The organism is Enhygromyxa salina, from assembly GCF_000737335.2.
In the GTDB taxonomy this organism is placed as follows: Bacteria; Myxococcota_A; Polyangia; order Nannocystales; family Nannocystaceae; genus Plesiocystis; species Plesiocystis salina_C.
Genome location: NZ_JMCC02000104.1, coordinates 1 through 57,671, shown reverse-complemented (window position 1 = coordinate 57,671; position 57,671 = coordinate 1). Strand labels below are relative to the sequence as shown.

Sequence of the window (57,671 nt, the reverse complement as noted above, 5' to 3'; positions counted from 1 at the left end):
AGGAAGTCCTGCTCGATCCGCTGTTGAACACCAACCCGATCGCCGTTCAGGTGCTCGGCGTGTGTTCGGCGCTGGCGGTGACCAGCAAGCTCGAGACGGCGATCGTGATGTCGATCGCGCTGACCGTCGTGGTCGCGCTCTCCAACTTCTCGATCAGCCTGATCCGCGACCGCATCCCGTCCAGCATCCGCATCATCGTGCAGCTGACGATCATCGCCTCGCTGGTGATCATCACCGACCAGGTGCTCAAGGCCTTCGTCTACGACGTCGCCGCGCAGATGTCGGTCTACGTCGGGCTGATCATCACGAACTGCATCGTGATGGGCCGCGCCGAGGCCTACGCGATGCAGAACGAGCCGTGGCCAAGCTTCATCGACGGGGTCGGCAACGGGCTGGGCTACAGCCTGATCCTGATCTCGGTCGGCTTCGTCCGCGAGCTGTTCGGCGCCGGCAAGGTGCTTGGCATCACGGTCATGCCGCTGGTCACCGACGGTGGCTGGTACACCCCCAACGGCCTCATGGTCCTGGCCCCCGCCGCGTTCTTCTTGATCGCCGTGGCGATCTGGATCATGCGCACCATCAACCCCACGCTCGTCGAGGAGAAGTAAGCCATGGAGCACTATCTAAGTCTCCTGACCAAGTCCGTGTTCATCGAGAACATGGCCCTGGCCTACTTTTTGGGCATGTGCTCGTTCCTGGCGGTCTCGCAGAAGGTGAAGACCTCCGCCGGGCTTGGGCTCGCCGTGGTGTTCGTGCTGGCGGTGACCTGTCCGCTCAACTCCGCGATCTATCACGGCCTGCTGAAGGAAGACTCGTACTTCCTCAATGGCGTGGATCTGTCGTTCCTCAACTTTCTGACCTTCATTGGAACGATCGCTGCGGTCGTGCAGATCGTCGAGATGACGCTCGAGAAGCACGCGCCTGGCCTGTACGCGGCGCTTGGCGTGTTCTTGCCCTTGATCGCGGTCAACTGCGCGATCTTGGGGGCCAGCTTGTTCATGGTCGACCGCGACTATCACGTCGTCGACTCGGCCGTGTTTGGGTTTGGCTCGGGGGTTGGGTTCGCGCTGGCGATCATCGCGCTGGCCGCGATCCGCGAGAAGATGCACTACTCCGACGTCCCCGCGGGCCTGCGTGGCCTCGGCATCACCTTCATCGTCACCGGGCTCATGGCCATCGGGTTCATGATGTTCGGCGGCATCTCGCTGTAGGGGAGGACGCTCAAGATGCTCACAGCTCTATCAGCAGTTCAACTCGTGCTCGAGGCGCCCGCAGCCGCTGCGGCCGCGCCCATGTCCGACGCCATGATGGTCGCGCTCTCGACCGGCATGTTCGTTGGCGTGGTCCTCGCGCTGGTCGTCGTGATCGTGTTTGCCCGCAGCAAGCTGGTCAACACGGCCGACGTCACGATCATGGTCAACGACGACGCGAGCAAGGCCCTCAAGGTCCCGGCTGGCTCGACCTTGCTCAACACCCTGGCCGCCAACAAGATCTTCATCCCGTCCGCCTGCGGCGGCATGGGCTCGTGCGGGGTCTGCAAGGTCCACGTCCACTCGGGCGGCGGCGCCGTGCTCCCGACCGAGGTCGGCTGGCTCAGCCGCGGCGAGATGCGCGACGGCTGTCGGCTCTCGTGTCAGGTCAAGGTCAAGGAGGACATGAAGATCGAGGTCGAGCCCGAGATCTTCAGCGTCCGCAAGTGGGAGTGCAAGGTCCGCAGCAACCACAACGTAGCGACCTTCATCAAGGAGCTGATCCTCGAGTTGCCCGAGGGCGAAGAGGTCCCGTTCCGCGCGGGTGGCTACATCCAGATCGAGTGCCCGCCGCACACCGTCCACTACAAGGACTTCATCATCGAAGAGAAATTCCGCGGCGACTGGGACAAGTACGACCAGTGGCGCTTCACTTCGAAGGTCGAAGAGGACGTCGTTCGCGCCTACTCGATGGCCAACTACCCGGAGGAGAAGGGCATCATCATGCTCAACGTGCGCATCGCGTCGCCTCCGCCGCGCCAGCCCGATGTGCCGCCGGGCCAGATGTCGTCGTACATCTTTAGCCTCAAGCCGGGCGACAAGGTCACGATCTCGGGCCCCTACGGCGAGTTCTTCGCCCGCGACACCGACGCAGAGATGGTGTTCATCGGCGGCGGCGCCGGCATGGCACCCATGCGCTCGCACATCTTCGATCTGTTCAAGCGGATCGAGACCAAGCGCAAGGTCAGCTTCTGGTACGGCGCGCGCTCGATGACAGAGGCCTTCTACATCGATCACTTCGATGGGATCGCCGCCGAGTACCCCAACTTCACGTGGACGCTGGCGCTCTCGGATCCGCTCCCCGAGGACAACTGGACGGGCCCCAAGGGCTTCATCCACCAGGTCTGTTACAACATGTACCTCAAGGACCACCCGGCCCCCGAGGACTGCGAATTCTACATCTGTGGGCCACCCATGATGAACGCGGCCGTGATCAAGATGGCGTTGGAGCTCGGCGTCGAGCCCGAGAACGTCATGTTCGACGACTTCGGCTAGCCGCGTGCGCCGGCCTTTGGTCGGTCAAGCCAGCGAAGACCCTGACCCAATCATCCGTGATTGCGTCGGGGTCTCGCTTTTACGGGTCGACGTGATTGGCCCGTCGTCCGTCTGAGTGATAGTCCGTGGACGTGGGAGAGCAGCAGACCAAGTCGGGGCGGAGCCTGACCTCCGTCGTGCTGATCGGGCTGCTGGGGCTGGGCGGCATGGTCTACCTGCTGTGGCCCAGGCAGCCGGCTGTCGAGCGCAGCGCGATCAGTGAGGCCGGGTCGGCGTGGGAGCTACGCGCCGACAAGGCGGTGCTGAGCGGCCCCACGATGGGGACCCGCTTCAACGTCGTGATCGCGGGTGACTCGCTGCGGCTCGACGCGCTCGAGCCTCTGCAGGCGCAGATCGACGCGGAGCTCGTGGCGGTCAACGCCGAGATGTCGACCTACCTCGCCGACTCGGAGCTCAGCCGCTTCAACGCCACGGACGCCAGCGAGCCGATCCACGCGAGCGCGCACCTGCTCGAGGTCGTGGGCCTCGCCAAGCAGGTCAACCACCAAAGCGGCGGGGCGTTCGACGTGACGGTCGGGCCGCTGGTCGACGCCTGGGGGTTTGGGCCCGATCCGGGCACGCGGACCGAGCTGAACGACGCCCAGATCGCCACGCTGCGCGAGCGGGTGGGGGACGCCAAGCTCGAGCTCGACGCCAACGCGAAGACCCTGCGCAAGACCGTTGACGGGCTCCACGTCGACCTGTCCGCGATCGCCAAGGGCCACGGCTGCGATCGGGTCGCGGCGCGGGTCGACGCCGCCGGCTACGCAAACTACATGATCGAGGTTGGCGGCGAGGTCCGCGTGCGCGGCTCCAACCCCGAGGGCGATCCGTGGCGGGTGGGGATCGAGCGGCCAACGGCGGACGCGGCCGGCTCGCGGGCGGTCCAGGCGATCCTCAGGATCCGCGACGCAGCGGTTGCGACCAGCGGCGACTACCGCAACTACTGGGAGCGCGACGGCGTCCGCTACTCCCACACGATCGACCCCCGCACGGGCCGGCCGATCGCCCACCGTCTGGCCAGCGTCACCGTCGTGCACCCGGAGTCGGCCGCGCTCGCGGACGCCTGGGCGACCGCGCTCAACGTACTTGGCCCCGAGCAGGGCCTGGCGCTGGCCGAGCAGCTGGGGCTGGCGGCCTACTTCTTGGTCCGCACCGACGCAGGCTTCGAGGTCCGCACCAGCTCCGCGTACGCGGCGTACCTGCCGTGAGCTGGCCCGAACGGGCGGGTTTGTGGCGAGGAATTTTCGCCGTACACTCGCCGAAGCGCCATGCAGATCATCCTCTTGACCGTTGGCATTGTGGCCGCGCTCATGGCCGGCATGGCCGTCGGCGTGATCTTCTCGAACAAGCCGCTGCGTGGTTCGTGCGGCGGTGTCGGGGGCGCTGGCAGCTGCGCGTGTGAAGAGGCCGGGACCCCGAACGCTTGCAAGATCGAGCCGGGGGTCTCCGCCGCGACCCCGATCGAGTTCAAGGCCCCGGGCGAGCTGATGAGCCTGCGCAAGGGCTAGCAGCCCTTCGCGGCGGAGGGCCCGAGCGAAGCTGGGGTCATCCGGCCCGCACGGAGGAGCGAAGCTCCGAGTACGGGCGCACCGGGAAGGGCGTGAAGAGCAGCAGCCCTTCGCGGCGGAGGGCCCGAGCGAAGCTGGGGTCATCCGGCCCGCACGGAGGAGCGAAGCTCCGAGTACGGGCGCACCGGGAAGGGCGTGAAGAGCAGCAGCCCTTCGCGGCGGAGGGCCCGAGCGAAGCTGGGGTCATCCGGCCCGCACGGAGGAGCGAAGCTCCGAGTACGGGCGCACCGGGAAGGGCGTGAAGACTAGCAGCCCTTCGCGGCGGTCATGGTGTCGACCGCAGGATCTCGGCGCCCGAGCAGCCAGGTGTTCGAGTACGAGGCTCATTCGTCTGACACCGCCACGACCACGCCATAGATCGCCGCGCGGGCAACCCACCCGTTGAGCCCGCCGCGATTGTTGCCGATCAAGAACCGCTGTTTCGGGCCGTGCCCGCGGATCGCCTTCACCAGGTGGATGTAGACGTTGCCCTTGCAGCGGCACAGCACCGCGTCGTCGATCTGCGGCTCAGGGGTTGGATCGAGGGTCACGAGCTGCCCGCTCTCGATGCGGCCACGCATCGAGCCACCGTGGGGGCGGCATTGGGCGAGCTCGCCCGCCTCGAGCGCCTGGATCGCCCGATTGGCCCAACCCATCGTCAGGCCCCCCTCGCCAGCGACGGCGCGAGCTCGCGCTGAGAGTCGGCCGCGGGTCGTTCTGCGGCCTGACCGATCTGTAGTCGCTTGATATCAATGTTGTTCGTCATGTCGCTTTTATACCTGGTTCGTTTGGTAGTGCCGCGAGCCGCTAAATCGCGCGCGCCAGGCCGTCAACAAACGCCTCAAACAAATACAGGACGCGCTCTCGATCGACGTGCGCTGTGTCGATCGAGAGCGCGTCGAGCCTCGCTCAGGGAGGGCTCGGAGCATGCGTGGCCGCCAACTCGGGGACGGCCTCACAGGCGAGGGCGGCGACCGCCAAGCCGGACGTGTCATGTCGTCCAGGCATGGCCAGGGGCGTTTTGCTTGCTCGGTTGAACCACTCGGCCGGGTCGGGAGACCATGGTTGGGTGACGCGGGGCGGAGTTTCATGGTGCGACCGTGGTCCACAGACGAGGATGGATTTGTATCGAAACGCTGCGTATCTGGTGTGTGGCTGCCTGACCCTCGCCTGGGCCACGCCGGCCCGTGCGGGCGCTCCTGTGCGACCGCCGATTCAACGGCCAGTCGTTCAGCCCGCCCCCGAACCCGCGCCCGAGCCGGCTCCTGCGTCACCGCCCAACACACCCGCGAGCGCGACCCCCGAGGCTGCTTCGAGCGAGCCCGCCCCGCCGCCCGAGCGCGTCCAACCCGAGGCCGCGCTGCCGCGCTTCGACGACCCAACCATCCCCGTGGCGATCGACCCGATCGACCCGATCGACCCGATCGGGCTAGAACCCGAGCCGCCGCCGCTGCGCGCCATACCGTTCGATGGTCGCGGTCGACTGGCGATCGGGGGTCTACTCGTGGGGGCAGGCGCGGCGACCGTGGCGAGCAGCATCGCGCTCGAGGTCGATGGGGCCCCACCCAAGTACTGGGCACCCATGATGGCTGCTGGCATTGGCGGGACCATCGTTGGCAGCGTGCTGATTGTGGTTGGTCGTCGGAAGCTGCGTTCTTATCGCGAGTGGGAGAGTTCGCTGCCCAGGGTGAACCAGTCTAGGAAGGTGTCCGCAAACGGGCGAGAAGCCCTCGCCCGAGCTGAAAACAGTGGCCAGACCGAGTCGATCCCGCGGCAGGGCCTTGGCTTGGTGGCGCCCGCGTGCGTGTTGATGATCGGCGGGACCATCCTCGCCGTCGGCGGGGCCACGCTCTGGCAAAGCCAGGAATTCGGCGTTCAATTCCCCTGGGACTACTCACTGCCCGCACCCGAGGCGGCGCTTGGAATTGGCATAGGCTCGTTTGTCGTCGGGGCCACGCTGATGGGGATTGGAGCGACCCGAAGCAAGCGCTTCACGACGTGGCGCCAAGACACGAGCAACCCGACGGCCCGCCTGCACCTCACGCCGATCTTTGGGCCGATCCGCGGCGGGGCGCAGCTCGGCCTCTTCAGCAGGTTTTAGACCCCGGCTGCCCGCGGCCTACGGGGACCCAGAGTCGACGACCAGCGGGACCTCGAGCACCGGAAACTCGTCGCCAAGATCGATCCGAAGCTGATAATTGCCCGGCTCGAGCGGCTCGGCCGGCAGATTCGTGCAGTCTTCGTCTTGGATGTTTCGGACCGCGGAGACCTCGACCCGAACGCGTGCGTCGCTGCCTGGTTCCAGCGGGATCACGGTTCCACCGTTGCCACAGCCGCCCCCACCTCCGCAGCGCACGATATCGACTGGGTCGCCGCCCGTGCTCAGGATCGTCGTCGTCGTGCCGCGCACCGTGCAAAACAGCCCGAACTCGACGGCGACCGGATCGTCCGAAGCGTTCGTGAGCACGTAGTCGACGAAGGCCGTCTGCCCAGACGTGATCCGGGGCGCGGCCGGCTCGATGCGAAAGGCCAGGGCCCGCTCGGGCAGCTCCGAGACCCACGTGCCGGCTTCGCCTGGGCACGCCTCGAGGTTGTCGGAGATCCAGCGCAGGTCGATCGCGGTGCCGCTGCAAGCCTGAACGAGGTCGGGCAGGGCAGGCGGCGTCGGATCGGGGTCGTTGGCTGGCGGGGTCGCGCCGGAGCATCCAACCAACGCTGCGACCAGCAACACGGTGGGGTAGTGACGGGCCCGCATCTACAACCCCAGTGACTCGGCGGCGGCGCCGACGGCTGCGGAGATGACCTTGGCCGAGAAGTCGTGATCGAGCAGCTCGACCGCGTCCTCGCCCGTGGCGCAGTGGTAGTTCGCGTAGCGGAATTCCGAGGTGTCGGTCAGCATCACCGCGGGCACGTCGATCTCCCAGAACGCGGCGTGGTCCGAGCGGCGCAGATCCGCGAGCAGCGGCGAGTTCTTGAGATCAGCCGGGACCGGCAACAACACCGCGGACAGCGCGAAGGCCTCGGCGTAGCTCATGAACGGCTGGACCATCGCCGCGCCGTCCTCGTCAACGATCACGGCGATGAAGTCGCCGCGGTACTGATTGGCCTCGAGCTCTTCGACCTGATCGGGGAACAAGAGCTCGAACCCGTCGGGCACGGTCTGGCTGTCGGGCGCGTCGTCGGTGAAGCCGATCATCTCGAAGTTCCAGTTGAACAGGAGCTCACCGTCGGCGCCGATCACCTGTTCAGCCGCGTAGGCCTCGGCGCCGAGCAGCCCGAGCTCCTCTTCGTCCCAGCAGGCGACGACGAGGGTCCGCGGGTAGTCGCGGGCGGACAGGACCCGCGCAGCCTCGAGCGTGGCCGCGGTGCCGCTGGCGTTGTCGTCGGCGCCGTTGCAGCCGGGGATGTGATCATAGTGGCCGGCGACGAGGATCCGCTGCTCGGGGGTCTCGGTCCCGAGCTTGGTGCCGATCACGTTGACCCCGGTCGCGTAGCTGTGCAGCTCGACGTCGAAGCCGTACTCGGTGAAGCGATCGAAGCAGAGGTCCTGAACTTCCTGCCAGTGCGCGGATCCAGGGTCGCGTGGCTGGGCGATGAACTCGAGGTCGGCGATGTAGCGATCGCGCTCGACACACTCGGCGAGCTCGAGCGCCGTCTCGGCTTGGCACGCGGTCCCCTCGGTGTCGGTCCCGGTGTCCGTGCTGTCGCTGTCGCTGTCGCTGGTTGGCGCGGTGTCCGAAGCCGCCTCGTCGGCGGGCTTGTCGGCGCAAGCCGTGGGCAGCGAGGTCAGCGCGATACAGATCGTCAGGAGCGTGAGCGGGCGGCGAGACTCGCGGTGCATTGTGCATTGTCGACAGTTGGCGGCGGTTGTCCACCGGCCCGCTCAGGTTCAGGCAAAGCTGTGGTCATTGCAGGGTAAGTGCCTGAGATCTCATATGTTTTGCGGTTCTCGCCAGCCCGTCCGGTCTCGGCGCGCGGGCGCGCTTGGGTCTTCGTTGTCCCGTTTAGACCAGGGCGCCGTGCAGGGTTCGCTGCAGCCCAAGGGTCCACTACGCTGAGCGCCCGCGCGGACCACAAACTGAGCCCGCGCCCGCACGTGTGTCCGCGTCTTCATGCTCCGGCTGCTCCACACCAGCGACTGGCACCTCGGCCACACGCTCCACGGTCGAGATCGTCGGTTTGAACACCAGCGCTTCTTGGCCTGGTTGCTCGACGCGCTCGTTGACGCTCGGGCCGACGCGCTGCTGATCGCCGGTGACGTGTTCGAGACCGCCAACCCTTCGGCGACGGCGCTGAGTGATTTTGGCGAGTTTCTGGCCGCGGCGCGGCGTCGCCTGCCCAAGCTGGATATCGTGGTGATCGCCGGCAACCATGACTCGGCGCTGCGGCTCGACGCGATGCGCCCGCTGCTGGGCTTCGCCGACATCCACGTGGTTGGCGCGCTCCCTCGCCACGAGCACGACGGCAGCTTGGATCACGATCGCCTGCTGTTCCCGCTGCGCGACGCGTCCGGCGAGGTCGCGGCATGGCTGGCCGCGGTGCCGTTCTTGCGCGTGTCGGATCTTCCGGCCCGAGCGCCCGATCCGGATCCAGATGACCCTGACCAGATTGCCAGTGACGCACGAGATCCATCGCGTGATCCATTGATAGACGGCGTCGCGGCGATCTACGCAGAGCTGCTCGAGGCCACGCGCGCGCGCGCCTCGAGCGATCACGCGTTGATCGCTGCGGGTCACCTGTACATGCGTGGCACCGCGGTCTCGGAGCTCAGCGAGCGCAAGATCTTGGGCGGGAATCAACACGCGATCCCTCGCTCGATCTTCGCCGATTGGAGCTACGTCGGGCTTGGCCACCTGCATCTGGCGCAAGCCGTCGAGCAGTCGGAGCTGGTCCGCTACTGCGGCTCGCCGATCCCGCTGTCGCTGACCGAGGCCGACTACCCGCACCAAGTGCTGCTCGCCAGCTTCGACGGAGCCGAGCTCGCCGTCTGCCAGACCGTGCCGATCCCCCGATCGGTCGAGGTCTTGCGGGTCCCCGCCGAGCAGCCCAGGCCCCTCGATGACGTGCTGTTCGAGCTGAAGAACATGAGCTTGGACGCCGGCCTCGAGCGCGAGCGCTGGCCGTGGTTGGAGGTCCGCGTGGCGCTCGACGAGCCGCAGCCGGATCTGCGGACCCGCGTGGATCGGGCGCTGCGCTCGCGGCCGGTGCGGCTGCTCAAGATCACGGTGGAGCACGTGGGCGTGGGGGGCAGCCTCGCGGACTTTCCGAACCGGCGCGAGCTCGAGCGAATCGATCCGCAGCAAGTGTTCGTCGACTGCTACGAGCGCGGCTACGGATCGCCGCCGGACGCCGAGCTGCTCGCCGCGTTTCACGAGCTGCGCGAAGCGGTCGAGCGGGGCGACGCGAGCGAGGCCCAGCTCGGGCCGCTCGTGATGGCGCCGCCCCAGCCGGGGCCAGACCCGCAGCCAGACCCGCAGCCAGACCCTCAGCCAAACCCGCAACCAGACGAGCGGGCACCATGAGGATCCTCGCCGTTCGCGGCAAGAACCTAGCGAGCCTGGCCGGCCACTTCGAGGTCGACTTCGCCGCGCCGCCGCTGCAGCACGCAGGGCTGATCGCGATCACGGGTCCGACTGGCGCGGGCAAGACCACGCTGCTCGACGCGATGTGCCTGGCGCTGTTCGATCGGACCCCGCGCTTCGCCAATCGCGGCGGGGTCGTCATCGCCAGCCCGGGCGACGATCCCAGCGCGGGCGTGCGGGCCACCGATGTCCGCGGGATCCTCCGCCACGGCGCGACCGAGGGCTGGGCCGAGGTCGACTTCCTGGGCATCGATGATCGGCGCTGGCGGGCCCGCTGGGAGCTTCGGCGGGCCCGCGGCCGCGCGGATGGGCGGCTGCAGCACCAGCAGATGCAGCTGATCGATCCCGTGGATGGTCGCGTGATCGCGGCGGACCGCAAGGGCGACACGCTCGCGGCGATCGAGGCCCGGCTTGGCCTCGACTTCGATCAGTTTCGTCGCTCGGTGCTGCTGGCCCAGGGCGAGTTCGCGGCGTTCCTCGAGGCCAGCGGCGGCGAGCGGGCCGAGCTGCTCGAGCGGATGACGGGGACGTGGCTGTACCGCGAGCTTGGGCGGGGCGCGTTCGAGCGGGCCAAGCAAGCCGAGCGCGAGCTCGATCTTGTCGCCCGCGAGCGCGAGCAACTGCGGATCTTGCCCGAACCGCGCCGCCGCGAGCTCGAGGCCGAAGCCGCGCGGACGGGCACCCAGCGCGCGGGGCTCGAGCAGGAGCGGATCGCTGCCGACGCCGCGCTGCGCTGGTACCAGCGCGCGGACGAGCTCGCCCAGGCGCTCACGGCTGCGCGCACGAGCTTGGCCGAGCTCGATCGGGGCCAGGCCGAGCTCGCCCAGACCGAGGCGCTGCTCGCTCGGGTCGAGCGGGTCGCCGCGGTTCGCGAGCGGCTGCTGACCCGCGAGCGACGGGCAGGGGAGCTCGAGGCGTGCGAGCGCGACCTCGCGTTCGTGACCGGCGAGCTTCCCCTGATCGTCTCGCAGCTGGCCGAGCTCGCGGCCACGCTCGAGCGTCACGAGCAGCAGCTGGCCCGCGCCCGTGAACGCAGGCGGCGGTTGATGGGGGAGGGCGGCGAGGTCGATCGCGCCCGCCAGCTCGACACCAAGATCGCCACGGCTGGCAGCGATCGGCCGCGCGTGGCCAGCAAGCTCGAGCTCGCTCGCTCGGGGGTCGCGGCCAGCGACGCGCAGCTCGAGCAGATCCAAGCTGGGATCGCCCAGGCCGAGGCCAGGCTCGCGGGCGCCCGCAGCTGGCTCGAGCGGCACCAGGCCCTCGCGCCGCTGGCCGAGCACTGGCCCCACTATCGATCACTGTTGCAGCAGCAGCTGCGCTGGCTCGAGGCCCGGGCCGCCGTGGCCCAGCGCGTCGCCGAGCTGGGCCCACGCCGCGAGCGCTGCGAGCGAGAACAGGCGGAGGCCAAGCGCGAGCACGCCAGTGCCCGCAAGCAGCGCAATCAGGCGCGGACGCGGCTGCAAAAGGTCGAGCGTGACCTCGACGCCCACCCAGCGCTCGCCCAGCTGCGCCATCGGCAGGCCGCGCTGGATCTGTGCCGCGATCGTCATTCGGTGCTGCGGGCCGTTCACGAGCGCTACGAGCGACTGGCGATCACGCAGGCCGCGCTTGGCGTCGAGCGGGCCGAGCAAGTGCTCGAGCGCGATCATCGAGCCGCGCAGCGGCGGCGCGTCGAGGCGGCCCTCGCCCAGACCGAGCAGGGCTTCGCGGAGGCCCAACGCGGCCTGCGGCAGCTCGAGGCGGTCCGCGATCTGGTCCAGCATCGCGCGGACCTGCGGCCTGGCGAGGCGTGCCCGCTGTGTGGCTCACACGAACATCCGGCCGCAGACGAGCAAGGGCCGGTCGACGCGGTCGTGGCTGACCAGCGCGCGCGCGTACAGGCGCTGATGGACTCGCGCGATGAGCTGCAGCGCGAGCAGGGCGAGCAGCTTGGCCGCGAGCAGATCGCCGCGACCCGCGTGGCCGCGATCGCCCGACGCACGAGCGAGCTCGCCCGTGACCACGCCGCGCTGCAAGAAGCCTGGCGTGACGGGCTGGCTGCGGGTCCGCTGCTGCCGGCCGCCGAACACGGGCTAGACGGCCCGGCGCACGATCCCGTCGCGGACGAGCCAGCGCCGGCCCCCGATCCGCAATTGTCGCTGCTCGCGGTGCCACGCAGCGAAGCGGGCGGGGAGCTGGTCCTGCCCGAGCGGCTCGACAGCCCCGATCTTGGGACCGCGCTGTGGTCGATCCACGAGGAACTCGAGCTGCGATCGCGCGCGCTCGCCAGTCAGCGCGCCGAGGTCGAGAACTTGCTCGATCGCCAGCGTGATCGCCAAGCCCGCCGCGAAGAGGCCGAGCGGGTCTACGAAGATCGACGCGCGCGCGTGGAGGCCAGCGAGCGCGAGCTCGACGTCGTGGTTCGGGAGCTCGACGAGGCCCACGCGCGAGGCCGCCAACTCGACGCCGACCTCGACGCGAGCTGGCCCGAGCTCGAAGACGTCGGCCCAGCCGCGCTCGCAGCCTTGCACGACGACGCAAGCCCGGCCGAGCTCGAGCACGCACGGGCCGGCGCGCCCGCAGACCCCGTGCCGGACGTGGAATTGGCCAAGCTCGAGCATGGAGGGCGCCACGAGCTCGCGGTAAATTTTCGCGCCCGCCTGGCCCAGGCAGGGCAGGGCCTGCTCGCGCAGCTCGACGCGGGCGCCAAGGCCTTCTCCGCCCAGCGCCAGGCTTGTGAACAAGCCGCGGAGGGCCAGCGCGCGCTCGAGACCCGGCGCGCCGAGCTGAGCTCGCAACGGCAGGCCCGCGCCGAGACCTGCGAGGCGCTCGAGCTCGAGCTACGCGAGCTCGACGAGCTGCTGACCCGGCTCCGTTCCGAGCGCGCCACGCTGCTCGAGGGCCGGCCGGCGGCCGAGGTCGTGCGCGAGCTCGAGGCCAGCGTCGAGCTCGCCAGCCAAGATCGAGAGACCAGCAAGGACGCCCGCGCCAAGGTCGAGCGCGAGCTGCAAGCCCAACGGACCCGGGCCCACACCCTGACCGAGCAGGTCGCTGCCCTGCGTGGCCGCAGCGACGAGGCCCAGGTCAACGTCGACGCGGCGCTCGCCGAGGCTGGCGTGGATCCAACCACCCTCGAGCAGCTGCTCGCGCGCGAGGAGCTGTGGGCCGATGGCTGGACCGCCCGCACCCGCAGCGGCGTCGAGCAGGCCCGCGCCGAGCTCGAGCGCCGCCGGGCGATCGTCGGTGAGCGTGAGCGGGTCGTGGCCGCCCACGCCGACGAGGGCCCACCGCCGCTCGACCGCGAGCGGGCCCAGCTGCAACGAAACCAGCTCGACACCCGCGACGAGCAGCTGCGTCGCCAGCTGTTCGAGCTCGAGCACCAGCTGCGCCGCGATCGTGAAGATCGCTCGCTCGCCGAGCAGCTCGCCCCGCGGCTGCGCGAGCTCGAGCACACCGCCCGGGTCTGGGGCCGCCTACGCGACGCGATCGGCAGCGCCAGCGGGGACAAATTCCAGAAGTTCGCCCAGAGCCTCACGCTCGAGCTGCTGCTGACCCAGGCCAACGCCCAGCTGCGGGACCTCAAGCCTCGCTACGCGCTCGGCCGTGTGCCCAACCACGATCTCGAATTGCAGCTCGTCGATCACGATCTAGGCGACGAGGTCCGCAGCATCCGGGGCCTCTCGGGCGGCGAAAAATTCCTGGTCTCGCTGGCCCTGGCCCTGGCCCTGGCCAGCCTGTCCGCCGACGACTGCCGGATCGACTCGCTGTTCATCGACGAGGGCTTCGGCAGCCTCGACGCCCACAGCCTCGACGTCGCGGTCAGCACCCTCGACGCCCTCCAGGCCGAAGGCCGCCAGATCGGCGTCATCTCCCACGTCCCCGGCCTCGCCGAGCGCATCGGCGTCGAGATCCGCGTCGAGACCATCGCCTCGGGCCGCAGCCGCGTCCGCGTCGTCGCCCCCCGCAGCACCTAGCCAAGCCCCACCCAAGCGCAACGAAGGTCGACAGCCCCAAGCGCAACGAAGGTCGACAGCCCAAGCGCAACAACGGTCGACAGCCCCAAGCGCAACAAAGGTCGACAGCCCCAAGCGCAACGAAGGTCGACAGCCCCAAACGCAACAACGGTCTCCAACACCAAACGCAACAACGGTCGACAGCCCCAGCGCAACAACGGTCGACAGCCCCAAGCGCAACAACGGTCTCCAACACCAAACGCGACAACGGTCTCCAGCACCCCGAGCCCCCTTTTAGGGGGCCACACATGCAACCGCGAACAAACGGCCCCGAGGAGCGAAGCGACCAGACGCGAAGCGGCTGCCGTCGGCGAAGTTTGAGGTGTATGTGGGGGTTTAAGGCTAATGATGTAGGTGGCGGATGTCGCCGTAGCGGGCCTGCAGCGCCTCGATCGCATCCAACAGCTCGTTGATGTCGCGCGCCGCCGCGCTCGCGGGCGCGTCGAGGCTGGCGGTCGAGCCGTGGGCCATCGCTTCTTGGTGGGCAACCCGGCGGGCCACGGCGCACTCGAGCACGGGCAGCCCGAGCGCGCGCAGATCATGGGGCAGCGCCGCCCCGATCGTGGAGCGAAGCTCGACGGCGTTCGGCACCACGGCGATCTGCATGCGGAAGTTGTGCGGGCTGCGGCTGCGCAGGCAGGTCTCGACGGTGTCGACGGCGGCCCACGCGTCCATTGGGCTCGGCCGGCAGGGGACCAGCATCAGCTCGGCGATCTCCGCGACCACGCCCAGCACTTCGGGATCGCTCGGGGTGTCGATCACCGTCAGATCGTGCCCAAACGCCAGCCCGCGCAGCCGCTCGGCTTGGCCTGGACTGGCGCCGGGGAGCCGCAGCGTGGTCGGAGCCGACGAATTAGCGCTCAGCGACCAAGCGTGGGCATCGCCACGGGGGTCGAGGTCGACGAGCAGGGTCCGGCGACCACGTGCGCGCGCCTCGGCAGCGAGAGCCACGGCGAGCGTCGTTCGTCCGGTCCCACCCTTTAAGCCTGCGAGCGCGAGGAGCATGGGTGGCACGTTAGCGATCAGATCGATGCAGTCCAGTTTCTGGCGTATTCGGCCAAGATCTGCAACACGCCTGATCGACTCGCCGAAGGTTCGCCACGTTCGCGCCGCGATCGTCGTGCTGCGCCGACGAGGCGACCCTGGCGACGATCTAGTCGGCTCGCCGTGCGGCTCGAGCCGGTTGCGATCTCGCGATGATCGCATCGAAGTCGTGGATCGCCTCAGCGATCTACCGCGTGATCTCGCCATGCACTGTTGCGAGTGAGTGACACGAATCGCGAGATCAACACCGAGACGATCCGGAGACGATCTCGCTGCTTTTGTCAGCGCGGGCGCGGCTCAATCTAGCGGCTCGAGCAGCGGACGCGGCCGCGGCCGCGGTACGAACTCCCCGCCGCCGATCGACGAGCCAAGATCGCTCGCGCGATCGCGTGGCAGATCTCCATCGCTCGCCCAGTCCCACACGATCTCGTTGGCTTCATTGACGATCGTCGTCAGCCGCCCGCCAGCAAACAGGGCCAGAAACCCCGCCGGCAGCAGCATCGCGTCGAGCAGCTCCGGTCGCGCGTTGAAGATCACGTGAACCGGCAGCGACTCCACTTCGTCGGCTTCCTCGATCCCCTCGGCCGGGGTCAGGCGCCAGCCCGTCATGCGCCCGCCGGGGCTCTCGACCCGAACCAGCATCAGCTCGTCGCGCTCGAGCACCCCGGTGATCGTCAGCACGTGCTGATCAAAGTCGATCGCCTCACCGGCGACGCCCGCTTGCTGCAGCACCGCCCGCTGTCGGGCCAAGGTCGCCAGCGAGGCCGAGACGTCCGGCCGCGTGTTGGCCTCGGGATCGTTGGGGTAGTCCGGCTCTTCGACGACCAACCGACCGTGATCCGCAACAAAGCTCAGCGTCGTCCAGCCGATCGGCAGGCGCGTCTGTTCGGTGATCGGCACGGACTCCGCCAGCAGATCCCCAAACAGCAAGAGCAGCCGCTCGACCTCCCCACCGAGCGCCGGATCAGCGTGCACGAGCAGCGTCTGATCACCGTAGTCCACCACCCACTCGCCCGGGCGCTCGACCTCGGTCGCCGGGTCAACACCCACAGCCGCCGCGTCCGGCTCGACCACCACCGGCTCGGCCCGACACCCCAACAACACGATCGCGGCGGCCCCCAAGCCCCCGACTACCAACCCCGAAGAAGCTCGCACCAAGCAAGTATCCAACCGCCCGCCACCCCACACAACGCCAAATGACCCGCAGCCGCGCGCGCGAAGGTAGCGAAGCGCTGAATGCAGCGAAGCGCGAAGGCAGCAAAGCGCGAAGGTGACGACCGAGTCTCAAAAAGCCCCCTTGGAGGGGGCCACACATGCGGATACGACCAGTCAGCCCCCTGGGAGCGAGCGAAGCGAGTGACCCGCGAAGTGCGAAGCCGGCTGTGGGTCTCTAAAAAAGCCCCCTTGGAGGGGGCCACACACGCAGATGCGAACAGCCAGCCCCCTAGGAGCGAGCGAAGCGAGTGACCCGCGAAGTGCGAAGCCGGCTGTGGGGGGTCTAAAGAAGTGCGAAGCCGCCTGTGGGGTCTAGAAAAAAGCCCCCTTGGAGGGGGCCACACATGCGGATGCGAACAGCCAGCCCCCTGGGAGCGAGCGAAGCGAGTGACCCGCGAAGTGCGAAGCCGGCTGTGGGGGTCTAAAGAAGTGCGAAGCCGCCTGTGGGGTCTAGAAAAAAGCCCCCTTGGAGGGGGCCACACATGCGGATGCGAACAGCCAGCCCCCTGGGAGCGAGCGAAGCGAGTGACCCGCGAAGTGCGAAGCCGGCTGTGGGGGTCTAAAAAAGCTAAGGTACAGTGTCCCGCTCCGATGACCGCCGCCCCTCCACACGTCCAGCGCCTCGTCGACGTCCACGAGCTCCCGGTGGGCACGGTAGCGACCGCCTTCGTCGCGGTCCGCAGCATCCGTCACGGCCTGAGCCGCTCGGGCGACGGCTACTACGATCTGGTGGTCACCGACGCCACCGCGAAGCTCGCGGGCAAGATCTGGGGCGACACCCGGGCCTACAAAGAGGCCACCGTCGCGGACCCACCCGGCGATCCGGCCACGGCCGTCAAGCCAGGCGCGATCGTCAAGCTGCTGTTCACCGTCGCCAGCTACCGCGACGCCCTGCAGCTCACCGTCACCCGGATCCGGGTCGTCGACCAAGACGATCCATGCCAGCCCGAAGCAATCTGGGGCCCCGGCTGGGAGCTGGTCGAGGGCCTGCGCTGCGAGACGCTGGTGTTCGACATCGAGACCGTGCCCGCGATCGATCTCGGCGCCGTCCCCGAGGCCGTGACCAAGGCGGTCTCGCGCGCCGCCGAGCGCAACGACGGCGACGCCGGCAAGGTCATGAGCCTCTCGCCCTACTACGGCAAGGTCGTCTCGCTCGCGTTCGGCGACGCCGACACCGACACCGACACCGTCACGACCTTGGTCGTGCCGCCGCAGGGCCGCGAGCAGGACCCGCTGCCCGACGGCGTCCGGGCCATGACCGAGGCCGAGCTGCTCCGCAGCTTCTGGCACCTCGCCGACGCCGCCGAGCTGGTGGTCAGCTTCAACGGGCGCGGCTTCGACGTCCCGTTCTTGGTCACCCGCAGCTTGATCCTTGGGGTGCCCGCCCGCGTCGATCTGGTGTCCAGCCCGTTCTCGCTGCGCCCGCACCTGGATTTGTATCGGGTCCTGGGCCACGGTCGGTCCAGCCTCGGCGGCGCCTCGCTCGACGTGATCTGCTGGGCGCTCGGGGTCGAGAGCCCCAAGGGCGAGCTCGATGGCTCCATGGTCGCGCCGACCTACGCGCGCGGTGACATCGAGGCGATTGCGGCCTACAACGCTGCCGACGTGCGGGCGACCGCGGCCGTGTTCCGCCACCTGCGCGAGCACCTGCTCCCGTTTCGCAACGACTGGTGACCATGCCCACAGCTTCCGAACACCCCGCCGGCTCGAGCTTCTCTCGCGTGGCGTGGGTCGTGCTCGCCTACACCCTGGCGGTGATCGTGTTCGGGGCGTGGGTGCGGATCACCGGATCGGGCGCGGGCTGTGGCCAACACTGGCCAACCTGCCACGGCGAGGTCGTGCACCGGCCGCAGAGCGCCGAGACGATGATCGAGCTGACCCACCGGGTGACCTCGGGCCTGTCGTTGGTGTTCGCGGGCGGCCTGATGGCGTGGGCGCTGCGTCGGTTTCCGCGTCCGCACCCGGCCCGGTCCGGGACCGTGTTGGCGGTCGTGTTCTTGCTCGTCGAAGCCCTGCTTGGCGCCGGGCTGGTCGCGTTCGGGCTGGTCGAAGACGACGACTCGGTCGCCCGGGCCGTGGTCATGGCGATCCACCTGACCAACACCTGCCTGCTGATGGGCGCGCTCGGGGCGGCCGCGTGGGCCGGCGTCGACGCGGGGCCCCGACGCTTGGATGTGCTGTCCCCAAGCCGGCACGGGGGGCGTTGGTGGTTGCTGACTGGCGCCCTCGTGGCCGTGTTGCTGGTCTCGATGAGCGGCGCCGTCACGGCGCTGGGCGACACGCTCTATCCAGTGAATGGTGCGGCAGACGGCACGACGACCGGCCACTTCTTGCAGCGCATGCGGATCGTGCATCCGCTGCTCGCGTGCGGCGTTGGGCTGTACTTGCTGTGGCTGGCGATCGCGCTGCCGGGTGTGCCCGGGTCGCCAAGCGTGCGACGGGTCGCCAACATCGTGGCTGGCCTCGTGGTCGCGCAGCTGTGCGCGGGGGTCGTCAACATCATGCTCTCGGCGCCGGGCTGGATGCAGCTGGTCCACCTCGCGCTGGCGACCAGCCTGTGGGTCGCGCTGGTGTTGCTGTGGCTCGAGGCGCTCAGCGCCTCAGCGCTCAGCGCCACAGGTAGTGCCAAAGCGTCAGCCCCAGCACGATGAGCGCCAGGATCACGTGAACAAAGGTAAAGCGCCGCTTGGGGCCGTCGGTCGCGGGCTCATCGGCCTCACCGCTGTCCTGCACGAGCGTGGCTCGGGCGGCGTCGAACGCAGCGACGAGCGCGGCGGGATCGCGGTGGAGCTCGACGAGCTGGGCTGCGAGCGGGAGCAGCTCGGTGTGCTCGGCGGCGAGCAGCCGCGCGCGGATCGAAGGCCCGGCCGCGGCCACGGCTGCGCTTCGAAACACCCGCAGCGCGGTTGGGATCGCGCTCGAACCAGCGCCCGAACCACCCGGGTGGGCGGCCTGCAGCCGCTCGGCGATCGCCTTCGAACAAGCCCGCAGCTCGGCGGGGGCCGCCGCGTCGGCGCGCTCGCCCAGACTGATCGAGATCGCCCAGGCGATCGAGGCTCGGTCGAGCCCCAGGATCATCCCCGTGGTCTCGACCGCCGGGGCGATCGCGGGGCTCAGCTGCGGACTTTCGTTCAGTAGCGCCAAGACCCGGGCGAGCGCGTCGGAGCGCAGCTCCCCCCGCGACTCGGACTGTGCGAGCGCCTGCGCTGCGACGATCAGCTTCGCCGCGATCTCAGTGACAAGCCGCATGAGCAGCGCCGCCACGATCGGCTCGGCCCTGGCCACCCTGTCTGGTTCCTCGCCGGCATCGACGATCGCAGCCTCGAGCGCCCCGCCACCCAAGCCCGATCCCGGCTCCCCGGTCCCGTCTCCCGCAGCTGGCAGAACCTCGTCCTGAGCCGGTTGGGCGGCGATCCAAGCTGCACCCAAGCGAAGTTCATCGAGCAGGTCCAGGGCCTGGTGCTCGAGCTCGTCGATCTCGAGCCCGGGCTCAGGCGATGGGGCAGGGGGCAGGCTCACCGCTCGCATGATGCAACAGCTTTTGCGCCAGGTGTTGGACCCGACGGTGATCTTGGTGACTGCGAGGCACACAAGCTGCGTCGCCGGGCTTGCCGCCGGGCGCGAGGCCCGGTTAGATGCATCCCATGCTGCACAAGCTGATCGCTCCCGCGTGCGCCCTGGCTGCGCTCTCGATCTCGTCCATTGCGCTGGCCGGCGAAGCTCCGGCGAGCGAGGCGGCGGCAGAAGCGACCGACGCCCAGGGCGCGGTCGAGACTGTCGAGCAGGTCGAGTCATCCGATCCCATCACGCTCGAGAACGAGGTCGCCGCTTCGGCCGAGCTCGGCGTCGATCGCCTTGTCAAAGGCGGCCGACTCTCCCTTGGCGCCGCGCGAACCCTCGCGGGGCTGACCGGCATCAACGTCCGCTACTACCTCACCGATCACTTCCACATTGGCCTCAACCTTGGCGTCGCAACTTTCAGCTACCGGGAGCCGGACTTCACGGGCGATCCGATCGACTGCGGGACCGACCAGAAGGACGCCTCGTGCACAAAGAACACCCGCACGCTCGCGTACATCGGCTCGAGCCTCGAGGGTGTGTACTGGATCCTTGGCAAGCCCGCCGGCAACTGGCCGTTCCAGGCTGACTTTGGGATCGGCGGCCGGCTCGGGTTTCAGCACTATGTCAACGGCACGGACATCGGCAACAACCTCGACGATCCGCTTCAGCTGACGGCCGAGATCCCGCTGATCCTGATGCTCAACCTTGGCGAGAACTTCTCGATCGCCCCGGAGTTTGGCGCCGCGTTCCGCTGGAACCCGGGCTCGCGCCTGCAGGGTCCAACCGAGATGCCCCCGGATCCAGGCGACAGCAACCCCGGCTTCGGCTCGAACGGTCGCTTCGAGCCCGGCGACATGTCGGGACCCGGCTTCGGCTTCGAGATCACCGATCACGTCGGCGTGTTCGGCGGGGCCAGCTTGCTCTACTCGTTCTAGGTTGGTCCAGACCGACCCGTTTTCAGCTCGAGCGACAACTTCGCTCGAGCTGAAAAAGATCATGGCTACCCGCAAGCGGGCGCGCCCCCTCGCGCGGGCTGAAAACAACCTACTATCCCGCCAATGACCACCAGCGAGCGCCAGACAGCACCGGCAGACCACGACGAAGCGCGCGCGCGGATGCGGGCCGTCGTGATCCCGGCGGCGATCATGACCGTGCTCGAGACGCTCGCCCGGGCCGGATTTCACGGCGTCGTCGTCGGCGGCGCGGTCCGTGACGCGCTGCTTGGCGCCAACGGAGGGGACTGGGACGTGGCCAGCGACGCCACCCCGCAAGAAGTCATCGAGCTGTTCCCGCGCACGATCCCGACGGGGATCGAGCACGGCACGGTCACCGTGCTGTCGGGCTCTGGCGAGCAGCGCCACGCCGTGGAGCTGACGACCTTTCGCGGCGAGGGCGTCTACCACGATGGTCGGCGCCCGAGCGAGGTCGTGTTCTTGCGCGCGCTCGAGGACGACCTCGCGCGACGCGACCTGACGATCAACGCGTTCGCTTGGGACCCGCTCGAAGCGGTGCTCACCGACGCGTTCGGCGGCCTCGAAGATCTGCGCGCCGGCCTGATCCGGGCCGTCGGCGATCCGGCCACGCGCTTCGCCGAGGATGGCCTCCGGACCATGCGCGCGGTCCGGTTCGCCGCCGCGATGGGCTTTCGCCTGGCGCCCGAGACCGAAGCCGCGATCGCTGGCGCCCTCAGTGTGTTCGACAAGGTCAGCCGCGAGCGGGTCCGCGTCGAGCTCATCAAGCTGCTCGCGGCAGCTCGACCCTCGTTGGGCCTGCAGCCCATGGCCAGCACCGGCCTGTGGGATCGCGTGCTCGCCCCGCTCGAGCCCGTCGCCCGCGACCACGCGATCGATGCCTGCGATCGACTCCCCGCGCGACCGATGCTGCGCCTGGCCAGGTTGCTGTGGCCCGTCCGCTACGATCGCGAGCAGGTCGAGATCATCATTGACGCGCTGCGCCCCAGCAACGACGAGCGGACACTGCTGCTGCGGCTCACCAGTGAGCTGGTGGACGAGCTCGCGCTCGCCGTCGAGCTTCCCGACGACGCCCGCGCCCCCGTCGTCCGAAAGATCGTGGCTGAGCTCGATGCCACCTACCTCGACGACGCGTGCGCCTTGCTCGAGCTCGACGCGCAGACCATCGCCGCCGTTCAGGCCGCCCTCGAGGGTGCCGCCCTCACCACCAAGCAACTCGCGATCAAGGGCGCCGACCTGATCTCCGCCGGCATCGCAACGCCCGGCCCACAGCTGGGCGTACTGCTCGCCCAACTCCTCGACGCCGTGATCGAGGACCCAAGCCGCAACAGCAAGGACGCCCTGCTCGCGCGCGCCCGCGAGCTCCTCGCCGCCGGGGACGACTCTTAGCGTCCCTCGAGGTGGGGCCGCTGCACGATCCGGGCGTCCAGCGTGACGTACTGACGATCCGAGTCCACGAGGCGCGCCGGGCTCAGGTCGATCGACAACAAGCGCTCCCCGGTGTGCCGGAACAGCCCGTCGATCCGCAGCAGCAACCCGGCGAGCACGTTCACGTCTGGGTCGCTGGCGCGGCGCCGGGCAGGCAGCGGAACGGCCGACAGGGCAGCCTCGGCCAGCAGCAGGGCGTCGGTGTTCGACAGCGGTGAGACGGCGAGCACCGGCTCGGCCGGGACATCGAGCAGCGCGCGAACGAACACGACCCCCGCGCCGGTCTGCATGCGTAGCGCCCCGCAGTGCACGTCCAGCCCCGCCTCGATCATCTCGGCGACCACGACCCCGTCGAGCTGCACGGTCGGCGCCCGCTCTTCCACGTTGCTGACGATGTTCGCGTAGGCCCGCTTGACCGCCGCCGCGTTGGCGACGTCGAGCTCGACCGCCCCAAGCTCGCGCTTGCGGCGAAGCTCGGGGCTGAGGGCCTTGAGCACCACCGGGTAGCCGATCTTGTCGGCGAAGCTGGCGGCGCCGCTGGCCGAGTTGGCGAACGCTTGGCGGGTGACCTCGATGCCGTGCCCGCGCAGCACCACCTTGCTCTCTTGATCCGAGAGCACATCGCTCGCGCCCTCGAGCACCGCGTCGGCCCGCGCGAGCAGCTCGGGCTCGGGCAGCTCGGGGGCTTCGAACTCGCTGGCCAACAGCGCCTGGCTGGCGCGAAACCGCAGCAGCCCGCGCTGGGCCAAGAACGCCGCCGTCGGCACCCGCAGCGACAGCGCCGGATCGGGCGCCTGCATCCCCACGAGCTCGCCGATGCGTGGGAGCGCCCGCCGGGCTTGGTCCCACAGCGCCCGGGCGGCGTCGGGGTCATGGCCGACGTCGCGGTTCGCCTGCGCGTGTGGATTCAGCTGAAGTCGGATGCCCTCGCGCAGCAGCGCCAGCACCTGGGGCGCCGGGTAGGTCGGCCCAGACAGGCGCTCGAGCGCGTGGGCGACCGTCGCCGCCTCGAGCATGGCGGCGTGGGGTTCGAGCTCGACCTGCGGGACCCCGAGCGGCACCAGCAGCTGCCGCAGCTCGCGGGGGCCCAGGCTAGCGAGCCAATCGAGCCAGTCGACCCACCCGATCTCCAGCGCGCGGGCCGGGACGTAGCCGACGACATCGTGGGCCAGCAGCATCGGCCCCCCGAGCCAGCGCGGCAGCCAGCTGGGGGTGGGCGCGATCGCCAAGCGTGTCGGCCCAATCGCCTGGCAGAGGGGGGCGAGCTCATCGCGGTGCGCGGCGCAGGCGATCGGCGCAGCCTGACCGTCTGCGAGCTCGCCCGCCCCGATCTGGAGCGTTGCCGCGGGGCCGAGGAGCGCGGTGCCCTGCCGGATCGAGCGCTGGCGCAGCTCGGCGAGCAGGGTTGGATCGCCCTCGCCGGTCAGGACCAACAGCGCCGGCAGCCGATCGCCAAGCGCCCGCAACAAGTTGGCGTCCACCTCGCGGGTGGCCACCAGCTCGACGCGATCGCCAAGCTCTCGGACCACGCGCCCGAGCTGCGCGTCATCGACCACCCGCCCGCGGGCGAACGCGGGAGCGGTCGTCCACGCGCTTGGATCTTCGGCGACCGATCGGGCGACCAGCACCGTGTGCTGCGCCGCATCAGCCGGCCCGAGCAAGGCCGCGAGCGGGCCTTCCGTTCGGCGTTTGCGTGGCTGCCTCGCTGTCATGCCTGCGCCCGAATGACCCAGCGCGTCGGACCTGGCGCGTCAGACGAAGGTGCTCTTCCACGGCGTGTCGGCGAACTGGCCGACCACGTCGCTCCACTTGCCAGGCAGCACGAAGTCCGCCAAGCCCCAGCTGGGATCGAGGGGCCCGCTGATCTCCCGCTCGCCGACCAACAGGATCACGCGCAAGCCGGGGCTGCGCTCGACCAAGGTCAGCGGGAGCCCCTCGCCGGATTCGTCGAACCACAGCAGCGTGCCCTCTTGGTAGCTCGCGTAGTCGTTGGCAGCGACCGGGTGCGCGCCGATGCTGTCGAGCGCCGCCTTGGTCGCGGGGTCGAGCGCGCCTTCGACGGTGTCGAGGTAGATCAGCGGCGGCTGCTCGGCGGTCGTTGACAGATCCGCGGCCTGCTCGGCGGCCGTGACCAGCCAATCTTCGAGCTCGACCTGGGTCACGTCGGCCTCGTACTCGGGCTCGATCTGAAGCGGCGCCTGCTGCCAGGGCAGGGTACCGGCGACCGTGCCGATCACGGGCTCGAGCTTGCTGAGGTTGTCCGCAGGGCCGCCGATCCAGCGCCCAACCATGGGACCGATCCCGGCCTGGGCCAGCACCGAGCCGGCCTCGCGGGTGTAGGGAGCGAACACGTGACGGGGCGACAAGCGCCGAAACAGCTTCTGGATCCCCTCGGGGCCGAGGAACACGATCTGATCGGCGCCGGAGCGGCTCGCCTCCACGATCAGGCGATCATCGAACCCGCCAGCGTCGCCCAGGCACAGGGTCAGAACCGAGGCCCCCCGCGCGTCCGCGACCTCGCGGGCGAGGCACAGGGCGACGAGGCTGCCGGGGTGCGGGCCGCGTGTTGTTCGTTGAAGGTAGACGACGACGTGGGCCATCAGCTCAGACCATGCTTGCGTTTCACAAGATCGAGCTGCTTTTGATACTCGATCTCGAAGCTGTCGGTGCCGTCTTGCAGGTGCTTGAGATGGCGCCGAACCTCGCGGTCGAGGTCCTCGTCGTGCTGCATGTGCCGGCGGAGGATGTCTTTGATCTTGCGGCGCAAGGTCGCGTCGTCGACGTAGATCTCGTCGACGAACTGCGAGCGCATGAACAGCTCGACCATTTGGTTGGCGATCCAGACGATCGAGTCGTCGCCGATCCCAAAGTCGAGCTGCTCGGCTTGTTGCCGGCGGATCCGAAAGAGCTCCGAGTAGGGGAGACCGCGCTGCTCGAGGATGTCCTTCGACCGCTCCGAGATGTCGCGGTTGAGTCGCAGGTACTCCTTCAGGATCGACTCGACGTCGTTCTGAAATTCCTCGCGGTTACTCGTCTCGATGTCACCCGGCTCGACGAGCGCTTGCAGGATCGAGTCGAGGATCGCCGGGATTTTGCTGGCGTACAGACGCATGAGTCAAAGCCGAGGATAGGCGCTGGGTTGCACGGCGTCCAGGCTCCGGCAACATCGGCCCATGACGGGATCTACGCTGGGCCATCGGGCGACCCACGACGCCGCGACCGCAGAACCGGCCCAGCAGCGCTTGGTGGTGGCTGCGGGGCTGGTGCGGCTACATTCGCAGCTGTTGGTCCAGCGCCGCCCAGCCACGGCCAGGCATGGCGCTGGAGCGCTCGAGTTGCCCGGTGGGAAGCTCGAGCCGGGCGAGGGGCCACGGGCCGCGCTGGCGCGGGAGCTCCTAGAAGAGTGGGGACCGGCGGCGCGGGAACTGGAGATCGGCGGGGTCGCGGATGTCCTGCATCACATGTATCCGGCCCCCGGACCCGAGGTGATCTTGATCGTCCTGCACGTCGACGCGCGCCGCTGGTCGTCTGGGTGGCGGGAGCTCATCCAGCCCGAGCCGGGCGTCGAGGTACTGGCCTTCGAGATCGACGAGCTGCCCCTCGATCAGTTCTTGGCCGCCGACCGCCCGTTCTTGGCTGGGCTCCGAACACGCTAGTGCCCTAGATCTCCCTCCCCGCAAGGAGGTCGCTTCGGTGAGCGACACAGGCCGCACGAGTCGGGGGGTCGTGCTTTTGGGGTCTGCGGGGGTCGATGTGCTGATCGGGCAGCGCGCACGACCCGTGAGGGTCCCTCCGGGCACGGAGGGCTCAAGACGCGAATTTGCGTTGCGATGGATCGCTGTCGGCGAGGTCGGGCTGTGGCTTCGGTCGGGCACTCGCAACGCCCTCTTATTGTGCCCGGAGAGACCCTCACGGGTCTTCTGTGCGCTTCTCGTTGTTCGAGACGGCGGCTACGCGCTCGGGATCGGGCAGTTCTGGGTCAACCACCGCTCCACTCGAGCGGGCCACCTTCCACGCCTGCTGGCATCCACTGGTTTCGCGGGCGTACCTCGAGCATCGCCTGCGCACGCCCGGCTCGGTTGTGAGCGGGTTGTCATCGGCGGCTTTTTCGGCGATGCGCCGCTGCACGCCGCTGCACGCCGCTGCACGCCGCTGCACGCCGCTGCACGCCGCTCTGCACGCCGCTCGGATGCTCGCGTGCGACAGCGCCCGGGTCGACGTCGTGCTCGGGGAGCGCTGTCGCTGCACCTGCGCGACCACTCGAAAGCATTCGAATGACCACCGCAACCAGCATTGTTGGACCCCAAGACGCCCCTCGATCCCGAGCACGTAGCCGCCGTCTCGAACAACGAGAAGCGCACAGAAGACCCGTGAGGGTCTCTCCGGGCACAATAAGAGGGCGTTGCGAGTGCCCGACCGAAGCCACAGCCCGACCTCGTCGACAGCGATCCATGACAACGCAAATTCGCGTCTTGAGCCCTCCGTGCCCGGAGGGACCCTCACGGGTCGTGCGCGCTGCCCGATCAGCACATCGAACCCCGCACCCGCTCACCGAGGCGATGTCCATGCAGAGGCTTACATGGCTCGACGGTCTGAGGCGGAGCCTCGCTAACTTTGCGTTGCCTGCCCGCCCAGATCCCGCAGGCAACTGGGCCTCAGGTCCCCCTCCAGGTTCGTTTGCGGCCAAGGTCGATGTGGACGAATTCACTGACCGGATAGAAGCCGACCCCGCCCGGGTGAACCCCGAGCAGCCAATCGTAGAGCGCCCGGGTCTCGACGCCGGGCAAGAAGAAGTCGATCGCGTTGGCTTCCGTGTGCTGGCTGTTGTTGGCGACCTCGTGGCCCTTCTTTGCCAGTAGCAGGTTGTACTTGGGCGCGCGGTAGCCAGAGATGATCCTGACTTCGCGGACGTCGAAGTGGGCGGCGGTGGCGACGATCCTGGCGACGAGGGCCGCCGGGATCGGGCCTTGGCCATGGGTGAACCAGCAGCGAAAGAACGCGCTGCGATCGGCTTCGCCGCGCTGATCCTCGGCGATCCCCGAAGGTCCCGTCAGCGCCCGGATCTCGTGGGTGCGAAGGTTATTTGCCCACACCGGCTGATCGGCGCGCTGCCCGGCGCGCGCGGGCTTGCCGGCCCGCGCGGACTGTTTGTCAGCCAGGTAGGAGTCTTTCTTGGACGCCGTCGAGTCCGGTGGAGCCTGGGCGAGCACTGCCGCGAGCGCGAGCGTGAGCACGGCTCGATAGTACTCCAGCGGGATCCGCCAGACTCAGATTTTGGCCCCGTCGAACCGGGCGATCTCCACGAAGGCCGGATCCGTCGCGTGCTTGCGAAACAGCAGCGCCTCACGGATCTCGTCGTCCTGGCAGTCAACGACCAGATAGTCCACCGGCCACCCGGCGCTGAGGGCCGCGCGGGTGTCTTCGGCGGAGAAGTACGCGCCCACGCGCGGGTGCGAGTGGTAGACGATCGTCGCGGGCCGGTCCGAGTCGAGGCTGTCGGCGAGCATGCGCAGGTGCTTGCCGCCGAAGGTGTAGGCGGTCGCGGCGGTCCGTGGGTAAGTGGCTGGATCGACCGCGTGATAGCGGTCTTGCATGTTCTCGCACTCGATCAGCTGGGCATCCTCGCCGCTGCCGATCACGAAGCCGCAGCACTCGTTTGGAAACGTCGCGCGCGCGTGGCGATAGATCGCTTGAACCACCGCGGCCGGCAGCCGCGTCGCGTCTTCACTCGTCTCACCAGACATAGTGTTTCTCCCACTCGAGCGGCGTGAAGTAGCGGTCACCGCGATCACACAGGACCGTCACGACGACCCCCGGCGTGTCGGCCGAGCTCAGCTCACGACCGATGCGCAGCGCGGCCGCGACGTTGGCCCCGCTCGAGTGGCCAACGAACAGCCCCTCGACTTCGGCGAGCCGCTCGGCCATGTCCCAGCCTTCTTCGGTCGGCATCCAGATCGTCGCGTCGAGCACCGACTCGTCGTAGATCTCTGGGACGAGGCTGCTGGGCAGGTGCTTGAGGCCTTCGAGCCCGTGCATGCCGTCATCGGGCTGCATCGCCACGCAGGTCACGTCGCGTCCGCAGGCCCGGCCGAGCTCGTGGAGCCGCCGCGAGGTCCCGACGATCGTGCCGCTGGTCCCGATCCCCGTCACGAAGTGGGTCACGCGACCGCGGGTCTGCTGCCAGATCTCGGGCGCGGTCCCGTGGTAGTGGGCCAAGGGGTTGCTGAGGTTGGCGTACTGGTTGGGGTAGTAGTAGCGATCCGGGTGCGCGCGCATCAGCTCGCGCGCGAGCATGATCGCCCCGTCGCTGCCCTCCATTGGGTCCGAGTAGATCAGCTCGGAGCCATACACGCCGCTGACCTGCTTGCGCGGCGCCGAGACGTTGCTGGGCATGACGAGGGTGATCGGGATCCCCAGCGCGGCGCCGACCATGGAGTAGGCGATGCCAGTGTTGCCGCTGGTGCTGTCGATCAGCCGCTTGCCTGCCAGGTCGCCGCGCGCGAGCGCGTCTTCGATGATGCGCAGGGCCGGCCGATCCTTGACCGAGCCGGCCGGGTTGGTGAACTCGCACTTGGCCCACAGCTCGACGCCGGGACAGTCCGCCTCGATCTGGTGGAGCCGGACCAGCGGCGTACGGCCGATCAGATCGGTGATGCGATCGACCCGCGCCGGCCGGACCAGGCGCTGGGCGGCGAGCTGCTCGGCCGCCGTCCGCTCAGCCGGGTTCGGCTCGGTCGAGCTGCCCAGATCCTCGGACAGACCCTCGGGCAGATCCTCGGGCAGATGTCGGGCGCTCATGACGGACTCCACCGCATGTCAGCCGAGTCCGCCCGCGATCGCTGGGATGATGCTGACCTCATCGGCGTCCTTCACGGGGGTGTCGAGGCCCTCGAGAAAGCGGATGTCCTCGTCGGCGACGAAGATGTTGACGAAGCGGCGCACGGCCCCCTTGTCATCGCGGATGCGCTCGCCAATACCGGCGTAGCTGCCTTCGAGGTTGTCGAGCAGCTCGCGGATGTTGGCGCCAGAGACAGCGACTTCATCCTTGCCTTCGGTGTACTTGCGCAGCGGGGTGGGGATCCGAACGGTTGCCATGTTGCGTGTTCCTAGCGGTCTTGGGCTTGGGTGTTGGCGTGTAGTTCGACCGCGGTCGAACAAGTTACGCAGTTGGGTCGGGGCTTGGGCGCGAGTCGCCGCACGCTCCCGTGGAGAAGATCGAAGTGCAGGCACACGCCCGCAGGGGATGGGGCGTGTGGGGCGTCAGCGTTGGCCAGGCTGACCGCCAGGGTCGCCATCGCGTGGCCGACCGCGCCGGCGACCGGGCCGGCGACGCCGACGCTCGCGCACGCGGGCGCGAGCTCGGGTGGGGGAGGGCCCTCGAACAGGCATCGGTAGCAGGCGGCGTCGCGCTGGCGGGGATCGATGGCCATCGCTTGTCCGTGCCAGCCAACCACCCCACCCATGACGACACGCAGGCGCGCGCGCAGGCAGGCGTCGTGGACCGCGAACTTGAGGGCCGGCGAGTCGCTGCACTCGAGCACGACCCACGGCCGAGACGCACCGGTCGTCAGCTCGTTTAAGATCACGTCGAGCTCCTCGGGAACCAGACGTTGGCGCACCGTGGTGATCGCCATTGCGGGTGAGGCGTCCGCTTCAATGCGGCTGCGCCCAAGCAGGGCGTGGCGAGCGGCGTCGACCTTGTGCGTGCCCACGTCCGCGGCGCTGAACAGCACCTGCCGGGGCAAGTTGCTCAGATCCACGAGATCGTCATCTACGATCGTGATCCGGCGCGCGCCACCTGCGAGCAGGCCGAGCAGGGCCGGGCATCCAAGCCCGCCCGCGCCGATCACCAAGAACTGCGCCGACGAGCCACTGGCTCGGGCTGTCGCTCCTGTCGATCGGGCCCCTGCCAGCGACGCGTGCATGTCAGCGTCGATCCCCCTCGGGCGTGAAGAAGGCATCGAGGCTGAAGTAGCGCTCCCCGGTGTCGCACAGCACGGTGATCACGTTCTTGCCGGGCCCGAGCTCACGCGCGAGCTCGAGGGCCGCGACCATCGCCGCGCCCGCCGAGATCCCGACCAACAGCCCCTCTTCGTGGGCCAGGCGCTGACGCATGCGGTAGGCGTCGTCGTCACGCACCCGCGCGACCCGGTTGTAGATCGTGGTGTCGAGCACATCCGGGACGAAGCCGGCGCCGATCCCCTGGATCTTGTGGGGGCCAGGCTCGTCGCCTGAGAGCACGGCGCTGTTGTCGGGCTCGACCGCGACGATCTGGACATGTGGGTTGTGGGCGCGCAGGGCCAAGCCCACGCCGGTCACGGTTCCACCGGTCCCGACCCCCGCGACGAAGCCGTCGATGCTCGCCCCTTCCATCTGTTCGATGATCTCGGGGCCGGTCGTGAGCTTGTGGATCAGCGGATTCGCGGGGTTCTGAAACTGCTGCAGCATCACGTGATCCGGCGCGCTGCACAGCTCCTCGGCCAGCGAGACCGCGCCCTCCATCGTGCGATCTTCGGGCGTCAGCACGATCTCGGCCCCGTAGGCCTTGAGCAAGTTGCGACGCTCGAGGCTCATGCTCTCGGGCATGGTCAGGATCAAGCGGTAGCCCTTGACCGCGCTGACCAGCGCGAGGCCGATCCCGGTGTTGCCCGAGGTTGGCTCGACGAGGGTGCTCTCGCCGGGGCGGATCAGGCCGTCGCGCTCGGCGGCCTCGATCATGGCGAGCGCGATGCGGTCTTTGACCGAGCCGCCGGGGTTCATCATCTCGCACTTGCCCCACACGGTCGCGGCCTGATCAGGCCCGGCGTCGCCCTGGGTGAGACGGTTGATGCGGACCAGCGGCGTGTTGCCGATCAGGGCCAGGATGTTGTCGACCAGTGTGGGTCGCTGCATGGTTTCTGCCTCGGTCGAATCTAGATCACGTAGTCGGCCGCTTGCCGGCGGTAGCGCTCGCGGGCCTCGCCGATCAGCTGCTCGAGGTTGAGTTCACCGACCGCGGACTCGAACCGCTGGTCGACCGAGTCCTCGACCAGACGGGTGATCTCGTCTTGGGGATGCCCGGTTTCGTTCGTGGATGCCGTGCTCAGCACGCTGATGACCTCGGCGACGGCGATCTCCGCTGCGGGTTTTGCGAGCCGGTAGCCCCCGCGGGGACCCCTTTTGCCCACAACCAACCCGGCTTTTCGGAGCTCGCCGATGATCTCTTCGAGGTAGCGTGAGGGAATGGCCTGCTGCTCGGCGATGACGTGGGCGCTTGCGTACCCTCTGTAGGCCACGTGGGTCAGCGCTCGCAGGCCGTATCGGACTTTTGTCGACAGTCGCATTTACCGGGAACCCTCGCTGGAAATCTTGGCCGAGCCTGCCACACCGCGGCCTGTCGCGCCAGCCCTCCCGCGCGCGGGCTAGATTAATTACGATGATTTACCGAGTATTTGGTCCGGGTGGGTCCGCGGCAACCAAGGTGCGGCGATGGCGGCTGCTTGACCCGCTCGGCCGTCGGCGCTAGGCAGCCAGCGCCGATGGACGTCTCTGATCTAAAAAAGAACTCCAAGCTGGAGATCGATGGACAGCCCTGGGTGGTGACGGACTTTCAGTTCGTCAAGCCCGGCAAAGGGCAGGGCCTCTACAAGTGCAAGATCAAGAACATGATCACGGGCGCGGTCATCGACCGAACCTGGCGATCCGGTGAGAGGCTCACCGACGCCGACGTCGAGTCGCGCAAGTTCGAGTTCTTGTTCTCCACGGGGGACGCCTACACCTTCATGGACAGCGCGACCTACGAGCAGGTCGAGCTGCAGGCGGATCTCGCCGGCGACGAGGCCAAGTTCTTGATGGACAACCTCTCGGTCGACATCCTGTTTTACAACGGTCGACCGGTCGGCCTCACGCTGCCCAGCCACGTGACCATGGAAGTCGCGCAGTGCGAGCCAGGGGTCAAGGGCGACACGGCCACGGGCGCGACCAAGGGCGCGACCTTGCAGACCGGCTACGAGGTTCAGGTCCCGCTGTTCATCAAGATCGGCGACAAGCTGAAGATCGACACGCGGACCGGCGCCTACGTCGAGCGCGTCAACGACTAGGTTTGACGGGGGCAGGGCGCCCCTCTTCGAGTCGGCTGATCTGATGCCAGGCGAAGTCAGCGCGGCCGGTGACGGGCTCGCAACGCGGGACCGGGTGCTCGCTTGGGACGCCGCGCTGGCGGCCGTCCGCGGGCAGCTGCGGGCGGCCGGGCTGCGCGAGGTCAGCACCTCGATCCGGGTCGACGCCGTCGCGCTCGAGCCCTGGATCGAGCCGCTGGCCAGCGGCGAGAAGTTGTTGGCGACCAGCCCCGAGCTGGCGATGAAGCGGCTGCTGTGTCGGGGCGGGGGCTCGATGTTCCAGATCGCCCATGTGTTTCGGGCGGCCGAGCGCGGCGCCCAGCACAGCGAGGAATTCCATCTGATCGAGTGGTACCGCGATCAGCAAGCGCGGCTCGAAGGGATCACGCCGGGCATGCAGGATGTCGAGCGGATCGTGGCCGCCGTGTTCGAGGCGGTGGGCGCAGCGCTCGGAGATCGGGTCCGCGAACGGCTCCCTGCGCCAACGCGCTGGCGAAGGGTGAACCTGCTCGCGCTCATGGGGGAGACCCTTGGCGTTCAGTTGGTCGGGAACGAGTCTGCGGAGGCCCTCGCGCCGTTGTTGGACCGTGTAAGGGCCGCTGGGGGGGTCGTGTTGGCCGCCGGTGAATCGGGCCCCCACCACCTCGGCCTCGGGCCTGACGTCGCGCGTCTGCTGGCGTGGACCGAGCTGTTTAGTCTGTGGTCGGCTCACACCTTCGACCCCTGGCTCGCTGGACTCCCCCCAGATGTTGGCGTCCACGTCGAGCGGTTCCCCGCCAGCCTCGCGGCGCTCGCCGAGCTCGAGCCCGACGAGCGCTGCACCGCCGCGCGCTTTGAAAGCCACGTCGGTGGCATCGAGCTCGCCAACGGCTACCGCGAGCTGCGAGACCCGGTCGAGCAGCGACGCCGCTTCGAGCACGTCGCCGGGATCCGTGCCCATGTTGGGCTCCCGCCGCTGCCCATGCCCGACGCATTCCTCGCCGAGCTCGAGGCGATGCCGGCCTCCGTCGGGGTCGCCCTGGGCCTCGATCGACTCGTCGCGCTCGCGTGCGGTCAGCCGCGCCTCGATCAAATCAGGCTGTTGTAGCGGGCCTGCGCTCGCACCCGCGGCCGCGCACGATCCGCGAACCCATGTGCACCGCAGCACGCATGCGCATCCGTTCGGGGCCGATCGCTGCCCGAAAGACCGCATTGACGACCACACAGTGTCCTCGCGGGGGTATCGAACGCTGATCCCAAGTGCTCGCAAAAAGCTCATCCAGGCTCGTCACGAGCCATTTTGCGTGGAATTTGCGTTTCTTCGGCAAGTCCAGGTTCGTCTTGATTCCTGGGGCCATCTGGGTACACTGGCGCCCTCCATGCGTCGCAAGCTCGCTCTACTCGCCGCGATCTCCATGGCCGTTGGGCTGGCCGCGTGTACCAAGATCGAGTCGCGCGATCTCATCCGCGAGGGCAACCAGCTGTACGCCGATGGCCAGTGGGAGCTGGCCATCGAGAAGTACAACAAGTCGCTCGAGAGCGAGCCCGATGGCGTCACCGTGCTCTGGAACCGGGCCATGGCCGCCGAGAGCATCGTCCTGGATCTCAAGGACGCGACCGACGAGGCCGACGTCAACAAGCGCAAGGAGTACGCAACGCTGGCCATCTCCTCGCTCGACGAGTGGAACGAGAAGCGCGACAAGACCAGCGTCCAAGATGATCGCCCCGAGTGCGCCAAGCCCAAGCCAGAGGGCGAGGCCGCCCCGGCAGAGCCGGCCGAGGGTGCCGCCGCTGAAGGCGAAGAAGCGGGCGACCCGGATCTCAAGGCTTACAAGCAACACCGCTTGGCGGTGCTCGGCGCCGACGCCCGCTGCGACGACTTGATCGAGCACTGGCGGCAGATGCACATGGCCTGCCCCCAGAACGAAGATCTCTATATGACGATCGCCCAGACCTTCGAGGACATCTGCGGGATGCCCGACAAGGCGGAGGAGTGGTACGTCAAGCGCACCGAGGATTTCCCGGACAGCGCGAAGAGCTGGTACTCGCTGGCGACCCGCCGGTTCTATCCGTTGATGCCGGATCCAGAGGCGGGGCTGCCCTTCAACGCCGCGCTCGATGCCAAGACGCGCATCGAGATCGCCGACGAGGTCATTGGCTATCTGGAGAAGGCCACCGCGATCGATCCAAAGTACCGCGATCCCTATGTGTGGCGCTCGATGGCGTACACGCAAAAATCGCTCGCGCGCGAGTTCATCGATCCGCCCGACACGCCGGTCGACGCGATCGAAGCGATCTTGGCTCGTCGTGACAGCATGCTGGCCTGGCGCGAGACCAAGGCCGTGTGCGACATCGAGAAGATCCCCGACTGCCCGTTCGAGGTCGATCCCGGCGAGCTGTTCCGCGATCTCGCCAGTGACGGCAGCTCGTGGAAGGACCGCGAGGTCAACCTGTGGGGCAACGTCGTCAACGACTCCGTCAAAGAGGTCGACAAGAAGGCGCTCGTCTACGAGTTCGATCTCGAGGTCGAGTACGATCCGATCGTCGAGCCGGTCGAAGGCGAAGGCCAGGGCCAAGTGGAGGGCGCGCCGCCGCCACCGCCCGCCGCCGAGGGTGAAGAGCCACCGCTCCCCAAACAGATCGTCACCATTCGCTACACCTTCATTCAGCCAGAGGGTGAAGAGGGCGCCCCTCCGCCCGACATCAGCGCAGAGATCGCCGCGCAGCTCGAGGTCTGGAAAAAGCTCAAGTCCACGTCGTTCGCGGGCTTCATCGAGGGCAAGGGCGGCGCGTTCACGCTGGCCGCCGCGCAGAAACAATTTTTGGGCTGTTGCCCGCCCGCGCCACTCACGCCAGACGCCGAGAAATCGGATGCGACGCGGCTCGAAGAGCTGCGTGCCGAGCTCGCCGCGCTCGAAGCCGCCGAGCAGGCCGGCACCGACGGGGCTCAAAAGGGCACGAAGGGCACGAAGGGCAAGTGAGCCCCCAACTACCCGTATCATCCGTGTCACCCGTTTCATCCGAGTCACGGGGGCTCTCCCAGCTCGACTGAGAGCCACGGCGCGAAAGGACTTCACGATGGCGTTCGAACACTACCTCGGCACAACCAAAGTCAACCCGGCGCGGGTCAAGCTGCTGATCGGGGCCGGCGTGATGGCGATCGTGGGCACGATCTCGATGATCTTGTTCATGTGGGTGGCCGGCAAGATGAGCATCGCGCGGGTCGACGCCCCCACCATCGACTTCATCCTCGTCCAGATGTCGGCCGAGGAGCCGCCGCCGCCTCCACCGCCGCCGCCGCCTCCCGCTGGCAGCGAGATGGAAGAGGAAGAGGTCGAAGAAGACGTCCCCGAAGAGGACGAGCCCCTCGAAGAGCTGACCCAGCCCGAGGACAAGCCCAAAGACATCCCCGACAAGAAAAAGGGCAGCGGCGTGCCGACCGGTATTCCCGGCGGTGTGCCCGGCGGCGTGCCCGGCGGCGTGCCCGGCGGTGTGCCTGGCGGCGTGCCCGGTGGTGTGCCGGGCGGCGCGTCGATCTCGACCAAGCCGGCCGCGGGTACTTCGGTCACCAAAAAGCCGCTGCAGGCCGTCATGGCCCAGGCGGTCTACTCACCCGACCCCGACCAAAAGCTGCTTCAGCAGACCAAGGCCGCCCGCTTCGACAAGCGCGACGGCACCAACAAGACCTCGTTTTGCGTCGATACGACCGGAAAGGTCGTGGACGTGAAGACCAAGTCCAAATTCCCCGGCGATCCGCAGGTGGATCAAATCATCCGCGACACCATCAAAAAGTGGCGCTTCAAGCCGTTCATCGTGGGCGGCAAGCCGGTCAAGACCTGCACCGAACGAACCTTCAAGCTCAAGTTCAAGTGAGCGGCCAAGCCGCTCGAGCAACGTGTCCCGGCCCCGCCGGAATCTGACCCAAAGAGACGACCATGGAAATCCTGCTCCTGCTCGCCGAAGAGGCGCCATCCTTCACTCTGTCCGGCATGTGGAACCAGATGGGCATCTTCGCCAAGCTGGTCCTCATCGTGCTGATGTTGCAGTTCGTCATCACCACGATCATGGGGATCGAGCGCTTCATCGTCTACAACAAGGCCAAGCGGCAGAGCATCAGCTACATCATGATGCTGCGGAATTTCCTCAACGAGCGGAAGCTCGAAGAGTCCGTGGCCGCCGTCAAGCAGCACACCGCCAGCCCGATCGCCAAGGTCGTCGGCTCTGGCATGGACGAGTACCTGCAAGGGCTCGAGGCGCTGCAAGAAGAGGGGCCCGACGACGTCGGCGACTTCGACCTCGTCGACGCGGTCAACCGCCAGATGGAGCGGACCAAGGAGCGCGAGACCGCGAACCTCAAGAAGGGCCTGGCGCTGATCGCCACCACCGGCTCGACCGCGCCCTTCGTCGGACTGCTCGGCACCGTCGTCGGCATCATCAACTCGTTCCAGGGCCTCGCCGGCGACGGCGGCGGCGGCCTGAGCTCGGTCGCTGGCGGTATCTCCGAGGCGCTCGTCGCAACGGCCGTCGGTCTGCTCGTCGCCATCCCGGCCGTCATGGCGTTCAACTACTTCAACTCACGGGTTGAGGGCTTTTCGATCGACATGAACGATGTCGCCAGCGAGGTCATCAATTTCGTGCTCAAGGAGGGCCGGTACTGATCCGGCCCGCGTTGATCCCATCATGAACGGGAGCCAAACATGAGCGGCATGGGAGCCCACACGGGCCGGCGAACGCGTCGGATCCCCTACAAGAGCGACAAGCACGGGCACGCGGCGGGGCCGCAGAGCAACATCAACGTCACCCCGCTCGTCGACGTGTGCCTCGTGCTGCTCATCATCTTCATGGTGGTGACCCCGATGCTCGGGCGCGGCAAGGACGTCCAGCTGCCCACGCTGGTCGACGCGGACTCCCACAAAGAGGGCGATCAGGTGTTCGTCTCCGTCGACGATGAGGGGGTCTGGATCAACCAAGACGCCTACACCAGCCGCGGCGACTTCCAGGACGCGCTGCGCACCGAAGTCGCCATGGCAGAGGGCAAGGCCAAGGCCGCCAAGTACGACGGCCCGATCGTCTTTCTCAAGGGTGACAAGAAGACCAACTACGGTCGGGTCCGGGTCGTCATGGAGTGGGTCCAGGGCATCAACATCTCGGACGTCGCGCTCGTCGTCGACGTGGGTAGCTGAGCCCGCCACCTGAACTCAAGCGCAGTGCCACGGGCTACGGGCCGGCATGTCTACGGACAGCGCCGGCCCGTTTCTCGTTTGGGCTCGGGTGGCATTCGAGATCTGCCCGTGACCAATACTTCGTGGACCGGGCCCGAAACTCGAAACCCGAGCCCCAGGACGCTCGCTTGCGCCTTCGAATTCCGTTATTCTGCGCGCCCGGGACTGGCGTAAGCGTCATCGCGCCCTCCCGTTGCGCCTCAGGAGAAGACAGCCCATGGGCATGGACACAGGCGGGTCCGGAGGCGGACCCAGCAGCGAAATCAACGTTACCCCACTCGTGGACGTGTGCCTCGTGTTGCTCATCATCTTCATGGTGATGATCCCGAAGAACGTCCCCGAGATCTCCGTGCAAGTTCCACCCGAGAGCAAGCAACGGAAGAAACCGCCAAACCAAAGCGACACGCTGGTGATCGGCTTGACCAAGGACGGGGCGCTCACCCTCAACAGTCAAGCGATCAACACCCGAGACGAGCTCGGTGATCTGATCTCGAGTCGGCTGCAAGGCCGCGAGAAAAAGGTCGTGTTCATCGACTTCGACGACGACGCCAATTACGGCGAAGCAGTATTGCTGCTCGACCTGGCCAAGCGCAGCGGCGCGGCGGTCCTCGGCATCATGAAACACAAAAATCGTCCCGTGCCGGACACCCTCGTAGGAATTTGACCATGTCCAAACTCGAACAACTGGCCAACGAGTTCGCTCGCGGATCCACCCTGGCGTTTGCCGGCATCCTCGGGATGCTCGGCATGACAGGCTGCATCACCGACACCGACTGTGGCGTGTGTGATCCCGACAAGTTGGTGCTCGAGAGCATCTCCGGCATCAACTACGCCAACCGCAAGGTCCACCTGCTGCAGGACGGCCTCACCACCGGCAAGTACTTCATCGACGACATCAGCGCGTGCGTCGAGACCGATGAAGCCAAAGAAGCCCCGCGTGGCGCCCAAGAGTGGTGCAAGCTCTCGCCGCTCGTCAGCTGGCAGGGCTTGGAGTTCGTGTTCAACAACCTGCTCGATCCAACCTCGATCGAGCTGGTTCGTAAGGACCCAAGCAACCCGCAGCTGTTTCAGGTCTACGACTGGAAGACCCAGCTCGCCACGATCGAGGGCCCGATCACCCGCTTCAACGGCGACTACGTCGAGCAGACCGGTGATCTGCCCGACACCATGTTGCGGTCGACCAACCTGACCTGCATCGACAACCTGCGGGCCCGGGGCGAGGACTACAGCCACGAGGTCCTCGACGCCAACCCAACGATCTGCAGCGGGTTCCACGATGGCGGGAGCCTCGGCATGATCCCGCTCAAGATGCAGGCGAGCGGGACCACCAAGTCCTACCGCGGCGAGACCGACACCCGGGCCTCGAGCTGCACTGCGCCAGACTCTGGCCCCGACACCTGCTGCACCGTTTGCGACTACGAGCTGTCGGTCAACGTCGCCAAGTACGGCGTCGACGACAACGGGGTCCGCCGCACGCCGGCCAACGCGTTGACCTGCACGCCGGGTGGCAACGTCTACGAGGACTGCGACGGCTTCATCACCGACGTCAACCGCGAGAGCGAGACCAACCGCTACAGCTACGCCTGGAACGGGACAACGGATATCTTCCGGCTGCCGCTCGCCGACAAGATCCGCGAGACCCACCCCGACGATCGTCCGACCGGCGTCGAGCCCGACGGGGTGCCTTGCCAGACCGACGCCGACTGTGACGCGCGGCTCGGCTCCGCCTCGGGCGCGGTCTGCATTGGCACCACCCCCGGCGGCGTGACCTGTGACGCCGAGACCGACGACTGCGGCGACAAGCACTGCAAGGCAGAGTGGTTCGCCACCTGCAAAGACGACAGCGCCAACACGGGCGGGGCCTACTGCGTCGACAAGCGCTTCAAGGACAAGGGCGCGGGCGCGTGCTTCATCGCCACCAGCGGGTTCCAGTCGTGTGAGCCGCCGATCGACCCAATGGGCACGCCCGTGTGCACGTCGTGGGGCGCGGGCAACCGGCTCGCGCGCTGCGATGTCTCGGCGTTCCCCGACGGCAACCTGACCGCGAGCGAGTGCTGCCAGACCGCGCTTGGCGCGGAGCAAGACGGAGTGGGCTGCGACCCGCTGTTCCAGGACAGCGTCACCCCAATCCCCCGCTTCGATCGCGACCGCACCCTCCCGGAGGAGATCCGCGACTGCTTCTGCGGTCCCGCCGATGGCCAGCACCCCTCGTGCGCGGCCCAGATCGAGAAGTGGTGCACCGCGCCGCACGGCAACCTGCAGCGCCACGACGGCAGCAGCAACGCTGGCGAGTACGTCACCCGCTTCGTCACCAAGGTCGGCGGGGTCGTCTACGATCCCTCGCTCAAGGGCGTGCTCTACCTCCCCGGCGACCGCGGCAACGAGCCTCGCTCGCTGGTCGAGTCCTGCGCGGAGTTGGCCCTCAGCCCCACGCTCGTCGAGGGCTTGAACATCCAAGACGGCTGGCGCATGCACGACAGCGCGTTCTTCGAGAACTACGAGAACTTCGACCGCGGCATGTGCTCCGCCTCGGAGTACCGCGTGGAGTTCGCTACCACGGGCGAGCGCATCCGCGACAAGGTCGGCAACGAGCTAGCGAGCGACAAGACCACCTACGTGTTCGAGACGCCCGAATTCCACGTCGTGCCGGGCACGGGGTTCCCGACCGACAACTTGCGCATCGGCGCCTGTGACGACTTCGAGCTGCGCTTGTCCAACAAGTTCGACCTCGATCCGCAGAACCTCAAGAAGCTGCAGATCGTCCAGCTCAGCCGCACCTCTGGCGAGGATCTCCTCGGTGAGGACTGCTCGACCAGCCTGCAGCCCGAGTGCTGGCAAGAAGAGCACGTCGTCGCAGGCGGCCTCTCGTGCGCGGGCGAACTCGCCGACGTGACAGCGGAGAACCCCCCGTGTCTGACGGTCGACGTCAGCTTGCAGCGGGAAGGTTCGGTCCGGGTGCTCATCGACAACGTCCGCTTCAACGTCCAGCTGTTCAACTTCGACACCGAGCAGCCCGACGCGGTCGACGGGTTCGACCGGACGATCACCGGCCGCTATCGCATGAAGGTCCCCGGGCTCGAGAATGTCGAGCACTTCAAGGATCTCGATCTCAACGACCCGGCGGACATCGCCGCGTACGAAGCGGCCTTCCATGACGTCTGCGGCATGCCGCTGATCACGACCGGCGGCAAAGGCTACACGGACTTCTACTACGACTTCACCGTCGACCCGCCCAAGTGCAAAGAGGACCCCGACGGTGACGACGTGCAGCTGTCGTGTGACAACGCGGTCAAGCACTACAACCCGCTCCAGGAGGACCAGGACCTCGATGGCTTCGGCGACGTCGCCGATCTGTGTCAGCTGACCTTTGGCACCGCCAACATGGCGGACTCCGACAAGGACGGCATCGGCAACGACTGCGACACCTGTCGCGAGACGCCCGACAAGTACTTCATCGATGCGGCCATGGTCGACGACCCGCGCATGTGGGTTCGGAACATCCCGTTCCAGTTCGACTTCGACCAGGACGGCATCGGCGACGTCTGTGACAACTGCGTCACCGTGGCCAACTGCGGGATCTTCAACGCTTCGACTCCGCACACCGTTGGCGTGCCCGTGCCCTACCAGGACAAGGGCGTGTGTCAGACCGACGCCAACTCCGACATGATCGGCGACAGCTGCATCGACCCCGACACCAACATGCCGTTGGTGGACATGGACAACGCCGCTGGCCCGGTCGGCTTCGGGCCAACGGACGACTTCGACCAGGACGGCATCAACAACCTCGACGACTGGTGCCCGCGCCAGCCGGTCGAGCAGGACCTCGCCGCCCGCACCACGTGCACGGACGACGCGGACTGCCCCAACGCTGGCTCGACCTGCGCGCTGACCCCAGCGCTCAACGGCTCGCGCTACTGCAACCACGTGGACACCGACGGCGACCAAGTCGGCGATTTCTGCGACACCTGCCCCTACGAGCCGAACCCGATGCAGGTCACGGACGCCGGCATGCAGATCGACGACGAGGACGGCGACTTCGTCGGCGCCGCGTGTGAGACCAACGCGTCGTGCAACATCCGCAAGGACCCGCGGCCCTACGCCTTCATGGACGTCGCGGTTGACGGTCAGTGCTGCGTGACCAGCTACCCCGGCGACGGCGAGTACATGCAGCGTGCCGACGGCACCTGGGACTGCATCGGTCTGTGCGACCTCGACGGCTTCCCGATCACGCTCGACTGCGCGGATGAGGCCATCCCCGGCGATGACCTCCCCAACGGCAGCAAGTGTCGCAAGCTGCCCGCGGCCCTCGCCATCTTGCCCGGCGTGGTCGACCTCGCGCCCGGCTGCCAAGAGGCGCTCGACGCGGCTGGCAAGTGCGCACCGCAAGGTGAGACCGACCCGAACTGTCCGCCCGAGATGGCGAACGGTCGCCTGACCCTGTTCGACGTCCCCAACGAGGACGAGCTGTGGGACAAGCTGTGCTTCTTGCCGCAGTGGGACCAGGACTTCGACGGGATCGGCGACGCCTGCGACCTGTGCCCCTTCTCCTACGACCCCTTCAACGAGCCCTACGTCGACGAGAACACGGGCAAGGTGTGGGACAACATCGGCCGGTTCTGCGCTGGCCAGTACTCGCCCGACAACATCTGCGCTGCGCAGGAGCCCAGCGGCGAGATGGAGACCGGGACCGACACCGGGGACGAGACGACCGGCTAGTCCGAGTCAGCTGACTCATCCCAGCACGAAGGGGCGGCCGTTGGGTCGCCCCTTTTTTGTCTATGCTGCGGGCAATGGCCACGACTGTTGGTTTTTGTCGCGAGCTAGCGATCAACGAGCCCCTCGCAGGCTCCGGCAACGACGCGATCCAGCGCTGGATCCTCGTCGAGGACTGCGGTCCGTGGGGCGCCAAGGTCCCGCGGGACACCGAGCTTCCGGCCGCGACCCGCGAGTGGTTGTTGGCCCGCGACAGCGAGCCTCACACCCGGGTCCAGCTGATCCGACGACCCGGCAGCGGCAGCGGAGCGCGGGTCAAGGTCTTCATCGTGCAGGCGTCAGCGGAGCCGGCCGGGCGCCGGATCGTCGAACTCGAGGTCCCGGTCGAGGACATCCCCAGCCTCGATCCAGGCGCGCTGCTGGCCGGCGCCGCGGCCCCCGAGTCCGATGACCTCGCTGCGCTGTACCTGGTCTGCACCCACGGGACCCGCGATCGCTGCTGCGCAAAGTGGGGGATGGGCGTGTTCGAAGCCCTGCGCGCCCACGAAGGCGAGCGGGTCTGGCAGTGCTCGCACCTCGGCGGTCACCGCTTCGCCCCGACCTTCCTGACCTTGCCCAGCGGGCTGCTGTGGGGTCGCGTCGAGCTCGATGAACTCGACGATATGCGGGCCGGCTTCGCCGCGGGCCGCCTGAGCCACCCGAGCAAGCTACGCGGGCGCTGCTGCCATCGCCGGGTCGTGCAGGCGGCAGAGTGCCTGCTGCGCGAGCGCGAGTCGCTGCTCGAGGACGACGCGCTGGTGTTCGTGAAGGTCGAGACCCTCGCCGACACGGCGCAGCAGGTGTGGTTCGAGCACGGCCACGAGCAGGTGGCCGTGACGGTCGAGACCGCGCTCGGGGTCGAGACCCCGGGGAGCTGCGGCGATCCGCTCGAGCCTCGGCGCCACTACAAGCTCCGCGGGATCGATCGCTAGTTGCTGCGATCAGCTCGCGTGGACCTACCTGAGGGGGCGCTCGTTGGCTGATGTGTCGTGTCGTCATTGGCTCGCAGGCGCGTTCTGGCGTCGTGTTCTCATCTAAAGCATGAATGAGAGTGCAAGAAAGGTATGGATGCGAAAAACATCGGGCTTCAGGAATTTGGGTTGGTGGCAAGAGAGCCCGGACAGAGGTCGAGGCCGCGGAGTATGATCGCATTGCGAAGCGGCCGCGGTTCCGGGACCCGCAAGATCGCTTTTGAGCGCCTGGATCTTGCTGTTGCACAAGTCTTGGAACCGCACGAGGTTGCGCGGCTGCACGTTCTCGGGGTTTGCAGCCACATATAGCGACTGTTCAAAGTGGGATCTTCGAGTTTCCGTTGATGTGCCCCATTTTGGGCCGCTTCAACGGAACGCAGAACACCGCTGGCGAGTGATCCGTGTGGGAACCACACCCTAGCCTAGCAGCGTCGCGTCGATGTAGTTGATGACTCATATGTCCATCGAGACCGACTCTGTCGACTCGAGATACTCGAGTGGTGGAGAGAAGTTGCGGGCGCCTAAGTTGCCGCAGAAACACTGCAACTATCCTGACAGAGGGGGGGGGCAGCAGTGACACCTCGCTGAACACGGAACTCGCAATCTGGGGACCGACACCTCGCGTCGGCTCCCAGTACGACCCCGTCGAGGCCAGCGATTAGCCCAAATTCCCCAAGCCCAAAAATATCTTGCACGGCACCCTTACCTCTGACACTCTGCGGCATGCACAAATCGATGCTATCCATGGTCGCGGCGCTAGCTTCTGCAACCTTTCCGGTTGCGTGTGGCGACTCTATTGACACCGACGAACGGGCTTATCTGGAAGAGGAACCAGACGCGGAGCTGGAAATCGAGATCGACCCACTGGTCGAAGTCGAGATCGAATCTGGGCACTTGATCTCATTCTACGTCGACCCGTCGTCATCTCCACCGACCGTCACCGCTACAGAGGTCATACCGCCAGGCGCGGCTAGCGTGCTTCATGACGCCCGTCTGAATGAAGCAACGAGCCTGGAAACGTTTGTCGCCATCGCCCCAAATGCGAATGTGCCACCGGAGCTCACAATCAGTCACGAAATTGAAGTAGCCCAGCGCGGGCGTTCAGATGGCGCGCCCTTGCCCTTTGCACCGCAGCCTCTAAAGGTCGACCCACCATGTACGAATCAGAGCCTCTTTTCGACTTGGTTTTCCACCATGGCCGGCACGGTGGACGGCATTGGTTCCTATGACGGCACTGGCCCAACTTCGTTCCAAATTATTGAGGATACAACCACCTATTTGGATGGATACTTTGGTGGATGCAACTATAGTGATGGTCCCAAGGACTTTCACTATTGTCTCAAGACTTCAGGGAGTTGGCGCTGCACGGGTACATACGGTGTTACGGCGGGATCAATGTACTACGCGACAAAATTCCAGTCAGTCGACACCTATTTCTTGGTGCGCGTCACCTATCCGTACCTGACGAGTGGGATCGCGCGACTCGCATATCACCTTGTAGACTAACTGACATCGAGATTGCCCGAAAGCAAGGCGGCCGGTGGCCGGCCTTGCTTGTTCCGTGCCCAGACTCAATTTACAGATATTGGCATCAGGCTCGACGGCGATCACAGCGCGATGATCTGGTTGCGGCCGGCTTGCTTGGCCCGGTACAGGCGCTGATCCGCGAGTTCGATCAAATGCGCAGGCGCGCGCATGTGCGAGCTCCACGTCGCGACGCCAGCCGAGATCGTGACGGCGATCGCCTGACCCTCGAACTCGATCCGCTTGGCCTCGATCAGCGCGCGGATGTGATCCGCGTAGCGGGCCGGGCCTGGCGGCGCGAGGCCGTGGATGATGACCGCGAACTCTTCGCCACCATAGCGCGCCACGAAGTCACCCTCGCGGGTGTTGTCCCGGACCGTCCCCGAGACCTCTTTGAGGACATGATCGCCGGCCCTGTGTCCGTGGGTGTCGTTGCAGCGCTTGAAGTGATCGATGTCGAACAACATCAGCGCGAGCGGAGCCCCGTTGTTGGCGACCTTGGCGATCGCGTTGGCGATCGTGTTGTCGAAGGTCTGACGGTTGTGGATCCCCGTCAGCCCATCGAAGCGCGTCAGCGAGTAGATGTGCTCGTGAAACGCGGCCTCGACGTTGTTGCGGTAGATGAACTTGAGGATTGTCTTGCCGATCCGGATCTGATCACCGTCGTCGAGATAGGTGCTGTTGATCTGCTTGTCGTTGACGAAGGTGCCGTTGGTCGAGCACAGATCGAACAGCCGCACGCCAACCGTGTCGGGGGTGAATTTGGCGTGGCTGCGCGAGACCAAGCCATCGTCGAGGTGGATGCTGGTCGCGCTCTCGCGGCCTGCGATCAGCTCGCGGTCGAGGTCGTATTTGTGACCGACGTTGTCGCCCTTCATCACGACCAGGCAGGCCGAGCGCTGCTCGGCGGGCGGCCGCCCTCCGTCGCTGTCTGGCACGGTCTGGTGCATCGAAGGCAGGCCGCGGGGTCCCGGCCGCAGTCGCGAGTTTGGGGGCTCGTTCACGCTCGGGTCATCCGCGGTCGGGTCATCGTTGCTTGGGTGTGCTCGCGTGACCGCGCGAACGCGGTGATCGGCGGCCACGCAGCCATGCACCCGGGAGTCATCGCGCCCAGATTACCAAGCTCGCGCGCCGCGGTGTTCTTGCTCGGCCCACGTCGCTTCCGGGAGTGGGGCGACCGGGTGTGTTGAAGGCCTACACCCCGATCCGCGACCCGAGCGGGCGAGCGGGCGGCTTGGCGGGCGCCGAGCCGCGTGCGATCGTGAATCGCCATGCCCGCGATGGACCTCCCCGCACAAGCACCGTACGGGCGGCTGCTGGCCGCGGGGTTCAGTGGCTGACGAGATTGCCCAAGAAGAGGCGACCGATGTCGCCGAGGATGGGGTCGCGCCAGCCTTGACCGGCGCGCGCTCGCGGATGGCCGTGCCCGAGCGGATCGGTCGCTATGTGGTGCTGCGGCAGCTGGGCGCCGGGGCGATGGGGGTGGTGGTCGTGGCCTACGACCCGGAGCTCGATCGGCAGGTGGCGATCAAGCTGATTCACCCACGCGTGGCCGAGCGAGGGGACGCGCGGGCCCGCATGCTGCGGGAGGCCAAGGCCATGGCTCGGCTCTCGCATCCCAACGTGGTCCAGATCTACGACGCCGGGACGATTGACGGTCGGGTGTTCATCGCCATGGAGCTCGTCGATGGCGGCCCGCTGTCGAGCTGGCGCGAGGCCCAAGCGCGGAGCGCCGACGAGATCCTGGCCGTCTACATTGCAGCCGGACGCGGGCTGGCTGCGGCCCATGACGCGGGTTTGGTCCACCGCGACTTCAAGCCCGACAACGTGCTGGTCGATCGAGACGGGCGCGCGCGCGTGCTCGACTTTGGGTTGGTCCGCGCTGACACCGAGCTGATCGAGCGCCCCTCGCAGGTGAGCGCGCCGATCGGCACCGAGCCCACCTTGGAGATCAGCCTGGCGGGGATCGCCGAGTCGCCCATGTTCACCCGCGATCACGAGTCGAGCGGGGCGTTTGGCAGCCAGACCGCGAGCGAGCTGGACCTCGAGCTGACCCACGGCGGCCAGATCATGGGCACGCCCGCGTACATGTCGCCCGAGCAGTGGACGAGCGCCAAGGCCGACGCGCGCAGCGATCAGTTCAGCTTCTGCGTGGCGCTGTGGGAGGCGCTGTATGAGCAGCGTCCGTTTCAGGGGCGGACGATCCAAGCGCTCGCGGGCGCGATCACCTCGGGCGTGATCACCGAGCCCGAGCGGCCCGTGCAGCTCACGCGACGGCTTCGCGCGGCGCTCGAGCGGGGGCTGTCTGCCGATCCTGCCGCGCGCTTCGAGACCATGCACGCGCTGCTGCGCGAGCTCTCGCGCGAGGACTCGAGCCGCTGGAGCGTGCCCCTGGCGTGGGTCGCGTTGGTCGCGTTTGGGGTGTTGGCGTGGGGCCGGTTTGCCTCGGTAGGGATCGAGGCCGAGCCGCCGCCGCCGCCCAGCTGCGAGCGGGCGGGCGAGGCGATCACCAAGGTCTGGAATCCCGCGCGGCGTGAGTCGGTGGCCGCCGCGTTCAAGGCCACGCAGCTGCCCGTTTCGCCGATCCTGACCAAGCTCGACGCAGACCTCGAGGACTACAACGCGCGCTGGCTGGCCCAGGCGACCGACAACTGCGAGGCCACCCGGATCCGCCAGCAACAGTCCGAGCAGCTGCTCGACCAGCGCGCGCGCTGCCTCGACGCCAAGCTGCAGGCGCTCGACGCGTTGCTCGAGGTGTTCACCCAGGCCGACGAGAGCACCGTCGATCAAGCCCTGCTGGCGGTCGAGAGCCTGCCCAAGCCAAGCGCCTGCGAAGCGGATCGGGTCAGCGAAGCGTCCCCGGTGGTCGCCCTCGACCCGGTCCGGCAGACAGCCGTGAGCGAGGGCGAGCGGCAGCTGTCCCGGATGCGCGCGAGCCTGGACACCGGTCGCTACGACGAAGCGATCGGGCGCATGGACCCGGTCCAGGCGCTGGTCGAGGAGCTCGACCATCCACCCTTGACCGCCGCGTTCTTGGTCGAGCGTGGCCGCTTGCTCGCGCGCATTGATCAGCGCGAAGAGGGCGTCGCCGCGCTGCAGCGAGGGTTCTACCTGGCCACCCAGCTGCGCGACGATCTGTTGGCGTTGAGCGCCGCGACGTGGCTCGCCGAGATCGAGGGGGCCCAGCGGCTGCGTCCCGAGTTTGCCCAGCTGTGGGCGGATCAAGCCCGCGCGCTGCTCGAGCGCGAGTCCGGTCGGTACCCTGAAGCTGAAGCCGATCTGGCCGACACCGTCAGCTGGAACGCCTATCTGCGCGACGATCTGGACGCAGCGCGGGCGGAGGCCGAGCGTGGGCTCGCGCTGCTCGACGACGCCAAGCTGCCCGCGCCGATGCGTCGCATGGCCTTGCTGCTCGATCGCGGCGCCGCCGAATACCGCGCTGGCGACCTCGCGGAGGCCGAGGCCACGTTCACCGCCGCCCTCGAGATCGCCACGCAGACGGTTGGCCGCGACAACGCCAACGCGACCGGGGCGCTCAACAATTTGGCGGTCACCTACAGCGCCGAAGGGGAGTACGAGCGGGCGCGGGCGCTGCTGCAAGAGAGCATCGAGACCCGCGAGCGCGCGCTGGGCCGCGATAACACCAGCGTCGGCGTTGGCCTGAGCAACCTCGCGGACATCGAGCTCGAGCTTGGCCACGGACCCGAGGCGCTCGCGGCCGTCGAGCGTGGCTACAGCATCCTGCTGGCGGCGCTCGGACCCGATCAATACGCGACGGTCATCGCCCAGCAACGGCTGGGTCTGGCGCGGGCGATGGTTGGCCAGCACGAGGACGCGATCCTCGATCTTCGCGGGGCCCTGGCGAGCGCCGAAGACCCCGCGGGTCCCGATCCTAGCCTGGCCCAGGAGCTGCGCGCCGAGCTGGTCGTGGTGCTTGGGCTCGCAGGCCACGACGACCAGCGCGACGCCGAGCTCGAGCAGGTCCGCGCAGCCGATCCGCAGCTGTGGCGCGAGGTGATCGCCGCCGGTCGCTTCGCGGCCTGGGTTGGGCAGGTCGAGCTGGCGGATGCGCTGTTGAGCATGGGGATCGAGCGGGCAGGGGACCCGTCCGAAGCCGGGTCACGGCGCAGCTTGGCGCTGGGGCGGCTCGAGCTGGCGGAGTTGTTGCTGGACAGCGATCCCGCGCATGCGCGGAGTGTGCTCGGCGGTGATCTCGAGCGGGACCTCAGCAGCGCGCCCAAGCTGGCGAAGCGCCTCGCGGATCTGCGCCGCCGCGCCGGCCAGTGAGCGCCCGTGAGTGCTGGTTGTCGACATGCCCAGGGCGGGACTTGAACCCGCACGTCCGAAGACAGGGGATTTTAAGTCCCCCGCGTCTACCATTTCGCCACCCGGGCTCGGCGGCACAGTCTCCCACGCGCGAGAACGCGGTCAAGCTGAACACGCGCCCGTCTGCGCCATGGAGCCCCGTTCGGGTCCCTGGATGGGAGACGACCTCGACGGCGGGGGCATCACGGATCCGCCTGGATCGGGGCGGGCTGTGCAGCCCGCCGGGCTGCTACCGTCACCCTGGTGGCCGACCCCGCCAGCGCGTACCCGCCGAGCGTCGCTGCGTCTGGGATCAACCTGGGCGCGGGACCGGCCTATCGTCGCGGCGTCGTTCGTCTGCTCCTCGGGCTCGGCGGGTTCGCGCTGATCTACCTCGAGATGCTGGTTGGCTGCGTGGCCGCGATGTTCGTTGCGATCGAGGCGGCCTGGCGCGAGCCAGGGCTGTGGCCCGTGGCGATCCTCGCCGTGCTGTTGTTCGCGCCGCTGGTGGCGTTCTTGCTCCGCGGCCTGGTTCAACGCCCCGCGATCGGCGAGGCGGCGCTCACGATCGATGTTCAGGATCATCCGCGCCTGCTCGCGTTCGTCCAGCAGCTGGCCCAAGATGCGGGCGCGCCGGCGCCCAAGCGGATCTCGCTGAGCGTGGGCGTGAACGCGGCGATGGTTCGCGGCCAGTCGACCCTGGCGTCGCTGTTCGGGGGGCAGCCCGAGCTGATCGTGGGCCTGGGTCTGGTCAACGTGCTCGATCTGCGCGAGTTCAAGGCCGCGCTGGCCCACGAGCTTGGCCACTTCGCGCAATCGAGCACCCGCGTGGGGCAGTGGGCGCACCGTGTGACGATCGTGTTGCGCGGGATCGTGCTGGGTCGCTCGCGCTTCGACGCTCGCTTGGCGCGGGGCCGCGCGGCCAAGCGGGGGCTCGTGCGGACCCTGGCAGAGCTGCTGAGCGTGGGCGTGAGGGGGGCGCGGGGGATCCTGGCGTGGTTGCTCACCCGCATCACTCACCTCAACCGGGCGCTCGCCCGCGAGCTCGAGTTCAACGCGGATCTGCACGCGGTCGCCCTGTGTGGCAGCGATCCGCTGGTCGCCGCCCTGTGGAGCGCGCAGCGTGGCGCGCTGGCGATGAACGCCGCGCTCGGGGCTCTCGCCGAGCTCGCCAAGCATGGGGTGTTCACCGAAGATCTGTATGCGCATCACCAGCTGCGGCTCGAGCAGCTCGACGAGCGCCTCGCGGGTGCCCGCGGGCCCATGTTGCACGCGCTGCGCGAACCCTACCGCTGGGGTCGCCGCCTGCACTTTCCACCTGGCGAGACCCCGGCCGAGGTCATGGGCTACTCCCACCCCAGCTACCGCGACCGCGAGGCCAACGCCAAGCAACGCTACGTCGCGGCCGATCAGACCCCGCTGGGTCCGGCCTGGATCCTGTTTAGCGACGACCCGCAGCTGCGCCGCGAGCTGACCCTTCGCGCCTACGCGCAGCTTGGGCTCGGGCCCGATCGATCGCAGCTGCGACCGGCCGGCGAGGTCGAGGCGCGACTGAGCGAAGAGCTCGCGGAGCGGCGCCAAGGTGCCCACCACCACGGGTTCTACGACAATCGGGTCGTCAACCCCGGGCCGGTCGACCAGCTGCTGGCCGAGCTCGCGTCCGATCCGCCAACCCCCGAGCAGCTGCGCGCCGCTGTGGATCCGTGGCGCGGGGCCGCGTTGGCTGCGTTCATGGCGAGCTGGCGCGAGACCGAGCTCAGGCTCGAGCGGCCGGACCCAGTCGACCACGCCGCGCTCGCCAGCGCCCAGGCCGAGCGCGCCCGACAGGTCCAACAGGCCCACGTGGGGGATCGCGCCGTGTTTCGTTGGCTGTGGCACCAGGCCAGCCCGCCGCAGCGGCTCGAGCTGGTCGAGCGCCATCGCTTCTCGAGCTTCGTGCAGCACCTGATCATGGCCCTCAACGCGCACCATGGCCGCGTCGCCACGCTGTTCAGCAGCGTCGACGCCCGCGAGTACGAGCTGGCCTCGCACGCTCCGCTCGAGCTCCTCGATGCCCTCGACGCCCTCCATCGTGATCTGGTCAGCTCGCTGGCGCAGGCGCAGCAGGTTCGGCTGCCCGCGCTTCGCAACCTCGAAGCCGGCGAGTCGCTTGCAGCCGTCTTGCTCGCCGATCCGCTGATCGAATCGCTGGCCCACGAGGCGGCGCTCGGGCCGTGGCTGCAGCAGTTCATGGCCCAGGTCACGATCGTCCACGGGCGGCTGCGCACGCTCTACTACAAGAACCTGGGCCAGCTGCTGGCGCTGCACGATCGCATTGACGCCGAAGCGCCCGAGCCGTCGGATCAGTCCACGTGATAAAATGGGTTCGGCATCAACACCGCGTGCTCGGCGTGGCCGCCCGCGAGGTCGCTGGCCTGATCCCCGAGGGTCAGGGCGATCTTGAAGCCTCGCTCCTCGAGCTTGGCCCGGCGCCCGCTCTTGTACTCGGCGGCGGTCAGCTCGTTCTCGGCTTCATCGCGTAGGACCAGCTCCTCCCAGACGTCGAACCCCGCGGCTCGGAGCACCCGCTCGGTCGCCTCGCGCTGGTGCTCGCGGCGGCCGGTGATGAACACGACCGCGACCTTGTGAGCGCGGGCGTAGTCGTACAGGCGCTTCATGCCTGCGACCACCTCTGGCTTGCCGGTCTTGACCCACTGATCCCACTGCTCGCGCACGAAGCAGAACCCGGATCCCTTCAGCTGCTCGAAGTTGTCGAGCGCGGTCTCGTCGACATCGAGCACGATCGCCAGCTTCTCGCCGGCCTTGCGCTTTGCGACTCGCCGCTCGAGCAGGGTCAGGGCCTGGGCGGCGACGCGGGCGGTGACCTCCGCGTGCGGACCCTCGGGCCCGCCGTAGGCCGTCAGCGATCCAATCACCTGCTTGCGACAGCCTTGCTCGGTCTCGTGTTGGATCACGAGGGCGTCGCGCTCGATCGTCAACGTCTCGACTTGGTCCTTCAGCTTGGACAGCTTCTTCTCGAGCTTCACTTCGCGCTTGCGAGCGCTCTCCAACCTGTCCGCGGCGTCGGTGTCCTTGCAGCCGAGCGGGGACGAGAGCAGACAAGCCATGACGACGAGGCTCGAGGCGGGCCGGAAACGGGAGCGACCAAGCATGAACGAGGAGGACTATACATGACCCCCACATAGACCTTGGACTTCGTCGACTGCGGCCGCAGGCGCGTCCGGTCGCTTCGCTCCTCGGGGCTGGCTGTTCGCATCCGCATGTGTGGCCCCCTACAAGGGGGCTCGGACGGCTTCGGCGGACGCGTACGGGGACTGGAAGGGGGCTCGGACGGCTTCGGCGGATGCGTTCGGGGAGAGTCGTCGACTGCGGCCGCAGGCGCGTCGGGCGGGTCGCGGGGGGCGGGAACCGCTTCGATCGTCAGGGTTTGGGGGGGCGGGGGAACAGCTGGATGACTGCGGCTTCGCTGTCTTGGGCGGCGCTGACTGTTGCGGGCTTGGCGGGGCTGGGGCTGTCGGGGCTGCTCGGGAGCGGGATGAACTGGGCGAGCGCGCGAGGGGCGGGCTCGGGGAGCGGCTCGTCGTCGGGGGGGAAGTCGTCTTCGAGGTCGTCGTCTTCTTCGTCCAAGCCGCTGGCGCTGGGATCGGCGAACACGGCCTCGAGATCGGCGCGGGTCAGGGCGTCGACCTCGAGCCGATCAGTGTCGATCGTCGCGTTGAACAGCTTGCGCTTGCGCGCTTGCAGCTCGAGGATCTTGTCCTCGACGGTGTCGGCGGCGACCAGCTTGTAGACCATCACGGGCTTGGTCTGGCCGATCCGATGGGCGCGATCGGTTGCTTGATCCTCGCTCGCTGGGTTCCACCACGGGTCGAGATGAAACACGTGGTCGGCCTCGGTCAAGTTCAGGCCGAGGCCGCCGGCTTTGGTGCTGATCAAGAACACGGGCGGCCCGGCGGGATCTTGCCAACGCTCGAGCACGCCAGCGCGATCGCGGGTGCTGCCGTCGAGGCGCAGGTGGGCGATCCCGGCGGCGCTCAGATCCGTGGACACGTGATCCAAGAACGAGGGCCAGGTCGAGAACACCAAGCTACGGTGGCCGTCGGCGCTGGCTTGGACCAACAACAGCCGCAGCAGCTCGAGCTTGGCCACGCGGCCGCCGAGCTCCCGAGCCTCGGGGAAGGGGAGCAGCGCAGGGTGACAGCAGGCTTGGCGCAGGCGGGTCAGCGCCTCGAGGATGTGCAAGGTGGCGGCGCCGATCCCCTGCTTGTCGACCGCTCCAAACACGCTGGCCCGGTAGGTCGCCCGAACCCGCTCGTACATCTGACGCTGCTCCTTGCCCAGTCGACAACGCAGCACCTGCACCTGCTTGGGCGGCAGCTCGGCGGCGACCTCGCGCTTGAGCCGGCGCAGCAAGAACGGACGCAGCCGCCGACGCAGCCGGGCCAGCGCGGCGCCGTCTTCGTGCTTGTGGATCGGCTCGACCCAGCGCTTGCGAAACCGCCGACGCGAGCCAAAAAAGCCCGGCATCAACAGCTCGAACAGGCTCCATAGCTCGACGACGTTGTTCTCGAGCGGCGTGCCAGTGAGCGCGACCGGGTGCGCGACGCTCAAGCTCCGCGCGACCTGGGCCAGCTGGCTGTCGGGGTTCTTCAGCGCCTGGGCCTCGTCGAGGATCAGGTGGCGAAACCGCATGGCTTGCCACAGCTGCGCGTCGTGACGCAGCAGCGCGTAGCTGGTCATGATCACGTCGGTGGTGCCCTCAGCTGGCGGCGTGCCGCGGCGAGGGCCGTGGTGCAGGTGCACGCGCAGGGTCGGGGCGAAGCGATCCGCCTGTTCGCGCCACGTGTGCAGGACCGACGTTGGACACACGATCAAGGACGGCGGGCCTTGTGGGGCGCCGCTGTGGGTATCGAGCAGCAACGCCAGCGCCTGCACGGTCTTGCCAAGGCCCATGTCGTCGGCGAGGCAACCGCCCAACCCGTGATCCCGCAGATAACACAGCCACGCGAACCCGCGCTGTTGATAGCCGCGCAGCTGGGCCTGCAAGCTGGCCGGCGGCTCGCGCTGGGCCACGCCTTCGAAGCTGGCCAGGGCCCGCGCACGCCCGCGCCAGTGAGTTGCGCGGGCGGACTGCTCGGGGTCATCGCTGACGAACTCGCCGAGCAGCTCCGAGGCAAGCGGCAGCGCGTGGGCGCCCAAGCCGTGCTGGGTGTTGCGGGCGTCGCCAAGCTCGACCAGCTCCGCGAGCGCGCGCCCGTGACGATCCAGCCAGCGAGTGGGCAGCGCGGCGAGCCGGGTGTCGGGCAAGCGAACGAAGCGCTGCCCGGCGAGCCAGCTGGCGATCACCTCGGGCGCCGCCACGACCGCGCCACCCTCACCCTCGGCCGCGAAGTCGACCTCGAGCTCGAACCAATCGGTGCTCGGGCCCAAGCGCATCCGCGGACCGAGCGGCTCGGCGAGGACCCGATTGTGGGTCAGCGAGTGCTCGCCAAACACGACCCAGCCCCGCTCGCGCAGGGCCGGCATGCCCTCGCTGAGAAAGGTCCAAGCCCACTCTTCGAGCAGCTCCACGCTGGCTTCACGGCCAACGCGATCGGTGAACTCGGCCCGGCGCGCGCGCTCCCACTTGGCGTCGCGGACCAGGGTCATGTCGTCGCCAAAGCTCAGACCCCCGCGCGCGTGCAGGCCCAGCTCCACGCAGCGCCCGTCGGCCAGCTCATAGGCCAGCTTGGCGGTGCAGCGCAGCACCTCGCCGCGCTCTTCGAGATACAGCCGGGCCTCGCGGCGGGCGACCGCGCTGGCGCCGACCTCGAGCGGCGTGGGGATCTCGATCGGCACGGGCGCGTGGGCCAGGATCGTTCGCGCAAACTGGTCAAAGTCATCGACGCTCAGCTGCACGGGCTCGACGCCGATCCGATCGAGCAAGTGGGCCGGGATGTCATCGGCGAGCGGACGCAGGATCCCCGCGCTGGTCAGCACGATCGAAGGCTCGAGCCGCCAGTGATCGAGCACGCCATCGGACCAGCGGGCCTCGAGCAGGCCCGGCTCCCCCGCGCTGATCCGCAGGGTTGGGCGCCACACCAAGGTCGAGGCGACGATCGGCAGCTGCTCCCAGCGAAGCTCGAGTTGCTCGCCGGCCTCGGCCAAGGCCGCGAGCAGCTCGTGGGCCACGCGGGCGCGCAGGCGCGGGGCCTGGCGGGCGTAGGTGTCCAGCTTGCGCAGCTCGGTCAGCTGCGCGATCAGATCGTGGACGCGCAGCAGCTCGTCGCTTGGGTTGGCCTTGGCCCGCAGCTTGTCGACCGAGCTTGGACACCGGATCGGCTTGAGCCAGCCGTCGCCGCGCTTGTTGGCGCGCAGCAGCTGAACGTCGAAGTCGAAGCCGCGCTCGTAGCCGCCGGTCGGGAACACGTGGATCAGCAGGCGACAGGCCCGATCCGAGCGCGGCGAGGGTGGGGGCGCGGCCTCGGTCGACAGGCCGTCGCTTGGGCGATCGCGCAGCAAGTAGTCCAGCTCGAGCTGCCAGCTGGGTCGATCGAACAGCTCGCGTCCGTCGGGGCGCCGCCACAGCTCGAGCACCACCACGGCGGCTCGGTGCTCGCAAAACCCGTGCTTGTCGTGGGTCGAGCAGCCGCAGCGGGCGTCGATCCGACACCACAGGCCCTCGCCATCGGGGAACTCCAGCCAGGGATCCTTGGCCCACTCGCGCTGGATCACGGTCAACGCCCCGACCAGGTCGGGGACCTTGGCGAGCGCGTCTTCGGGGAGCCGGCCGCGGGGAGACAGCCAGGCGAGCAGCCCGCGGACGCGCGCAGCCGTGAGCCGATCTGCTGGTGGACGATCGAGGTTGATGGTCACCGTGTTAGCCGGGGGGGGCCGCCTGGTCCAGGGGGTCGCGACCCTGGGTTGCTTCGCCGTGCGCGCGCGGATCTTGCTATCGTCTCGCCCATGCCGAGCCGGCCGGGTGTCGATGCGTTGCTGAACGAGCTCGCGGCGAGCCCCGATGACGCGGCGCTGCGGGCTCGAGCGGCGCAGTCGCTGACCAAGCTCGGTCGTCACCGCGAGGCGGTCGAGCTGCTCCGCGATCGCTTCGTCAACCTCACCGCTCACGACGGCCCGACCTTGCCGTGTCTGTGCCGTCGCTGTCTAAAGCCCGACCTGGGTGAGACCCACGCCCAGGACATGGACTTCGCGCGGTGCTTCGTGGTGGCTCATGGACGGGTGCTCTACTACTGGGCGCCAAGCGAGCTCGCGGATGATCCTGGGATCTCGCGCTCCGTCGGCGCGCGCTTGGCTGCTCGCCTGGCGTGAGCCACCGCTAGACCACTTGTCATGACTGACGCCAACACCCGCCATCGTCGGAGTCGGAGCCGGAGCCGGATCGAGGCGGGCTGTGGTGAGGCCCTGGTCGAGCTGCTGAGCCCCGATCCCGTGCTGCGCCGCTACGCCGTGGACGCCGTAGAGCTCGACGCGGTCGGGCTCTACGCCCTGCGTGATCGTCTGCTCTGCGATCCCCACGGCCCCCTGCGCGTCGCGGTCGCCGAGCGGCTCGCACGGGCGGCGCACGGTCGCTTCGACGCTGGCCCACCCACGCGAGACGAGGCGGCGTGCTGGCTGCTCGAGGCCCTGCATGATCCCCTGCCGAGCGTCCGCGAGGTCAGCTGTCGCGCGGTCGCACGCCAGGTCGATCGCCACGTCGAGATCGAGGCTCGGCTGGCGCATCTGCTGACCATGGACCCCAGCTGGCGAACCCGGCGAGCAGCCGCGCGCGCGCTGGCGGCGGTCGCAGGGGAGGGGGCGATCGCGGGGCTGATCGCCGGGCTCGAGGATCCGTTTTGGCGGGTCCGCCATGGCGTCGTTCAAGCGCTTGGGCTCATCGTCTCGCGGGCCTCGCAGGATGAGGCCGAGCGCGCCCGGCTTCGCGTGAAGATCCTGGCCGCGGGTGCACACCTGGACGAGGCGGCCCGCGCGGCGCTGGCCTACCTCGCCAGCGGCTGGCCCGAGGGCGAAGACGAGGTCCCCGCGGTGCTGGGGATCATCGAGGATCCAGGCGCGGGGCTCGATCTCGGCGATCCAGATCCCGCCGTGGTCACGGCGCGGCTGCTCGCCGCGAGCGCGGTGGATCCCGCCGACTTGGTGCCGCTGTTGGCAGAGTCCCACGTGCCCCTGCGCGAGGAGGCGGCGCGGCGGTTGGCGAAGGTCGACGATCCCACCTGCTTGCTGCCTGCGTTGGCGTGGCTCGAGGATCCACGGGTCCCCAACGCGCCAGCGATCGTGCGTCGCTTGCTCGCGCGGCTCGGGCATCGGGCGGAGCCCCTGATCGCGGCCGCCCTGGACAGTGGCCGGCCAGGGGCGCTGTGCTGGGCGCTTGCGTGGATCGCCGACTACGCGGGCGAGCGCTGGCACCCACGCTTGCCGGGCCTGGCTTCACACGTGGATGAACGCGTACGGGCGGCGCTGGTGGTCGCCTGCAGGCAATTGATCGAGCGCGAGCGAGGGCAGGGGGACCAGCGCTGGGCGGGCATGGTCGAGGCGGCCACCCGCGACAGCAGCCCGGTCGTGCGAGAGGCCGCCACGCTCGCGCTGGCGGAGCTCGACATGCTCGAGGTGACCTGCAATTTGGATCGGCGTGGCTACGCGTCGCTCGGGCCGTTGGCGCGCGCCCGAGTGGCCGAGCTGACCAGCAGCGCTGAGATGCAGGCGCTCGCGCTGAACGACCCCGACGCCCGGGTCCGGCTGGCGGGGGTCCGGCTGGCGGGGGCCCACTCGGGGACTGGGGACGGCTCGCAGCTCGACCCGAGCCATCGCCGCCGCACGCTCGCGGACGCCGATCCGTGGGTCCGCGGCGCGAGCTTGGATCTCGAGGCCGCGATCTCGATCCTGTTGGGAGACAGCGAACGCGACCCGAGCGTCCGCC

General features: G+C 68.2%; 46 protein-coding genes and 1 tRNA gene (1 of these 47 running past the window's edge). 27 read left to right on the top strand and 20 right to left on the bottom strand.

The features are described from left to right. The 5 genes from DB30_RS31975 to nqrM form a co-directional block, all read left to right on the top strand. Nucleotides 1–608: the 3' portion of an NADH:ubiquinone reductase (Na(+)-transporting) subunit D gene (locus tag DB30_RS31975; RefSeq protein WP_052556178.1), read on the top strand. It extends 16 nt beyond the left edge of the window; 608 of the gene's 624 nt are visible here — the last part of the coding sequence; the start codon falls outside the window, past its left edge; it ends in the stop codon at nucleotides 606–608. 3 nt (nucleotides 609–611) lie between these two features. Continuing rightward, nucleotides 612–1,211, top strand: a complete 600-nt coding sequence (nqrE, locus tag DB30_RS31970) for an NADH:ubiquinone reductase (Na(+)-transporting) subunit E (protein WP_052556175.1) — start codon at nucleotides 612–614, stop codon at nucleotides 1,209–1,211. Nucleotides 1,212–1,292: 81 nt separating this feature from the next. Further along, nucleotides 1,293–2,525 carry an NADH:ubiquinone reductase (Na(+)-transporting) subunit F gene (gene nqrF, locus DB30_RS31965; protein ID WP_052556174.1) on the top strand — a complete coding sequence of 411 codons (1,233 nt, stop codon included), beginning with the start codon at nucleotides 1,293–1,295 and terminating at the stop codon, nucleotides 2,523–2,525. 125 nt (nucleotides 2,526–2,650) lie between these two features. Then, nucleotides 2,651–3,775, top strand: coding sequence for an FAD:protein FMN transferase (locus DB30_RS31960; protein WP_052556172.1), 1,125 nt, complete (start codon nucleotides 2,651–2,653; stop codon nucleotides 3,773–3,775). A gap of 60 nt (nucleotides 3,776–3,835) precedes the next feature. Further along, a complete protein-coding gene (gene nqrM, locus DB30_RS31955; RefSeq protein WP_052556169.1) occupies nucleotides 3,836–4,075 on the top strand; it encodes a (Na+)-NQR maturation NqrM in 240 nt (79 codons plus the stop codon). A 383-nt stretch (nucleotides 4,076–4,458) separates the two neighbouring features. Here the strand turns inward: nqrM and DB30_RS31950 are convergent, their stop codons facing one another. Beyond that, nucleotides 4,459–4,770, bottom strand: coding sequence for a S24/S26 family peptidase (locus tag DB30_RS31950; RefSeq protein WP_052556166.1), 312 nt, complete (start codon nucleotides 4,768–4,770; stop codon nucleotides 4,459–4,461). Between the two features lie 461 nt (nucleotides 4,771–5,231). Here DB30_RS31950 and DB30_RS31945 point away from each other — a divergent pair, with 461 nt between their 5' ends. After that, nucleotides 5,232–6,215, top strand: a complete 984-nt coding sequence (locus DB30_RS31945) for a hypothetical protein (protein ID WP_146661536.1) — start codon at nucleotides 5,232–5,234, stop codon at nucleotides 6,213–6,215. Nucleotides 6,216–6,233: 18 nt separating this feature from the next. On the opposite strand, the gene DB30_RS31940 is transcribed toward DB30_RS31945, so the two are convergent. Further along, nucleotides 6,234–6,869: a hypothetical protein gene (locus DB30_RS31940; RefSeq protein ID WP_052556161.1), complete on the bottom strand. Its 636-nt coding sequence runs from the start codon at nucleotides 6,867–6,869 to the stop codon at nucleotides 6,234–6,236. Next, complete coding sequence (locus DB30_RS31935) at nucleotides 6,870–7,955, bottom strand: M28 family peptidase (RefSeq protein WP_052556159.1); 1,086 nt, start codon at nucleotides 7,953–7,955, stop codon at nucleotides 6,870–6,872. It lies immediately after the preceding gene. Between the two features lie 271 nt (nucleotides 7,956–8,226). Here DB30_RS31935 and DB30_RS31930 point away from each other — a divergent pair, with 271 nt between their 5' ends. Both DB30_RS31930 and DB30_RS31925 read left to right on the top strand, forming a co-directional pair. Beyond that, the gene (locus tag DB30_RS31930) at nucleotides 8,227–9,636 is read left to right on the top strand and encodes an exonuclease SbcCD subunit D C-terminal domain-containing protein (protein WP_146661534.1); all 1,410 of its coding nucleotides are present in this window, start codon (nucleotides 8,227–8,229) and stop codon (nucleotides 9,634–9,636) included. Next, nucleotides 9,633–13,649: an AAA family ATPase gene (locus DB30_RS31925; protein WP_052556157.1), complete on the top strand. Its 4,017-nt coding sequence runs from the start codon at nucleotides 9,633–9,635 to the stop codon at nucleotides 13,647–13,649. Before DB30_RS31930 ends, DB30_RS31925 begins: the two co-directional genes overlap by 4 nt. Before the next feature lie 381 nt (nucleotides 13,650–14,030). Here DB30_RS31925 and DB30_RS31920 read toward each other — a convergent pair whose 3' ends face one another. Continuing rightward, nucleotides 14,031–14,693 carry a nucleotide-binding protein gene (locus tag DB30_RS31920; RefSeq protein WP_052556155.1) on the bottom strand — a complete coding sequence of 221 codons (663 nt, stop codon included), beginning with the start codon at nucleotides 14,691–14,693 and terminating at the stop codon, nucleotides 14,031–14,033. A 336-nt stretch (nucleotides 14,694–15,029) separates the two neighbouring features. Continuing rightward, nucleotides 15,030–15,887 (bottom strand): immunity protein Imm33 domain-containing protein, encoded by an 858-nt coding sequence (locus DB30_RS31915; protein WP_146661530.1) that lies wholly within the window; start codon nucleotides 15,885–15,887, stop codon nucleotides 15,030–15,032. A 651-nt stretch (nucleotides 15,888–16,538) separates the two neighbouring features. Here DB30_RS31915 and DB30_RS31910 point away from each other — a divergent pair. Both DB30_RS31910 and DB30_RS31905 read left to right on the top strand, forming a co-directional pair. After that, nucleotides 16,539–17,621, top strand: coding sequence for a ribonuclease H-like domain-containing protein (locus tag DB30_RS31910; RefSeq protein WP_052556151.1), 1,083 nt, complete (start codon nucleotides 16,539–16,541; stop codon nucleotides 17,619–17,621). A gap of 2 nt (nucleotides 17,622–17,623) precedes the next feature. Then, on the top strand, nucleotides 17,624–18,598 hold the full coding sequence (locus DB30_RS31905; RefSeq protein ID WP_052556149.1) for a COX15/CtaA family protein: 975 nt from the start codon (nucleotides 17,624–17,626) through the stop codon (nucleotides 18,596–18,598). On the opposite strand, the gene DB30_RS31900 is transcribed toward DB30_RS31905, so the two are convergent. Beyond that, nucleotides 18,555–19,466 carry a hypothetical protein gene (locus DB30_RS31900; protein WP_146661528.1) on the bottom strand — a complete coding sequence of 304 codons (912 nt, stop codon included), beginning with the start codon at nucleotides 19,464–19,466 and terminating at the stop codon, nucleotides 18,555–18,557. The genes DB30_RS31905 and DB30_RS31900 overlap by 44 nt on opposite strands. Before the next feature lie 125 nt (nucleotides 19,467–19,591). Here DB30_RS31900 and DB30_RS31895 point away from each other — a divergent pair, with 125 nt between their 5' ends. Continuing rightward, on the top strand, nucleotides 19,592–20,443 hold the full coding sequence (locus DB30_RS31895) for a hypothetical protein (protein ID WP_146661526.1): 852 nt from the start codon (nucleotides 19,592–19,594) through the stop codon (nucleotides 20,441–20,443). Between the two features lie 123 nt (nucleotides 20,444–20,566). Next, nucleotides 20,567–21,868 (top strand): CCA tRNA nucleotidyltransferase, encoded by a 1,302-nt coding sequence (locus DB30_RS31890; protein ID WP_052556143.1) that lies wholly within the window; start codon nucleotides 20,567–20,569, stop codon nucleotides 21,866–21,868. Here the strand turns inward: DB30_RS31890 and DB30_RS31885 are convergent. The 3 genes from DB30_RS31885 to DB30_RS31875 are packed head-to-tail and all read right to left on the bottom strand — an operon-like array spanning nucleotide 21,865 to nucleotide 25,019. Beyond that, the gene (locus tag DB30_RS31885; RefSeq protein ID WP_146661524.1) at nucleotides 21,865–23,619 is read right to left on the bottom strand and encodes an acetate--CoA ligase family protein; all 1,755 of its coding nucleotides are present in this window, start codon (nucleotides 23,617–23,619) and stop codon (nucleotides 21,865–21,867) included. The genes DB30_RS31890 and DB30_RS31885 overlap by 4 nt on opposite strands. A 39-nt stretch (nucleotides 23,620–23,658) precedes the next feature. Then, nucleotides 23,659–24,507: a hypothetical protein gene (locus tag DB30_RS31880; protein WP_052556139.1), complete on the bottom strand. Its 849-nt coding sequence runs from the start codon at nucleotides 24,505–24,507 to the stop codon at nucleotides 23,659–23,661. After that, entirely contained in the window at nucleotides 24,507–25,019 is a 513-nt protein-coding gene (locus DB30_RS31875) for a DUF507 family protein (RefSeq protein ID WP_052556137.1), read from the bottom strand. The genes DB30_RS31880 and DB30_RS31875 overlap by 1 nt, the downstream gene beginning before the upstream one ends. Nucleotides 25,020–25,080: 61 nt before the next feature. On the opposite strand from DB30_RS31875, the gene DB30_RS31870 reads away from it, so the two are divergent. Beyond that, nucleotides 25,081–25,563 carry an NUDIX domain-containing protein gene (locus DB30_RS31870; protein WP_052556136.1) on the top strand — a complete coding sequence of 161 codons (483 nt, stop codon included), beginning with the start codon at nucleotides 25,081–25,083 and terminating at the stop codon, nucleotides 25,561–25,563. A gap of 999 nt (nucleotides 25,564–26,562) precedes the next feature. Here the strand turns inward: DB30_RS31870 and DB30_RS31865 are convergent. From DB30_RS31865 to DB30_RS31835, 7 genes are read right to left on the bottom strand one after another with little or no spacing between them, the layout of a single operon-like run. Next, the gene (locus tag DB30_RS31865; RefSeq protein WP_052556134.1) at nucleotides 26,563–27,141 is read right to left on the bottom strand and encodes a YcbK family protein; all 579 of its coding nucleotides are present in this window, start codon (nucleotides 27,139–27,141) and stop codon (nucleotides 26,563–26,565) included. A 33-nt stretch (nucleotides 27,142–27,174) separates the two neighbouring features. Then, a complete protein-coding gene (locus DB30_RS31860) occupies nucleotides 27,175–27,651 on the bottom strand; it encodes a M67 family metallopeptidase (protein ID WP_052556133.1) in 477 nt (158 codons plus the stop codon). Further along, entirely contained in the window at nucleotides 27,641–28,705 is a 1,065-nt protein-coding gene (locus tag DB30_RS31855; protein WP_146661520.1) for a PLP-dependent cysteine synthase family protein, read from the bottom strand. The genes DB30_RS31860 and DB30_RS31855 overlap by 11 nt, the downstream gene beginning before the upstream one ends. 18 nt (nucleotides 28,706–28,723) lie before the next feature. Beyond that, nucleotides 28,724–29,002 (bottom strand): MoaD/ThiS family protein, encoded by a 279-nt coding sequence (locus DB30_RS31850; RefSeq protein WP_052556132.1) that lies wholly within the window; start codon nucleotides 29,000–29,002, stop codon nucleotides 28,724–28,726. A gap of 11 nt (nucleotides 29,003–29,013) precedes the next feature. Beyond that, nucleotides 29,014–29,832 carry a HesA/MoeB/ThiF family protein gene (locus DB30_RS31845; RefSeq protein WP_052556130.1) on the bottom strand — a complete coding sequence of 273 codons (819 nt, stop codon included), beginning with the start codon at nucleotides 29,830–29,832 and terminating at the stop codon, nucleotides 29,014–29,016. Between the two features lies 1 nt (nucleotide 29,833). Continuing rightward, nucleotides 29,834–30,799, bottom strand: coding sequence for a cysteine synthase A (gene cysK, locus DB30_RS31840; RefSeq protein ID WP_052556129.1), 966 nt, complete (start codon nucleotides 30,797–30,799; stop codon nucleotides 29,834–29,836). A 20-nt stretch (nucleotides 30,800–30,819) separates the two neighbouring features. Then, entirely contained in the window at nucleotides 30,820–31,230 is a 411-nt protein-coding gene (locus tag DB30_RS31835) for an RrF2 family transcriptional regulator (protein ID WP_146661516.1), read from the bottom strand. A gap of 195 nt (nucleotides 31,231–31,425) precedes the next feature. Here DB30_RS31835 and efp point away from each other — a divergent pair, with 195 nt between their 5' ends. From efp to DB30_RS31785, 10 genes are all read left to right on the top strand, one after another. Next, the gene (gene efp / locus DB30_RS31830; protein WP_052556125.1) at nucleotides 31,426–31,986 is read left to right on the top strand and encodes an elongation factor P; all 561 of its coding nucleotides are present in this window, start codon (nucleotides 31,426–31,428) and stop codon (nucleotides 31,984–31,986) included. Nucleotides 31,987–32,029: 43 nt separating this feature from the next. Beyond that, nucleotides 32,030–33,091 (top strand): amino acid--tRNA ligase-related protein, encoded by a 1,062-nt coding sequence (locus tag DB30_RS31825; protein WP_052556123.1) that lies wholly within the window; start codon nucleotides 32,030–32,032, stop codon nucleotides 33,089–33,091. Nucleotides 33,092–33,362: 271 nt separating this feature from the next. Next, nucleotides 33,363–34,964, top strand: coding sequence for a tetratricopeptide repeat protein (locus tag DB30_RS31820; RefSeq protein ID WP_052556122.1), 1,602 nt, complete (start codon nucleotides 33,363–33,365; stop codon nucleotides 34,962–34,964). A gap of 97 nt (nucleotides 34,965–35,061) precedes the next feature. Then, nucleotides 35,062–35,856 carry an energy transducer TonB gene (locus tag DB30_RS31815; RefSeq protein ID WP_052556120.1) on the top strand — a complete coding sequence of 265 codons (795 nt, stop codon included), beginning with the start codon at nucleotides 35,062–35,064 and terminating at the stop codon, nucleotides 35,854–35,856. Nucleotides 35,857–35,918: 62 nt separating this feature from the next. After that, entirely contained in the window at nucleotides 35,919–36,641 is a 723-nt protein-coding gene (locus tag DB30_RS31810) for a MotA/TolQ/ExbB proton channel family protein (protein WP_052556118.1), read from the top strand. Between the two features lie 39 nt (nucleotides 36,642–36,680). Further along, a complete protein-coding gene (locus DB30_RS31805) occupies nucleotides 36,681–37,166 on the top strand; it encodes an ExbD/TolR family protein (RefSeq protein ID WP_146661512.1) in 486 nt (161 codons plus the stop codon). Between the two features lie 256 nt (nucleotides 37,167–37,422). Beyond that, nucleotides 37,423–37,869 (top strand): biopolymer transporter ExbD, encoded by a 447-nt coding sequence (locus DB30_RS31800; RefSeq protein WP_146661510.1) that lies wholly within the window; start codon nucleotides 37,423–37,425, stop codon nucleotides 37,867–37,869. A 2-nt stretch (nucleotides 37,870–37,871) separates the two neighbouring features. Beyond that, on the top strand, nucleotides 37,872–41,921 hold the full coding sequence (locus tag DB30_RS31795) for a thrombospondin type 3 repeat-containing protein (RefSeq protein WP_052556115.1): 4,050 nt from the start codon (nucleotides 37,872–37,874) through the stop codon (nucleotides 41,919–41,921). Between the two features lie 74 nt (nucleotides 41,922–41,995). Next, on the top strand, nucleotides 41,996–42,889 hold the full coding sequence (locus tag DB30_RS31790) for a sucrase ferredoxin (protein WP_052556114.1): 894 nt from the start codon (nucleotides 41,996–41,998) through the stop codon (nucleotides 42,887–42,889). A gap of 762 nt (nucleotides 42,890–43,651) precedes the next feature. Continuing rightward, nucleotides 43,652–44,434: a hypothetical protein gene (locus tag DB30_RS31785; RefSeq protein ID WP_146661506.1), complete on the top strand. Its 783-nt coding sequence runs from the start codon at nucleotides 43,652–43,654 to the stop codon at nucleotides 44,432–44,434. A 101-nt stretch (nucleotides 44,435–44,535) separates the two neighbouring features. Here the strand turns inward: DB30_RS31785 and DB30_RS31780 are convergent, their stop codons facing one another. Next, entirely contained in the window at nucleotides 44,536–45,456 is a 921-nt protein-coding gene (locus DB30_RS31780) for a GGDEF domain-containing protein (protein ID WP_240480374.1), read from the bottom strand. A gap of 328 nt (nucleotides 45,457–45,784) precedes the next feature. Between DB30_RS31780 and DB30_RS31775 the strand changes: the two genes are divergently transcribed. Beyond that, the gene (locus DB30_RS31775; RefSeq protein ID WP_052556112.1) at nucleotides 45,785–48,739 is read left to right on the top strand and encodes a serine/threonine-protein kinase; all 2,955 of its coding nucleotides are present in this window, start codon (nucleotides 45,785–45,787) and stop codon (nucleotides 48,737–48,739) included. A gap of 26 nt (nucleotides 48,740–48,765) precedes the next feature. Here the strand turns inward: DB30_RS31775 and DB30_RS31770 are convergent. Next, nucleotides 48,766–48,846 (bottom strand) — tRNA-Leu (locus DB30_RS31770). 175 nt (nucleotides 48,847–49,021) lie between these two features. Here DB30_RS31770 and DB30_RS31765 point away from each other — a divergent pair. Continuing rightward, nucleotides 49,022–51,112, top strand: a complete 2,091-nt coding sequence (locus DB30_RS31765; protein ID WP_052556111.1) for a M48 family metallopeptidase — start codon at nucleotides 49,022–49,024, stop codon at nucleotides 51,110–51,112. Here DB30_RS31765 and DB30_RS31760 read toward each other — a convergent pair. After that, on the bottom strand, nucleotides 51,100–51,864 hold the full coding sequence (locus DB30_RS31760; protein WP_052556110.1) for an HAD family acid phosphatase: 765 nt from the start codon (nucleotides 51,862–51,864) through the stop codon (nucleotides 51,100–51,102). The genes DB30_RS31765 and DB30_RS31760 overlap by 13 nt on opposite strands. 313 nt (nucleotides 51,865–52,177) lie before the next feature. After that, entirely contained in the window at nucleotides 52,178–55,612 is a 3,435-nt protein-coding gene (locus tag DB30_RS31755; RefSeq protein ID WP_052556108.1) for a DEAD/DEAH box helicase, read from the bottom strand. 90 nt (nucleotides 55,613–55,702) lie between these two features. On the opposite strand from DB30_RS31755, the gene DB30_RS31750 reads away from it, so the two are divergent. Further along, a complete protein-coding gene (locus tag DB30_RS31750) occupies nucleotides 55,703–56,065 on the top strand; it encodes a hypothetical protein (protein WP_052556106.1) in 363 nt (120 codons plus the stop codon). A gap of 21 nt (nucleotides 56,066–56,086) precedes the next feature. Next, nucleotides 56,087–57,671: HEAT repeat domain-containing protein (locus DB30_RS31745; RefSeq protein ID WP_146661502.1), on the top strand; the 1,585-nt coding region annotated here is incomplete at its 3' end.

Excerpts from the sequence above, each read along its gene's own strand:
- nqrE (WP_052556175.1), top strand. The coding sequence starts at position 612 with ATGGAGCACTATCTAAGTCTCCTGACCAAGTCCGTGTTCATCGAGAAC.
- nqrF (WP_052556174.1), top strand. The coding sequence starts at position 1,293 with ATGTCCGACGCCATGATGGTCGCGCTCTCGACCGGCATGTTCGTTGGC.
- nqrM (WP_052556169.1), top strand. The coding sequence starts at position 3,836 with ATGCAGATCATCCTCTTGACCGTTGGCATTGTGGCCGCGCTCATGGCC.
- DB30_RS31950 (WP_052556166.1), bottom strand. The coding sequence starts at position 4,770 with ATGGGTTGGGCCAATCGGGCGATCCAGGCGCTCGAGGCGGGCGAGCTC.
- DB30_RS31945 (WP_146661536.1), top strand. The coding sequence starts at position 5,232 with ATGGATTTGTATCGAAACGCTGCGTATCTGGTGTGTGGCTGCCTGACC.
- DB30_RS31940 (WP_052556161.1), bottom strand. The coding sequence starts at position 6,869 with ATGCGGGCCCGTCACTACCCCACCGTGTTGCTGGTCGCAGCGTTGGTT.
- DB30_RS31935 (WP_052556159.1), bottom strand. The coding sequence starts at position 7,955 with ATGCACCGCGAGTCTCGCCGCCCGCTCACGCTCCTGACGATCTGTATC.
- DB30_RS31930 (WP_146661534.1), top strand. The coding sequence starts at position 8,227 with ATGCTCCGGCTGCTCCACACCAGCGACTGGCACCTCGGCCACACGCTC.
- DB30_RS31925 (WP_052556157.1), top strand. The coding sequence starts at position 9,633 with ATGAGGATCCTCGCCGTTCGCGGCAAGAACCTAGCGAGCCTGGCCGGC.
- DB30_RS31920 (WP_052556155.1), bottom strand. The coding sequence starts at position 14,693 with ATGCTCCTCGCGCTCGCAGGCTTAAAGGGTGGGACCGGACGAACGACG.
- DB30_RS31910 (WP_052556151.1), top strand. The coding sequence starts at position 16,539 with ATGACCGCCGCCCCTCCACACGTCCAGCGCCTCGTCGACGTCCACGAG.
- DB30_RS31905 (WP_052556149.1), top strand. The coding sequence starts at position 17,624 with ATGCCCACAGCTTCCGAACACCCCGCCGGCTCGAGCTTCTCTCGCGTG.
- DB30_RS31895 (WP_146661526.1), top strand. The coding sequence starts at position 19,592 with ATGCTGCACAAGCTGATCGCTCCCGCGTGCGCCCTGGCTGCGCTCTCG.
- DB30_RS31890 (WP_052556143.1), top strand. The coding sequence starts at position 20,567 with ATGACCACCAGCGAGCGCCAGACAGCACCGGCAGACCACGACGAAGCG.
- DB30_RS31885 (WP_146661524.1), bottom strand. The coding sequence starts at position 23,619 with ATGACAGCGAGGCAGCCACGCAAACGCCGAACGGAAGGCCCGCTCGCG.
- DB30_RS31880 (WP_052556139.1), bottom strand. The coding sequence starts at position 24,507 with ATGGCCCACGTCGTCGTCTACCTTCAACGAACAACACGCGGCCCGCAC.
- DB30_RS31875 (WP_052556137.1), bottom strand. The coding sequence starts at position 25,019 with ATGCGTCTGTACGCCAGCAAAATCCCGGCGATCCTCGACTCGATCCTG.
- DB30_RS31870 (WP_052556136.1), top strand. The coding sequence starts at position 25,081 with ATGACGGGATCTACGCTGGGCCATCGGGCGACCCACGACGCCGCGACC.
- DB30_RS31860 (WP_052556133.1), bottom strand. The coding sequence starts at position 27,651 with ATGTCTGGTGAGACGAGTGAAGACGCGACGCGGCTGCCGGCCGCGGTG.
- DB30_RS31855 (WP_146661520.1), bottom strand. The coding sequence starts at position 28,705 with ATGAGCGCCCGACATCTGCCCGAGGATCTGCCCGAGGGTCTGTCCGAG.
- DB30_RS31850 (WP_052556132.1), bottom strand. The coding sequence starts at position 29,002 with ATGGCAACCGTTCGGATCCCCACCCCGCTGCGCAAGTACACCGAAGGC.
- DB30_RS31845 (WP_052556130.1), bottom strand. The coding sequence starts at position 29,832 with ATGCACGCGTCGCTGGCAGGGGCCCGATCGACAGGAGCGACAGCCCGA.
- cysK (WP_052556129.1), bottom strand. The coding sequence starts at position 30,799 with ATGCAGCGACCCACACTGGTCGACAACATCCTGGCCCTGATCGGCAAC.
- DB30_RS31835 (WP_146661516.1), bottom strand. The coding sequence starts at position 31,230 with ATGCGACTGTCGACAAAAGTCCGATACGGCCTGCGAGCGCTGACCCAC.
- efp (WP_052556125.1), top strand. The coding sequence starts at position 31,426 with ATGGACGTCTCTGATCTAAAAAAGAACTCCAAGCTGGAGATCGATGGA.
- DB30_RS31825 (WP_052556123.1), top strand. The coding sequence starts at position 32,030 with ATGCCAGGCGAAGTCAGCGCGGCCGGTGACGGGCTCGCAACGCGGGAC.
- DB30_RS31820 (WP_052556122.1), top strand. The coding sequence starts at position 33,363 with ATGCGTCGCAAGCTCGCTCTACTCGCCGCGATCTCCATGGCCGTTGGG.
- DB30_RS31815 (WP_052556120.1), top strand. The coding sequence starts at position 35,062 with ATGGCGTTCGAACACTACCTCGGCACAACCAAAGTCAACCCGGCGCGG.
- DB30_RS31810 (WP_052556118.1), top strand. The coding sequence starts at position 35,919 with ATGGAAATCCTGCTCCTGCTCGCCGAAGAGGCGCCATCCTTCACTCTG.
- DB30_RS31805 (WP_146661512.1), top strand. The coding sequence starts at position 36,681 with ATGAGCGGCATGGGAGCCCACACGGGCCGGCGAACGCGTCGGATCCCC.
- DB30_RS31800 (WP_146661510.1), top strand. The coding sequence starts at position 37,423 with ATGGGCATGGACACAGGCGGGTCCGGAGGCGGACCCAGCAGCGAAATC.
- DB30_RS31795 (WP_052556115.1), top strand. The coding sequence starts at position 37,872 with ATGTCCAAACTCGAACAACTGGCCAACGAGTTCGCTCGCGGATCCACC.
- DB30_RS31790 (WP_052556114.1), top strand. The coding sequence starts at position 41,996 with ATGGCCACGACTGTTGGTTTTTGTCGCGAGCTAGCGATCAACGAGCCC.
- DB30_RS31785 (WP_146661506.1), top strand. The coding sequence starts at position 43,652 with ATGCACAAATCGATGCTATCCATGGTCGCGGCGCTAGCTTCTGCAACC.
- DB30_RS31760 (WP_052556110.1), bottom strand. The coding sequence starts at position 51,864 with ATGGCTTGTCTGCTCTCGTCCCCGCTCGGCTGCAAGGACACCGACGCC.
- DB30_RS31750 (WP_052556106.1), top strand. The coding sequence starts at position 55,703 with ATGCCGAGCCGGCCGGGTGTCGATGCGTTGCTGAACGAGCTCGCGGCG.